The organism is uncultured Methylibium sp. (assembly GCF_902826655.1).
Taxonomy (GTDB): domain Bacteria; phylum Pseudomonadota; class Gammaproteobacteria; order Burkholderiales; family Burkholderiaceae_C; genus Methylibium.
This window is the reverse complement of the sequence record NZ_CADEFR010000012.1, coordinates 1-55,028: the sequence shown is the minus strand read 5'-3', so window position 1 is coordinate 55,028 and position 55,028 is coordinate 1. Positions and strand designations below refer to the sequence as shown.

56 protein-coding genes (1 of these 56 running past the window's edge) are annotated in these 55,028 nt (G+C 69.8%); 31 read left to right on the top strand and 25 right to left on the bottom strand.

Annotated features, from left to right (window positions below; all coding sequences use genetic code 11):
* Both QZV97_RS07660 and QZV97_RS07655 read left to right on the top strand, forming a co-directional pair.
* A protein-coding gene (locus tag QZV97_RS07660; RefSeq protein WP_295640805.1) for a PDZ domain-containing protein crosses the window boundary here: on the top strand, positions 1–106 show its 3' portion. 1,610 nt of this gene lie to the left of the window's left edge; the window shows 106 of its 1,716 coding nt (coding positions 1,611–1,716); its start codon lies off the left edge, out of view; the stop codon is at positions 104–106.
* A 6-nt stretch (positions 107–112) separates the two neighbouring features.
* Positions 113–1,237, top strand: a complete 1,125-nt coding sequence (locus tag QZV97_RS07655) for a DUF3108 domain-containing protein (RefSeq protein ID WP_295640803.1) — start codon at positions 113–115, stop codon at positions 1,235–1,237.
* 3 nt (positions 1,238–1,240) lie between these two features.
* Here the strand turns inward: QZV97_RS07655 and QZV97_RS07650 are convergent, their stop codons facing one another.
* Together QZV97_RS07650 and QZV97_RS07645 are read right to left on the bottom strand one after the other, a co-directional pair.
* Positions 1,241–1,732, bottom strand: coding sequence for a hypothetical protein (locus QZV97_RS07650; RefSeq protein WP_295640801.1), 492 nt, complete (start codon positions 1,730–1,732; stop codon positions 1,241–1,243).
* Between the two features lie 139 nt (positions 1,733–1,871).
* Complete coding sequence (locus QZV97_RS07645) at positions 1,872–2,378, bottom strand: hypothetical protein (protein WP_295640799.1); 507 nt, start codon at positions 2,376–2,378, stop codon at positions 1,872–1,874.
* Positions 2,379–2,503: 125 nt separating this feature from the next.
* On the opposite strand from QZV97_RS07645, the gene QZV97_RS07640 reads away from it, so the two are divergent.
* Positions 2,504–3,298 carry an enoyl-CoA hydratase gene (locus QZV97_RS07640; protein WP_295640797.1) on the top strand — a complete coding sequence of 265 codons (795 nt, stop codon included), beginning with the start codon at positions 2,504–2,506 and terminating at the stop codon, positions 3,296–3,298.
* A 483-nt stretch (positions 3,299–3,781) separates the two neighbouring features.
* On the opposite strand, the gene lysS is transcribed toward QZV97_RS07640, so the two are convergent.
* The gene (gene lysS, locus QZV97_RS07635; protein WP_295640795.1) at positions 3,782–5,287 is read right to left on the bottom strand and encodes a lysine--tRNA ligase; all 1,506 of its coding nucleotides are present in this window, start codon (positions 5,285–5,287) and stop codon (positions 3,782–3,784) included.
* 127 nt (positions 5,288–5,414) lie between these two features.
* On the opposite strand from lysS, the gene QZV97_RS07630 reads away from it, so the two are divergent.
* From QZV97_RS07630 to QZV97_RS07575, 12 genes are read left to right on the top strand one after another with little or no spacing between them, the layout of a single operon-like run.
* The gene (locus tag QZV97_RS07630) at positions 5,415–6,674 is read left to right on the top strand and encodes a teichoic acid transporter (protein ID WP_295640794.1); all 1,260 of its coding nucleotides are present in this window, start codon (positions 5,415–5,417) and stop codon (positions 6,672–6,674) included.
* Positions 6,671–7,261, top strand: coding sequence for an acyltransferase (locus QZV97_RS07625; RefSeq protein ID WP_295640792.1), 591 nt, complete (start codon positions 6,671–6,673; stop codon positions 7,259–7,261). The genes QZV97_RS07630 and QZV97_RS07625 overlap by 4 nt, the downstream gene beginning before the upstream one ends.
* Positions 7,258–8,352 (top strand): glycosyltransferase, encoded by a 1,095-nt coding sequence (locus QZV97_RS07620; RefSeq protein WP_295640790.1) that lies wholly within the window; start codon positions 7,258–7,260, stop codon positions 8,350–8,352. Before QZV97_RS07625 ends, QZV97_RS07620 begins: the two co-directional genes overlap by 4 nt.
* Entirely contained in the window at positions 8,352–9,368 is a 1,017-nt protein-coding gene (locus tag QZV97_RS07615) for a glycosyltransferase family 2 protein (RefSeq protein WP_295640863.1), read from the top strand. Before QZV97_RS07620 ends, QZV97_RS07615 begins: the two co-directional genes overlap by 1 nt.
* The gene (locus tag QZV97_RS07610; RefSeq protein ID WP_295640788.1) at positions 9,365–10,072 is read left to right on the top strand and encodes a class I SAM-dependent methyltransferase; all 708 of its coding nucleotides are present in this window, start codon (positions 9,365–9,367) and stop codon (positions 10,070–10,072) included. Before QZV97_RS07615 ends, QZV97_RS07610 begins: the two co-directional genes overlap by 4 nt.
* 22 nt (positions 10,073–10,094) lie before the next feature.
* Entirely contained in the window at positions 10,095–11,435 is a 1,341-nt protein-coding gene (locus tag QZV97_RS07605; RefSeq protein WP_295640786.1) for a UDP-glucose/GDP-mannose dehydrogenase family protein, read from the top strand.
* On the top strand, positions 11,432–12,601 hold the full coding sequence (locus QZV97_RS07600) for a DegT/DnrJ/EryC1/StrS family aminotransferase (protein ID WP_295640784.1): 1,170 nt from the start codon (positions 11,432–11,434) through the stop codon (positions 12,599–12,601). The genes QZV97_RS07605 and QZV97_RS07600 overlap by 4 nt, the downstream gene beginning before the upstream one ends.
* Positions 12,602–12,623: 22 nt before the next feature.
* Positions 12,624–13,259: a sugar transferase gene (locus tag QZV97_RS07595; protein ID WP_295640861.1), complete on the top strand. Its 636-nt coding sequence runs from the start codon at positions 12,624–12,626 to the stop codon at positions 13,257–13,259.
* A gap of 5 nt (positions 13,260–13,264) precedes the next feature.
* Positions 13,265–15,166: a nucleoside-diphosphate sugar epimerase/dehydratase gene (locus tag QZV97_RS07590; RefSeq protein WP_295640782.1), complete on the top strand. Its 1,902-nt coding sequence runs from the start codon at positions 13,265–13,267 to the stop codon at positions 15,164–15,166.
* Between the two features lie 52 nt (positions 15,167–15,218).
* Positions 15,219–15,410 (top strand): hypothetical protein, encoded by a 192-nt coding sequence (locus tag QZV97_RS07585; protein ID WP_295640780.1) that lies wholly within the window; start codon positions 15,219–15,221, stop codon positions 15,408–15,410.
* On the top strand, positions 15,407–16,732 hold the full coding sequence (locus tag QZV97_RS07580) for a class I SAM-dependent methyltransferase (protein ID WP_295640778.1): 1,326 nt from the start codon (positions 15,407–15,409) through the stop codon (positions 16,730–16,732). The genes QZV97_RS07585 and QZV97_RS07580 overlap by 4 nt, the downstream gene beginning before the upstream one ends.
* Positions 16,729–18,066 (top strand): hypothetical protein, encoded by a 1,338-nt coding sequence (locus QZV97_RS07575; RefSeq protein WP_295640776.1) that lies wholly within the window; start codon positions 16,729–16,731, stop codon positions 18,064–18,066. The genes QZV97_RS07580 and QZV97_RS07575 overlap by 4 nt, the downstream gene beginning before the upstream one ends.
* 6 nt (positions 18,067–18,072) lie before the next feature.
* On the opposite strand, the gene QZV97_RS07570 is transcribed toward QZV97_RS07575, so the two are convergent.
* The 16 genes from QZV97_RS07570 to QZV97_RS07495 are packed head-to-tail and all read right to left on the bottom strand — an operon-like array spanning position 18,073 to position 34,840.
* The gene (locus tag QZV97_RS07570) at positions 18,073–18,813 is read right to left on the bottom strand and encodes a glycosyltransferase family 2 protein (RefSeq protein ID WP_295640774.1); all 741 of its coding nucleotides are present in this window, start codon (positions 18,811–18,813) and stop codon (positions 18,073–18,075) included.
* Positions 18,810–19,988, bottom strand: coding sequence for a glycosyltransferase family 1 protein (locus QZV97_RS07565; protein ID WP_295640772.1), 1,179 nt, complete (start codon positions 19,986–19,988; stop codon positions 18,810–18,812). The genes QZV97_RS07570 and QZV97_RS07565 overlap by 4 nt, the downstream gene beginning before the upstream one ends.
* Positions 19,988–20,935 carry an NAD(P)-dependent oxidoreductase gene (locus tag QZV97_RS07560; protein WP_295640770.1) on the bottom strand — a complete coding sequence of 316 codons (948 nt, stop codon included), beginning with the start codon at positions 20,933–20,935 and terminating at the stop codon, positions 19,988–19,990. The genes QZV97_RS07565 and QZV97_RS07560 overlap by 1 nt, the downstream gene beginning before the upstream one ends.
* Positions 20,932–21,786, bottom strand: a complete 855-nt coding sequence (locus QZV97_RS07555) for a class I SAM-dependent methyltransferase (RefSeq protein ID WP_295640768.1) — start codon at positions 21,784–21,786, stop codon at positions 20,932–20,934. The genes QZV97_RS07560 and QZV97_RS07555 overlap by 4 nt, the downstream gene beginning before the upstream one ends.
* Positions 21,783–22,361, bottom strand: coding sequence for an acyltransferase (locus QZV97_RS07550; protein ID WP_295640766.1), 579 nt, complete (start codon positions 22,359–22,361; stop codon positions 21,783–21,785). The genes QZV97_RS07555 and QZV97_RS07550 overlap by 4 nt, the downstream gene beginning before the upstream one ends.
* Complete coding sequence (locus QZV97_RS07545) at positions 22,358–23,458, bottom strand: glycosyltransferase (RefSeq protein ID WP_295640763.1); 1,101 nt, start codon at positions 23,456–23,458, stop codon at positions 22,358–22,360. The genes QZV97_RS07550 and QZV97_RS07545 overlap by 4 nt, the downstream gene beginning before the upstream one ends.
* Positions 23,459–23,472: 14 nt before the next feature.
* Positions 23,473–24,813 carry a hypothetical protein gene (locus QZV97_RS07540; RefSeq protein WP_295640761.1) on the bottom strand — a complete coding sequence of 447 codons (1,341 nt, stop codon included), beginning with the start codon at positions 24,811–24,813 and terminating at the stop codon, positions 23,473–23,475.
* Positions 24,810–26,657, bottom strand: a complete 1,848-nt coding sequence (gene asnB, locus QZV97_RS07535) for an asparagine synthase (glutamine-hydrolyzing) (RefSeq protein ID WP_295640759.1) — start codon at positions 26,655–26,657, stop codon at positions 24,810–24,812. The genes QZV97_RS07540 and asnB overlap by 4 nt, the downstream gene beginning before the upstream one ends.
* 2 nt (positions 26,658–26,659) lie before the next feature.
* Complete coding sequence (locus QZV97_RS07530; protein WP_295640757.1) at positions 26,660–28,168, bottom strand: oligosaccharide flippase family protein; 1,509 nt, start codon at positions 28,166–28,168, stop codon at positions 26,660–26,662.
* Positions 28,165–29,286, bottom strand: coding sequence for a DegT/DnrJ/EryC1/StrS family aminotransferase (locus QZV97_RS07525; protein WP_295640755.1), 1,122 nt, complete (start codon positions 29,284–29,286; stop codon positions 28,165–28,167). The genes QZV97_RS07530 and QZV97_RS07525 overlap by 4 nt, the downstream gene beginning before the upstream one ends.
* A complete protein-coding gene (locus tag QZV97_RS07520; protein WP_295640752.1) occupies positions 29,283–29,783 on the bottom strand; it encodes an acyltransferase in 501 nt (166 codons plus the stop codon). Before QZV97_RS07520 ends, QZV97_RS07525 begins: the two co-directional genes overlap by 4 nt.
* A 3-nt stretch (positions 29,784–29,786) precedes the next feature.
* Positions 29,787–30,845, bottom strand: a complete 1,059-nt coding sequence (locus tag QZV97_RS07515; protein ID WP_295640750.1) for a Gfo/Idh/MocA family oxidoreductase — start codon at positions 30,843–30,845, stop codon at positions 29,787–29,789.
* A gap of 60 nt (positions 30,846–30,905) precedes the next feature.
* On the bottom strand, positions 30,906–32,027 hold the full coding sequence (gene gmd, locus QZV97_RS07510) for a GDP-mannose 4,6-dehydratase (RefSeq protein ID WP_295640748.1): 1,122 nt from the start codon (positions 32,025–32,027) through the stop codon (positions 30,906–30,908).
* Between the two features lie 32 nt (positions 32,028–32,059).
* Positions 32,060–32,998 carry a GDP-L-fucose synthase gene (locus QZV97_RS07505; protein ID WP_295640746.1) on the bottom strand — a complete coding sequence of 313 codons (939 nt, stop codon included), beginning with the start codon at positions 32,996–32,998 and terminating at the stop codon, positions 32,060–32,062.
* A 2-nt stretch (positions 32,999–33,000) separates the two neighbouring features.
* Complete coding sequence (locus QZV97_RS07500; protein ID WP_295640744.1) at positions 33,001–34,461, bottom strand: mannose-1-phosphate guanylyltransferase/mannose-6-phosphate isomerase; 1,461 nt, start codon at positions 34,459–34,461, stop codon at positions 33,001–33,003.
* A 13-nt stretch (positions 34,462–34,474) separates the two neighbouring features.
* Positions 34,475–34,840 (bottom strand): MarR family EPS-associated transcriptional regulator, encoded by a 366-nt coding sequence (locus QZV97_RS07495; RefSeq protein WP_295640742.1) that lies wholly within the window; start codon positions 34,838–34,840, stop codon positions 34,475–34,477.
* A 110-nt stretch (positions 34,841–34,950) separates the two neighbouring features.
* Between QZV97_RS07495 and QZV97_RS07490 the strand changes: the two genes are divergently transcribed.
* A complete protein-coding gene (locus QZV97_RS07490; protein ID WP_295640740.1) occupies positions 34,951–36,045 on the top strand; it encodes a glycosyltransferase in 1,095 nt (364 codons plus the stop codon).
* Here the strand turns inward: QZV97_RS07490 and rfbC are convergent.
* From rfbC to rfbB, 4 genes are read right to left on the bottom strand one after another with little or no spacing between them, the layout of a single operon-like run.
* A complete protein-coding gene (gene rfbC / locus QZV97_RS07485) occupies positions 36,042–36,611 on the bottom strand; it encodes a dTDP-4-dehydrorhamnose 3,5-epimerase (RefSeq protein ID WP_295640737.1) in 570 nt (189 codons plus the stop codon). The two genes, QZV97_RS07490 and rfbC, sit on opposite strands and share 4 nt — an antisense overlap.
* A gap of 5 nt (positions 36,612–36,616) precedes the next feature.
* Entirely contained in the window at positions 36,617–37,498 is an 882-nt protein-coding gene (gene rfbA, locus QZV97_RS07480; RefSeq protein WP_295640735.1) for a glucose-1-phosphate thymidylyltransferase RfbA, read from the bottom strand.
* Between the two features lie 25 nt (positions 37,499–37,523).
* The gene (gene rfbD, locus QZV97_RS07475) at positions 37,524–38,420 is read right to left on the bottom strand and encodes a dTDP-4-dehydrorhamnose reductase (protein ID WP_295640733.1); all 897 of its coding nucleotides are present in this window, start codon (positions 38,418–38,420) and stop codon (positions 37,524–37,526) included.
* The gene (rfbB, locus tag QZV97_RS07470; protein ID WP_295640731.1) at positions 38,420–39,484 is read right to left on the bottom strand and encodes a dTDP-glucose 4,6-dehydratase; all 1,065 of its coding nucleotides are present in this window, start codon (positions 39,482–39,484) and stop codon (positions 38,420–38,422) included. The genes rfbD and rfbB overlap by 1 nt, the downstream gene beginning before the upstream one ends.
* A 71-nt stretch (positions 39,485–39,555) precedes the next feature.
* Between rfbB and QZV97_RS07465 the strand changes: the two genes are divergently transcribed.
* Positions 39,556–40,998, top strand: a complete 1,443-nt coding sequence (locus tag QZV97_RS07465; RefSeq protein WP_295640729.1) for a DEAD/DEAH box helicase — start codon at positions 39,556–39,558, stop codon at positions 40,996–40,998.
* A 19-nt stretch (positions 40,999–41,017) separates the two neighbouring features.
* Here the strand turns inward: QZV97_RS07465 and QZV97_RS07460 are convergent, their stop codons facing one another.
* Positions 41,018–41,785, bottom strand: a complete 768-nt coding sequence (locus tag QZV97_RS07460; RefSeq protein WP_295640727.1) for an SAM-dependent methyltransferase — start codon at positions 41,783–41,785, stop codon at positions 41,018–41,020.
* Entirely contained in the window at positions 41,782–42,393 is a 612-nt protein-coding gene (locus QZV97_RS07455; RefSeq protein ID WP_295640725.1) for a Maf family nucleotide pyrophosphatase, read from the bottom strand. Before QZV97_RS07455 ends, QZV97_RS07460 begins: the two co-directional genes overlap by 4 nt.
* Before the next feature lie 46 nt (positions 42,394–42,439).
* Here QZV97_RS07455 and QZV97_RS07450 point away from each other — a divergent pair, with 46 nt between their 5' ends.
* The 14 genes from QZV97_RS07450 to QZV97_RS07385 all read left to right on the top strand — a co-directional run.
* Positions 42,440–42,997, top strand: a complete 558-nt coding sequence (locus QZV97_RS07450; RefSeq protein WP_295640722.1) for a DUF177 domain-containing protein — start codon at positions 42,440–42,442, stop codon at positions 42,995–42,997.
* 185 nt (positions 42,998–43,182) lie between these two features.
* Complete coding sequence (rpmF, locus tag QZV97_RS07445; RefSeq protein ID WP_295640720.1) at positions 43,183–43,365, top strand: 50S ribosomal protein L32; 183 nt, start codon at positions 43,183–43,185, stop codon at positions 43,363–43,365.
* 170 nt (positions 43,366–43,535) lie between these two features.
* Complete coding sequence (plsX, locus tag QZV97_RS07440) at positions 43,536–44,636, top strand: phosphate acyltransferase PlsX (RefSeq protein WP_295640718.1); 1,101 nt, start codon at positions 43,536–43,538, stop codon at positions 44,634–44,636.
* Positions 44,633–45,625, top strand: a complete 993-nt coding sequence (locus tag QZV97_RS07435) for a beta-ketoacyl-ACP synthase III (RefSeq protein ID WP_295640716.1) — start codon at positions 44,633–44,635, stop codon at positions 45,623–45,625. The genes plsX and QZV97_RS07435 overlap by 4 nt, the downstream gene beginning before the upstream one ends.
* 60 nt (positions 45,626–45,685) lie before the next feature.
* Positions 45,686–46,624 carry an ACP S-malonyltransferase gene (gene fabD / locus QZV97_RS07430; protein WP_295640714.1) on the top strand — a complete coding sequence of 313 codons (939 nt, stop codon included), beginning with the start codon at positions 45,686–45,688 and terminating at the stop codon, positions 46,622–46,624.
* Positions 46,621–47,367 (top strand): 3-oxoacyl-ACP reductase FabG, encoded by a 747-nt coding sequence (gene fabG / locus QZV97_RS07425; protein ID WP_295640712.1) that lies wholly within the window; start codon positions 46,621–46,623, stop codon positions 47,365–47,367. The genes fabD and fabG overlap by 4 nt, the downstream gene beginning before the upstream one ends.
* Positions 47,368–47,471: 104 nt before the next feature.
* Positions 47,472–47,711 (top strand): acyl carrier protein, encoded by a 240-nt coding sequence (acpP, locus tag QZV97_RS07420; protein ID WP_295640710.1) that lies wholly within the window; start codon positions 47,472–47,474, stop codon positions 47,709–47,711.
* 34 nt (positions 47,712–47,745) lie between these two features.
* Entirely contained in the window at positions 47,746–48,990 is a 1,245-nt protein-coding gene (fabF, locus tag QZV97_RS07415; RefSeq protein ID WP_295640708.1) for a beta-ketoacyl-ACP synthase II, read from the top strand.
* Between the two features lie 40 nt (positions 48,991–49,030).
* Positions 49,031–49,504, top strand: coding sequence for a hypothetical protein (locus QZV97_RS07410; protein ID WP_295640706.1), 474 nt, complete (start codon positions 49,031–49,033; stop codon positions 49,502–49,504).
* Between the two features lie 3 nt (positions 49,505–49,507).
* Complete coding sequence (gene rpoE / locus QZV97_RS07405) at positions 49,508–50,116, top strand: RNA polymerase sigma factor RpoE (protein WP_295640704.1); 609 nt, start codon at positions 49,508–49,510, stop codon at positions 50,114–50,116.
* A 31-nt stretch (positions 50,117–50,147) separates the two neighbouring features.
* Positions 50,148–50,807: an RseA family anti-sigma factor gene (locus QZV97_RS07400; protein ID WP_295640701.1), complete on the top strand. Its 660-nt coding sequence runs from the start codon at positions 50,148–50,150 to the stop codon at positions 50,805–50,807.
* 2 nt (positions 50,808–50,809) lie between these two features.
* Positions 50,810–51,865: a MucB/RseB C-terminal domain-containing protein gene (locus tag QZV97_RS07395; RefSeq protein ID WP_295640699.1), complete on the top strand. Its 1,056-nt coding sequence runs from the start codon at positions 50,810–50,812 to the stop codon at positions 51,863–51,865.
* 69 nt (positions 51,866–51,934) lie between these two features.
* On the top strand, positions 51,935–53,458 hold the full coding sequence (locus QZV97_RS07390) for a DegQ family serine endoprotease (protein WP_295640698.1): 1,524 nt from the start codon (positions 51,935–51,937) through the stop codon (positions 53,456–53,458).
* Positions 53,459–53,998: 540 nt separating this feature from the next.
* Positions 53,999–55,028 (top strand): GTP-binding protein (locus QZV97_RS07385; protein ID WP_295640696.1); only part of this gene is annotated, 1,030 nt, incomplete at its 3' end.

Sequence of the window (55,028 nt, the reverse complement as noted above, 5' to 3'; positions counted from 1 at the left end):
GACGCTGCCGGCGGCCAAGGCCCCTGGCGCGGTCGCGCTCGGCCTGGACGCCCGGGCCGACGACGCGAGCCGGGCACGGCGCCAGCGCTGGCTCGCCGACGACTGAGCCGTGATGAAGGGCGCGGGTCCCGCCAGCGCCCGGCGCCGCGGCGCCTTCGCGCTGCTCGTGCTGGCCTCGCTGCTGCTGCACGGACTGCTGGCCGAACGCTTCTCGGCCTGGCGCGAAGGCGCGGTCCAGGCGGCCACCGCACCGCCGCGGCTGCAGGCGGTGTTCGTGCGCGAGTTGCTGCCTGCCGCACCTCCCGACACGCCGGCGGCCCCGGCGCGGTCGCCGCGTCGTGCCGCGGCGCGCCCGCCGGCCGAGGCGGCCTCGGCGCCCGAGCTCCCGCCGCCGGTCGAGGCCGTGGCGAGCGACGCTCCGTCGCCGACACCCGTCGAGCCGGCGCTGCCGACGGTGGCCGAGCTGCCGCCGGCCGCCGCGGCGTCGTCCCCCGAACTCGCCGCCGCCAGTGCCGCCGACACGACGCCCGCCGCGACGGCGCCCGCGGCCAGTGCGCCGGCCTTCGAGTGGCCGGCCTCGACGCGCCTGAGCTACTCGCTCGGCGGCTACGTGCGCGGCGAAGTCCACGGCAGCGCCCGCGTCGAGTGGCTGCGCGAGGGGTCGCGCTACCAGGTGCACCTCGACGTGGTCGTCGGCCCCTCGGCGGCGCCGCTGATGCAGCGTCGCATGAGCAGCGACGGCGAGCTGACGCCGCAGGGCCTGGTGCCGCGCCGCTACGACGAGGAGACGCAGCTGGCTTTCGGTCGCCCGCGCCGCGTCACGCTGGGTTTCGATGACGACGGCGTGACGCTGGCCAGCGGCCAGCGCGTGCCGACGCTTCCAGCGGTGCAGGACACCGCCAGCCAGTTCGTGCAGCTGAGCTATCTGTTCGGCATCGGTGCGCACCAGCTGCAGCCCGGCGCGCGCATCGAGCTGCCGCTGGCGCTGGCGCGGCGCGTCGACGTCTGGGTCTACGACGTGGTCGGCGAGGAGGAGCTCGCGACGCCCTTCGGCGCCCTGCCGACCTGGCACCTGCGCCCGCAGCGCCTGGGCGACGCGAGCGCGCTCAGCATCGAGACCTGGTTCGCGCCCAGCCTGCAGTACCTGCCGGTGCGCATCGTGATCCGGCAGGGGCCGGAGCAGTACATCGACCTGATGATCGAGCGGCTGCCGCAGCAGGCCGGGCCGGCGCGCTGAGGCTCAGCCGCCCGAGGTGCTGCCCGGCGGCAGGCCGAGGTGCTGCTCGAACTCGGCGACCTTGCCCGAGCCCAGTTGCTGCGCGACGAAGTTCGCCGCCAGCGCCAGCGCCTTGCGCATGTCCTCGTCGGTCTTGACCTTCTCGATGCGGATGTTCAGCGGGTCGGCGTAGGGGCCGAGCGCGCCGCTCAGCCAGCGCACGGCGCGCCGGCGCATCTCGTCGAGCGTCAGTACCACGGCGGCGACCACCGGCGCGGCGGGCGTCTCCGGCAGCGGCACGTGAACGGCCGTGACGGCGCTCATCTCGATGAAGCCCTGCTCGAGCAGCGCCTGCAAGGCCTCGTCGGCCGGCGCAGGGATCAGCTTGCGCAGTTCGTCGTCGTTGCGCTTGCCGTCCACCAGGATCAGCGCCTGGCGAAGCCGCGGCACCAGCTTCATGGCGCGCGTGGCGATCTCGGCCTGGCCCAGTTCCGTCTTGCGGTAGGTCGTGCTCATGTCCCAACGTCTTCTTCTATGTCGTAAGACTAACGCAAGCTATGTGAGACGGCGTACATGGCGACGGCGCGAGGGCCGTCTCGAACGCAAAAAAGCACGCTTCGTCACGGACCGTTGTTGCTGCCGCGCACTCACGCACTCAGTGCATCGGCCGCAGGCCGACCTCGCGCTGGAACTGGTGGGCGCGTTGCGTGCCCTGGATGCGACGCAGGAAGCGCTCGGTCAGCGCCAGCGCGTGGTGCAGCTCGGCCAGCGTCTCGGCGCGCGTCAGGCGGCGCGTCAGCGGCGCGCCCTTGTGGCCGAACTCCTCGGCGATCCACACCAGCCCGCGCGCCCGGGCCAGCTCCAGCGGGACGAACAGCACCGGCTCGACGTCGCCCTGCACGGTGGTCGGCGAGTCGGTGGCCGGCACCGGCTCGATCAGGCCCAGCTCGACCAGCTCGCGCAGGGTGTCGGGTCCCGAGTGCCCGATCAGCGACGACAGCTCGGATTCGGTGCGCCGGCCATTGACCATGATCAGCGCGAAGCGCATCCAGTGACCGAGGCGGTGAGCGCGGCTGGCGATCTCTCGAAGACCGCTGTCGGTCTTGCGATAGGCGCGCGCGATCTGTTCGGCGCGGGAGTTGCGGGAGCCGGGCTTGCTCATCGACGTCCGGGGAAAGCCTCCAGGATTGCCGCGTCGAAATGTAACTGAATTCCTGCGACTTTTCGCACACGTCGAGGGGTCTGTATCGCGCCGGGTACAGTCTTTTGGAAGCCACGAGGACCGCGATGAACGCCACCTACGAGAACCTGCTGACCGAGCTGCGCGGCGACGCCCCGCTGAAGACCGCGTGGATCACGCTGAACCGCCCGAAGGCGCTGAACGCGCTGAACGATCACCTGATGGACGAGCTGGGCCATGCGCTGAAGGCCTTCGACGCCGACGAGAGCGTCGGCTGCATGGTCATCACCGGCAACGAGAAGGCCTTCGCGGCCGGCGCCGACATCGGCGCGATGGCCGGCTACAGCTACATGGACGTCTACAAGAGCGACTACATCACCCGCAACTGGCAGCAGATCCGTATGGTGCGCAAGCCGGTCATCGCCGCGGTGGCCGGCTTCGCGCTGGGCGGCGGTTGCGAGCTGGTGATGATGTGCGACCTGGTCATCGCCGCCGAGACCGCCAAGTTCGGACAGCCCGAGATCAAGCTCGGCGTGATCCCCGGCGCCGGCGGCACGCAACGCCTGCCGCGTGCCGTGGGCAAGGCCAAGGCGATGGACCTGGTGCTGACGGCCCGCATGATGGACGCCGCCGAGGCCGAGCGCAGCGGCCTGGTGTCGCGCGTCGTGCCGGCCGAGCGACTGCTGGCCGAGGCGCAGGCCGCAGCCGACGCCATCTGCAGCCTGTCGCTGCCCAGCCTGCTGGCGGCCAAGGAGTGCGTCAACCGCGCCTACGAGTCACCGCTCGCCGAGGGCGTGTGGTTCGAGCGGCGGCTCTTCCACTCCCTGTTCGCGACCGAGGATCAGAAGGAAGGCATGGATGCCTTCGTGAACAAGCGCAAGCCGCAGTTCAAGCATCGCTGAGCGCGACAGCTGATGTCCGCTGGCCGCGGGAGGGCGCGCCGGTCTCGCCCGGCGGGCGACCTACTTTCTTTGCTGGCTCAAAGAAAGTAGGCAAAGAAAGAGCCTCGAACGCCAGACATCTGGACTGAGGTCTCGATCGCTGCGCTCCGTTCGGTGGCACGCCACGGCTCGCCCGCGAGGGGCTCGAACACCGCGGCCTTGCACAGACGGCGCTGGTCCGAAGCACCGATCGTCCAACCAGGCAGCGGCCTTGGACGAGTGAGCGCCGAGAGTGCCCTCGTCCTTCAACAACAGAAATGTTCGAGCCCCTCGCGGGCGAGCCGCGGTGCGCAGAAGTCCGGAGCGCAGCGATCGATCCGCTCAACCCAAATGGCTGGCGTTCAGGCCCTTTGCTTTGGTTACTTTCATTTGGGCCAGCAAATGAAAGTGACTCGCCCGCGGGGCGAGACCCGCGCGTCGCAGCCCGGGCAGCAGGCCCTAGCGTCAGCCTTCCCGCCGCAAGGCCGGAAACAGGATCACATCCCGGATGTTGGGCGCATCCGTCAACAGCATGATCAACCGATCGATCCCGATCCCGCAGCCGCCGGTCGGCGGCAGCCCGTGCTCCAGGGCCCGGATGTAGGGAGCGTCGTAGTGCATCGCTTCCTCGTCGCCCGCGTCCTTGTTGTCGGCCTGGGCCTTGAAGCGCGCGGCCTGGTCCTCGGGGTCGTTCAACTCGGAGAAGCCGTTGCCGAACTCGCGGCCGGTGATGAAGAGCTCGAAGCGCTCGGTGATCGCCGGATTGGCGTCGGACGCGCGGGCCAGCGGCGAGACCTCGACGGGGTAGTCGATGATGAAGGTCGGCTGCCAGAGCTTCTCCTCGACCTCGGCCTCGAACAGCGCGAACTGCAGCTCGGCCAGGCCGAAGCGTGCGGGCGGCTCCTCGCCGTGGCTCCTGAGCCTGGCGCGCAGCACCGCCGCGTCGCCGGCCTCGGCCTCGCTCAGGCCGGCGTGCCGGACCAATGAGTCGCGCACCGACAGCCGCGCGAACGGCGCCTCCAGGTCGACCGGCTGGCCGCCGTAGCTGAGCTGTGCCGTGCCGACGGCCTTGCGCGCGGCGTGGCGCAGGATGGCTTCGGTGTAGTCCATCAGGTCGTGGTAGTTCCACCAGGCGGCGTAGAACTCCATCATCGTGAACTCGGGGTTGTGCCGGACCGACACGCCCTCGTTGCGGAAGTTGCGGTTGATCTCGAACACCCGCTCGAAGCCGCCGACCACCAGGCGCTTGAGGTAGAGCTCCGGCGCGATGCGCAGGAACATCTGCTGGTCCAGCGCGTTGTGGTGGGTCGTGAAGGGTCGCGCGTTCGCACCGCCGGGAATGGGATGGAGCATCGGCGTCTCGACTTCCAGGAAGCCGTGCTCGACCATGAACTGGCGGATCGAGCTGACGGCCTTGCTGCGCGCGCGGAAGCGCTCGCGCGAGGCCTCGTCCATGATCAGGTCGACCTCGCGCTGGCGGTACTTCAGCTCCTGGTCGGCCATGCCGTGGAACTTGTCCGGCAGCGGCCGCAGGCTCTTGGTCAGCAGGCGCACCGACGAGACCTTGATCGACAGCTCGCCGGTGCGCGTCTTGAAGAGCGTGCCCTCGGCACCGAGGATGTCGCCCAGGTCCCAGTGCTTGAACTCGGCCAGTTGCTCGGGCCCGACAGCGTCCGATGTGATGTAGAGCTGAATGCGGCCCGAGCCGTCCTGCAGCGTCGCGAAGCAGGCCTTGCCCATCACGCGCTTCAACATCATGCGGCCGCCGACGCTGGCAGGCAGCGGATGCGCCTCCAGTTCCTCGGGCGTCTTGCCCTCGTGCAGGCGGTGCAGGTCGGCGGCGTGGTCGCGCGGCTTGAAGTCGTTGGGGAAGGCCACGCCCTGGGCACGGAGCGCGGCCAGCTTCTCGCGGCGCTCGGCGATCAGCTGGTTGTCGTCGGCGGGCGGCGGCGGAGGGGGCGTGGGGCTCATCGGGTTTCCTGCGGGGCCGGGCACGTGCTGCCGCGGCGGACCCGCGATTCTAGGGACCGGGCTCGCGCGGGCCGCCACCGGCGCCGGCTCGCCGACAATCGACGACCCGCTTCCCGCCGCCGACCGCATGCTGCCCCAGCCCCTCGCCCGTGGTGCCGCCCTCAACCTGGCGGCACGCGTGGCCACGGTGCTGCTGGGCCTGGCGATCCTGGTCACGGTGGCGCGCTTCGGGCCCGAGGTGCAGGGGGCCTTCGCGCTGTTCGTCGCCTTCGAGTCGCTGCTGCTGACGCTGTTCTCGGGCCTGGGCCTGCTGCTGGCCCGCGAGATCTCGCACCGCCAGGCCGAGCCGGCGCCGCTGCTGGGCGCGCTGCTGCGCGCGGCCTTCGTGCTGGGGCTGGCGGCAGGTGCAGTGCTGCTGGCGGTGTCGACGGTGGCCGAGACCGAGCCCTACCGCCACCTCTGGCTGCTGGCGCTCGCCGCGCCGCTGCTCTTGTGGGTGCCCACCGCCAGCGGCCTGTGGCTGGGGCAGGGCCGCATGGGCCCGCTCAACCTCCCGCAGGTGGCGGCGCCGCTGCTGGTGCTGGCGGCGCTGACGGTGCTGCAGCAGTTCGGGCCGGCGCCGGTGCTGGCCGTGCTGGCGGCCTGGGTGGTCGGCAAGACCCTGGTCGGCCTGGGCACCGGGGCCGCGGCGTCGCGCGAGGCCGGCTGGGCGCCCGCCGACGGCAGCGCCCTGAGGAAGCAGTGGCGCTTCGTCGTCGTGATCGGCGCGACCAACGTCGTCAGCCTGCTGAACTACCGCGCCACGCTGTTCATGCTGGAGCGCCACAGCGGGCTGGCCGAAGCCGGCGTCTACTCGGTGGCGGTGCAGGTGGCCGAGCTGCTGTGGCTGCTGTCCTCGTCGGTCACGATCTCGGCCTACCACCGCATCGGCGCACCCGACGCCGACCAGGCCGCGCTGACCACGCTGCGCGCGGTGCGCGTCAACCTGCTGGCCACGCTGGTGGCGGCGCCGCTGCTCTACGCCGGCGCGCACGCCGCCCTGCCCGCGGTGCTGGGGCCGGCCTACCAGGGCGCCCTGCTGCCGCTCGCGCTGCTGCTGCCGGGCGTGGCGGGCTACGCGGCGGCGTCCAGCCTGTCGGCCTACTACACCAACCACCGCGGGCTGCCGCAGTGGTCGGCCGCGGTGGCCGGCCTGTCGCTGGGCCTGACGATCGCGATCGCCGCCTGGGGCATCCCGCGCTATGGCGCCGCCGGCGCGGCGCTGGCCACCTCGGTCGCGTACACGCTGGCCATCGCGCTGGCGCTCGCGCTGTTCCTGCGTGACGCCGGCCTGGGCTGGCGCGGGCTGCTGTGGCCGGGCGCCACGCGACAATCGCGGCCGGCATGAAGGGCTTGAAGCGACTCCTCGCGGACGGGTGGCAGCGCCTCGTGGCGCCGCGCATGGTCTATGGCCAGCGCAGCGCCGACGGCAGCCTGCGCGTGCACAGCCGCATCGGCACGCACACGCACGTCGAGGCGCGCGGCGCGCTCGAGCTGGGCGACCACGTCTTCATCGGCCAGTTCAACTTCATCGACGCCTCCGGCGGCCTGCGCATCGACGAGGGCTGCCAAGTCACCAACCACGTGTCGGTGCTGACCCACTCCAGCCACCGCGCGCTGCGCCTCGAGCGCGAACGCTACTGGGGCCACGACGCACCGGCCGGCCTGCAGCGCGAGCCGGTGGTGCTGGGGGCCTGGAGCTTCATCGGCCCGCACAGCACGATCGCGCCCGGCACGCGGCTGGGCCGCGGCGTGCTGGTCAAGGCCTACAGCTACGTCGCGGGCGAGGTGCCGGACTTCGCCGTGGTCGAGGGCCAGCCGGCCCGCGTGGTCGGCGACACCCGCGAGCTCGACCGCGCCTGGATCGAGCGCCACGCCGGCGACTACGACCCCGAGGCGCGAGCCGCCTACGAGGCCTGGGTGCGCGGGGCGTGAACAAGCTCATCCTGTTCTTCGCCGACGCGAGCAGCGTCCACACCCAGCGCTGGGTGCGCGAGATCGCCGGCCGCGGCTACGACTGCGTCGTGGCGACACGCCGGCCGGCCCCGGTGCCCGGCGCGCGCGAGGTGATCGCCGTGCGGCCCGGCGCCGACGCCGCCGGCTGGCTGCTGGCCTTGCCCGAGGTGCACCGCCTCACCCGGCGCCTCGCGCCCCAGTGGGTGCACGGCCACTACGTCACCTCCTACGGACTGTGGGCGGCCAGCTGTTCGCCGGGACCCGAGACGCCGGTGGTGCTGACGGCCTGGGGCTCGGACATCCTGGTCACGCCGCGCGAGCCCGGCCTGCGCGGCGGCGCGATGGCGGCGCTGGTCGGCTGGTCGCTCAAGCGCGCCCGCCTGGTCACCGCCGACTCGCAGGACGTCATCGCGGCGATCCGCGCCTACGGCACGACGGCGCGCTGCGAGGAGATCCTGTGGGGCGCCGACACCGAGCGCTTCCGTCCCGCGAAGCCGGCGCCCGGCTTCGAGATCGCCAGCCTGCGCGCCTGGGAGCCCAACTACAACATCGCGACCGTGCTGCGCGCCTTCGCGCGCCTGCGCGCCGAGCGTCCGCAGGCGAACGCCGTGCTGCACCTGATGGGCGGCGGGCCCGACGAGGCCGCGCTGAAGGCCCTGGCGGCCGAGCTGCAGCTCGGCGACAGCGTGCGCTTCCTCGGCCGCGTCGGCGATGCATCGATGATCGCCATGCTGCAGCGCTCGCGCGTGTCGGTCAGCGTGCCCAGCAGCGACGCGACCTCGGTGTCGCTGCTGGAGTCGATGGCCTGCGGCCTGCCCGTCATCGCCAGCGAGCTGCCGGCCAACCGCCAGTGGCTGGACGCCGACGCCGGCCTGCTGGTGCCGCCGCGCGACGTCGACGCGCTGGCCGCCGCGCTGCTGCGCCTGCACGACGACCCGGCCCTGGCCAAGTCCCAGGGCGAGCGCAACCGCCGCTGGGCCGAGCACCGCGCGTCGCGGCGCGTGCAGATGGACCGCATGGCGGTGCTGTACGACTCGCTCAGGCTCAAGGCACCGGCGCCCGTCGCATGATGACGATCGTCAGCGTCATCGCCCCCTGCCGCAACGAGCGCGGCCACGTGCTGGCCTTCTGCGACGCCGTCGCCGCGCAGCGCCTGCCGCCCGGCGTGCAGATGGAGGTGCTGGTCGCCGACGGCCAGAGCGACGACGGCACGCGCGAGGCCCTGGCCCAGCGCTGCCGCGCCGATGCGCGCTTCCGGCTGGTCGACAACCCCGGGCGCATCGTCTCCAGCGGGCTCAACCGCTGCCTCGAACAGTCGCGCGGCGCGGTCATCGTGCGCATGGACCTGCACACGACCTACGCCGACGACTACATCGCCGAATGCCTGGCGGCGCTCGCGCGCAGCGGCGCCGCCAACGTCGGCGGCCCGTGGCGGGCCGCAGGCGAGGGCGGCATGCAGCGGGCCATCGCCGCGGCCTTCCAGAGTCGCTGGATCGCCGGCGGTGCGCGCTCGCGCGACCTGGCCTACGAAGGGCCGGTCGACACGGTCTACCTCGGCTGCTGGCCGCGCGCCAGCTTCGACCGCCACGGCCCCTTCGACGAGAGCCTGGTCCGCAACCAGGACGACGAGCACAACCTGCGCCTGGCCCGTGCCGGTGCGCTGGTGTGGCAGAGCGCGCGCATCCGCTCGAGCTACCGCCCGCGCGACAGCCTCGCGGCGCTGTTCCGCCAGCAGCTGCAGTACGGCTACTGGAAGCCCTTCGTGATGCGCAAGCATGGCCGCGCGGCGTCGCTGCGGCAGCTGGTGCCGGGGCTGCTGGTCGGGGCCTGCGGCCTGCTGGCGCTGCTGGGCCTGGCCTGGCCGCTGGCCTGGCTGGCGCTGGCCGAGCTGCTGGCGCTCTATGCGCTGTTCGTCGCGGCCTGCTCGTGGGCCGTCGCGCGCGAGGCCGGCATGGACCTGCTGCCGCGCCTGCCGGCGGTGATCGCGGCCTACCACGGCGGCTACGGCCTGGGCACGCTGCGCGGCTGGTTCGACGTGCTGGTGCGCGCGCGCCCGTCACCGGCCTTCGGAGCGCTGACGCGATGAGCGACCCGGCCGAGCGCGAGGCCCAGGCGGTCGCGGAGCGCTACGCGCGTCGCGACGCCGACGCGGATGCGCGTCGCTACAGCCTCTTCGATGCCGCCGCGCTGCAGGCCCACCAGGAGCGCCAGCGCGCGATGCTGGCGCTGTGGCGCGCCCACGGCTGGGCCGGCCTCGCCGGGCGCGACCTGCTCGAGGTCGGCTGCGGCGGCGGCGGCAACCTGCTCGACCTGCTGCGGCTGGGCGCCGAGCCGGGCCGCGTGACCGGCCTGGAGCTGCTGCCCGAGCGCGTGATCGCGGCGCGCGCCGTGCTGCCGCCGGCCGCCCGCCTGATCGAGGGCGACGCGATCGCGGCGCCGCTGCCTGACGCCAGCCAGGACGCCGTGCTGGCCTTCACGGTCTTCTCGTCCCTGCTGGACGATGCGGTCCAGCACCAGCTCGCGACAGCGATGTGGCGCTGGGTGCGCCCAGGCGGGGGGGTGCTGGCCTACGACTTCGCGGTGGACAATCCGGGCAATGCCGATGTCCGCGCCGTGAGCGCGTCGCGCTGGCGAGCGCTGTTTCCGCAGGCGCGCTGCACCGTGCGGCGCCTCACCCTGGCGCCGCCGCTGGCGCGGGCCGCCGGCCGGCTCCACCCCGGCCTGCCGGGACTGCTGAACCTGCTGCCGCTGCTGCGCACCCACCGGCTGTGCTGGCTCCAGAAAACCTAACCGTCATCGAGGGATCCCCGTCATGAAGATCACCGTCATCGGCACCGGCTACGTCGGCCTGGTCACCGGCGCCTGCCTGGCCGAGATGGGCAACCACGTGGTCTGCCTCGACGTCGACGCGCGCAAGATCGCGCTGCTGAACGGCGGCGGCATCCCCATCCACGAGCCCGGCCTCGAGGAAGTGGTGCGCCGCAACGCGGGCGCCAAGCGCCTGGAGTTCACCACCGACGTCGATCGCGCCGTGGCGCACGGCACGCTGCAGTTCATCGCGGTCGGCACGCCGCCCGGCGAGGATGGATCGGCCGACCTGCAGTACGTGCTGGCCGCGGCGCGGACGATCGGCGAGCGCATGACCGACTACAAGGTCGTGATCGACAAGAGCACCGTGCCGGTCGGCACCGGCGAGAAGGTGCGCGCGACCATCGCCGCGGCGCTGGCGGCCCGCGGGCTCGAGCTCGACTTCGCGATCGTCAGCAACCCCGAGTTCCTGAAGGAGGGCGCCGCCGTGCCCGACTTCATGCGCCCGGACCGCGTGGTGATCGGCGCCGACGACGAGCGCGCCATCCTGCTGATGCGTGCGCTCTACGCACCCTACGTGCGCAACCGCGACCGCGTGATGGTGATGGACATCAAGAGCGCCGAGTTCACCAAGTACGCCGCCAACGCCATGCTGGCCACGCGCATCAGCTTCATGAACGACCTGTCGCGCGTCGCCGAGGCGGTGGGCGCCGACATCGAGCTGGTGCGCCAGGGCATCGGCAGCGACCCGCGCATCGGCACGCACTTCCTCTACGCCGGGGCCGGCTACGGCGGCTCCTGCTTCCCCAAGGACGTCAAGGCGCTGATCCGGTCGGCCGGCGAGGCCGGCCACGAGCTGCAACTGCTGGGTGCGGTCGAGGCCGTCAACGAGCGCCAGAAGCAGGTGCTGGCCGACAAGGTGATCGCGCGCCTCGGCAGCCAGCTGGCCGGCAAGCGCCTGGCCCTGTGGGGCCTGGCCTTCAAGCCCGGCACCGACGACATGCGCGAGGCGCCCAGCCGCGTGCTGATCGACCGCCTGACCGCGCTGGGCGCCGAGATCGTCGCCTACGACCCGGTGGCGATGGACGAGGCGCGCAAGGCGATGCCGGGCCAGGCCGGCCTGCGCTATGCCGACTCGGCCGTCGCGGCGATGGAGGGCGCCGACGCGCTGGTCATCGTCACCGAGTGGAAGGAATTCCGCACGCCGGACTTCGAGACCATCCGCGGCACGCTGCGCCAGCCGCTGGTGTTCGACGGGCGCAACCTGTTCGAGCCGGCGCTGATGGCGCAGTTCGGCATCGAGTACCACTGCATCGGCCGCCCGTCCGTGCCGAGCCCGGCGTGAGCGATCGTCCCTTCCTGCCCTTCGCCCTGCCCGAGATCGGCGAAGCCGAGATCGCCGAGGTCGTCGACACGCTGCGCTCCGGCTGGGTCACGACCGGGCCCAAGGCGCGGCGCTTCGAGCAGGACTTCGCGGCCTTCCTCGGCGATGCCTCGCTCGAGGCGGTGGCCGTCAACTCGGCGACCGCCGGCCTGCACCTGGCGCTGGAAGGCCTGGGCATCGGCCCCGGCGACGAGGTCATCACCACCACGCACACCTTCACCGCCACCGCCGAGGTGGTGCGCTACCTCGGCGCCGACGTGGTGCTGGTCGACATCGACCCGGCGACGCTCAACATCGACCCGGCGCGGGTCGAGGCGGCCATCACGCCCGCTACCCGCGCCATCGTGCCGGTCCACTACGCCGGCCTGGCCGCGCCGATGGACGAGATCCTCGCCATCGCGCGGCGCCACGGCCTCAAGGTCGTCGAGGACGCGGCCCACGCGCTGCCCGCCACGCACGGCGGCGCGCTGGTCGGCACCCTGGGCAGCGACGCGACGGTCTTCAGCTTCTACGCCAACAAGACCATCACCACCGGCGAGGGCGGCATGGTGGTGTCGCGCAATGCCGACCTGGTGAAGCGCATGAAGGTCATGCGCCTGCACGGCATCAGCCGCGACGCCTTCGATCGCTTCACGTCCACCGCGCCGGCCTGGGCCTACGAGATCGTCGCGCCGGGCTTCAAGTACAACCTGACCGACATCGCCGCGGCGCTGGGCATCCACCAGCTGAAGCGGGCGCGCGAGTTCCGCGAGACCCGCGAGGCCGTCGCCCGGCGCTACCGCGAGGCGATGGCGGGCCTGCCCGTGCTGGCCCCGCCCGACGCGCCCGACGGCGAGACCCACGCCTGGCACCTCTACGTGCTGCGCCTGGCCGACGACGCCGGCGTGGCGCGCGACCGCTACATCGAGCGCCTGTTCGCGCTGGGCATCGGCGTCAGCGTGCACTACATCCCGCTGCACCTGCATCCCTACTGGCGCGAGCGCTACGGCCTGCGTGCCGAGCAGTTCCCGCACAGCCAGCACGCCTACGAGCGCATGCTGAGCCTGCCGATCTATCCGAAGATGGGCGAGGCCGACGTCGACCGCGTGGTGCATGCCGTGCGCCACGCGCTCGTCGCTCGCGACTGAGCGCGCGATGGCCCGAAGCGCGATGGCCAAGCGAGCCTTCGACCTGCTGGGTGCCGCGCTCGGCCTCTTGCTGCTGGCGCCCTGGCTCGCCGTACTGGCACTGCTGATCAAGCGCGACTCGCCGGGGCCGGTGTTCTTTCGCCAGCGGCGCGTGGGGCGCGGCGGGCAGGCGTTTCGCATCCACAAGCTGCGCACCATGGTGGCCGATGCTGGCGGCCCGCCGCTGACCGTCGGTGCCGACCCGCGCATCACGCGCAGCGGCGTCTGGCTGCGCCGCACGCGGCTGGACGAGCTGCCGCAGCTGATCGACGTGCTGCGCGGCGACATGAGCCTGGTCGGACCGAGGCCCGAAGTGCCGGAGTTCGTGGCGCTGTATCCGGCGGCCCTGCGCGAGCGCGTGCTGTCGGTGCGGCCGGGCATCGTCGACCCGGCCTCGCTGGCGTTTCGCGACGAGGCCGCGCTGCTGGCGGCCGCGCCCGACCCGCAGCGCGCCTACGCCGAGCAGGTGCTGCCCGAGAAGCTGCGCCTGTCGGCCGACTACATCGACCGCGCGACGCTGTGGAGCGACCTGCGGCTGATCGTGCGCACCATCGCCATGCTGATGGCCGCGCAGCCCGCCGGCACGCCGCCGTCCAAGGCGCCGCAGGCCCGTCGATGAACGGCATGCAGTCCTGGCAGCGGCTCGACGCCTTCCTGACGCGGCTGCGTCCGCAGCGCCAGCCGCTGTCGCTGGCCATCGACGCGCTCGTCGTCGCGGCCTGCTGGCAGTTCACCTACCTGTTCCGCCTGGGCTTCGAGCGCTGGATCAGCGCGCGGCCGGCCTACGACGGCTGGGTGCTGCTGGGCATCGTCGCGCTCTACCTGGCGGTGTTCGCGCTGCTCGGCGTGCCGCGCGGCATGTGGCGCTTCTCGGGGTTCGGCGAGGTCAAGCGGCTGACGATCGCCTGCACGCTGGCCGGCGCGCTGGCCGCGGCGGTGGTGATGCTGGCCGGCCTGCGCGAGGTGCCGCGCGCGGTGCTGGCGCTGCACCCGGTGATCACGCTGATGGGCCTGGCCAGCGTGCGCATCGGCTACCGCATGCTCTACGAGCACATGCGCGCGCAGATCTCCGGCAGCGCCAGCGAGACGCGCCGCGCGATCGTGCTGGGCGCCGGCGACGCCGCGCGGCTGCTGCTGGCCGGCATCCAGCACCAGGGCTGGGTCGTGGCGGGTCTGCTCGACGACGACCCGGCCAAGCAGCGCGGCCGCATCGGCGGCGTGCCGGTGCTGGGCACCCTGGACCGGCTGGCCGAGCTGGCACTGCTGCAGGGCATCACGCACGTGATCGTCGCGATGCCCTCGGTGCGCGGCGCGGCGCGGCGTCGCGTCTTCGATCTGGCGGCCAGCGTCGGGCGGCCGGTGCTCACGGTGCCGTCGGCGCAGGAGCTGCTGGACGGCGCCACGGTGAGCCGCGTGCGCGACATCGAGCCCGACGACCTGCTGGGCCGCGAGCCGGTGCTGCTGGACGAGGCGGGCATCGCCGACTGCCTGCGCGGCCGCACGGTGCTGATCACCGGCGCCGGCGGCAGCATCGGCAGCGAGCTGTGCCGCCAGGTCGCGCGCTACCGGCCCGAGCGGCTGGTGCTGCTGGAACAGAGCGAGTTCAACCTCTACACCGTCGAGCAGGAGCTCGGCGAACGCTTCCCGGGGCTGGAGCTCGTGCGCCTGATCGGCGACGTGAAGAACCTCGAGCACCTGCGCCAGGTGATGCAGCGCTGGCGGCCGCAGGTCGTCTTCCACGCTGCGGCCTACAAGCACGTGCCGCTGATGGAGGAGCACAACGCCTGGGCCGCGCTGCAGAACAACACGCTGGGGACCTGGCACGCCGCGCTGGCCAGCGCCGAGGCGGGCGTCGGGCGCTTCGTGCTGATCAGCACCGACAAGGCCGTGAACCCGACCAACGTGATGGGCGCCACCAAGCGCGCCGCCGAGATGGTGATCAGCCAGCTGGCGAAGGAACACACGGGCACGCGCTTCATGGCCGTGCGCTTCGGCAACGTGCTGGGCTCCAGCGGCAGCGTGATCCCCAAGTTCAAGGAGCAGATCGCCAGGGGCGGACCGGTCACCGTGACCCACCCCGAGATCACCCGCTACTTCATGACCATCCCCGAGGCCGCGCGCCTGGTGGTGCAGGCCGCCGCGATCGGCGAGACCGGTCAGGTGCTCGTGCTGGACATGGGCGAGCCGGTGAAGATCGTCGACCTGGCGCGCGACCTGATCCGGATGGCGGGGCACGGCCCGCAGGACATCGAGATCGTGTTCAGCGGCCTGCGGCCCGGCGAGAAGCTCTACGAGGAGCTGCTCGCGGACGCCGACACGACCTTGCCCACGGCGTTTGCGCAGCTGCGGATTGCGCGCCTCGATGTACCGTCCGGCAGCCCGGCCGATCTGGTGGACTGGCTGCATGCGACCCCGGTCCCCGACGACGCGGGCGTGCGGGCGCACCTGATGGCTGTGGTCGGCGAGTACCGCGAGACGTCGGTCGAAGGGACGATCGCAATGCGAGAATCCGTGACGCCACGATGACGGGAACACGACCGCCCCGCTCCTGGCAAACGCGCCTGCTTCGATGCCCACCGTGAACCTTCGTCTCTGCCTGCTGCTTCTGGCCGTGCTCTGCCAGCCCGCGACGGCCCACGCCTACGTCGACCCCGGCACGGGCATGCTGCTGTGGCAGGGCCTCATCGCCGCCGTCGGCGCGGTGCTGGTCTTCATGCGCAACCCCTGGCAGGCCATCAAGCGCCTGTTCGAGCGCCTCTTCCGGCGATGAGGGATCCGGACGCGGCGATCGAGTTCGCGCCCGCCCATGTCCTGAGGCACACGCGCGAGCCGCTGCCGGCAGACCACTTCCTGCGCTCCGCGCTGGCGGCGCGCTGGGTCGGCGACGGTCGGCTGGTTCCCTTCGAGCTGCGCGACGACCGGACGGTGGTGGCCGAGCGCCTGCCCTTCGTCACCCATCCCTACGAGTGGAGCGATGCGCAGCTCTTCGAGGCCGCGCGCCTGACCCTGCAGCTGCAGCAGGAGGCGGTGGCCGGCGGCTACGACCTGAAGGACGCGTCGGCGTGGAACATCGTCTTCGCCGGCACGCGCCCGGTGTTCTGCGACCTGATGTCCTTCGAGCCGCTGGCCGACCGCCGCTGGTGGGCCGCCGGCCAGTTCGCGCGGCACTTCCTGTTGCCGCTGGTGCTGGCGCATCGCCGCGGCCTGCCGTCGGGGGCCACGTTCAAGGCCTGGCGCGACGGCGTGCCGCCCGAGGTCGCCCGCGACCTGCTAGGACCGACGCGCTTCCTGACCCGCTACTGGCCGCTGATGGCCGAGGGCCGCTCCGAGCCCGCGGTCGCGCTCGATGCGGTGGCCCGCGATGGCCAGCGCCCGGCCGAGCGCATCGCGGCGTTCCGCAACCGACTGCACGCCACGCTCGAGTGGATGCTGCAGGGCGCGCGCCCGCGGCCCCCGGCGGGCGCAGGCTGGCAGAACTACGAGGCCGACCGCACGCACTACGGCGACGCGAGCCTGGACGCCAAGCGGCAACTCGTGGCGCAGTGGCTGCGGCAGACCGCGCCGTCCTGGGTCGCCGACCTGGGTTGCAACACCGGCGAGTTCTCGCGCCTGGCGCTGGCGGCGGGCGCGCAGGTCGTGGCCATCGACGCCGACCACGACAGCATCCAGCGACTGTTCCTGGCGACGCCGGACGATGCGCGCCTGCACCCGCTGGTGGCGCCGCTCGACGACCTGACCGGCGGGCGCGGCTGGGCGGGCGAGGAGCATCCGGGCCTGGCCCAGCGTGCCGAAGGCCGCTTCGACGTGGTGCTGATGCTGGCCCTGATCCACCACCTGGCGATCGCCGCCGCCGTGCCGCTGCCGCAGGTCGCCGCGCTGGCCGCACGCTGGTCGCGGCGCTGGCTGATCGTCGAGTTCATCGGTGAGGAGGATCCGCAGTTGCGGCTGCTGTGCGGGCAGCGGCGGCGGGAGCCGGCGGACTTCGGCATCGAAGCGCAGCGCCAGGCGTTCGTGCAAGCGGGCTTTGTGGTCGAGCATGAGCAAGCCCTGCCGGCCTGCGAGCGGACGCTGGTCCTGTTGAGCTTGGCATGAGCATGGCTCGCTTGCATCGGCTCGCAGACTTGCCGCCGGTGTTCGCGCTGCTGCTGGCGACGCTGTCCTCGTCGATCTGGGCGCGGCTGTACTACCAGAACAACTCCGCCGGCTTTCTTGCCATCGTCCTGTCGGCCTCGATGCTGCTACCTGCGGTGCTGCTGTTGTCCGTGAGCGATCGCTCTGCGAGCCGCTGCGGACGAGGACTGGTTGTCGCGGCCGTTACATTCTTCACCGGTGTCGTCGCAACTGGCGGGACGCTCGCGCGCAGCCCTATTGCAGGACTGCTGATCGCCGCTATGGTTACCGGCGCTCTGGCAGCCGGTCTCTCTGCAGCGTGGATCCAGCGCGCCTGGCCGAGGCTCCGGATCGCGCTGACGGCTGGCGGCCTGCTGTTCTTTCTGGCGGCGCCAGCCGGTGGATGGCTGGGCGCCGAGAAGCGCGCTTTCCTGCCGCCGGTCGCCGCGGACGCTCGCGTGCCCACCGTGTGGTTGCTGCTCGACGAAACGTCGTTCGGGGCAGCCGAGGGCCTGGTGCAACCGCTGCGGGAAGCCGGCTTGTGGACAGCAGTCCATGCGCTCGAGCCAGCGGGCGACAACACGCTCGACGTGCTGCCGAGCATCATCGTTCGAGCTCGCATGGGGCCCGCGACCGCGCCATGCAGTCTGACTGCCGTGTGCGCTCGCTCGCGCAGCGTCGACTTCGCACGGGTCGGCGTCGGTCGCCCGGATGTCGACCTGATCGGCATCCATCATCCCTACTGCGCGATGCAAGGATGGCGGACCTGTCTCGACACGCGCGCCGCGCCCACTTGGAGCGACCAGTTCGAAGCTCTTCGATGCGCAGCTCGGCGTCGCTTGCCGGGACGCGCCGACTGCGTCATCGATGACCGTGCGCGAGAGCTTGCCCTGCGTGCTCGATTGATCTCCGCGTTCGACCAGGCCCCTTTCTGGTCGGAAGGCGGCGATCTCTACGCGCATCTCCCGCTGCCTCATCTGCCGGCCAGCGAGCAGGCACTGCCTTCGCTGGCCGAGGCCTACGAACTCAACCTCGCGCTCGCAGCGAAGCTTGTCGAGAGCGCGGCGCGCCGACTGCAGGAGCGCTTTCCGGGGCGTTTCCGGCTCGTTATCTTCGCCGACCATCCTTTGCGGGCGATGCCGAACTGCGGGGAGGGGTATGGTCATCGATGCGAGCGCCCGGCCCGCTACGCCCAGCCATACCGAGTGCCGCTGATCGTGGCGGCACCTGCGGAGTTGCCGCTCGTGCTGCCGACATCGAATGCTGGCGTGCTGGATGTCCTCGGCATCGACGCGGACTCTGCGGGCCGTCGCTGAGCGATCTCAGCTCCGCTGCACGAACTGCGGCAGCTTGCGCAGGTTCTTGCTGGCCAGCGTGAACCAGCCGCCGAGGCCGTGACGACGCATCACCAGCAAGTCCTCACGGCTCTTGCGCAGCATGCCGCGCGCGCTTGCATTGCTGGCGCCGCCCAGTCGCATGCGCACCAGCACCTCGGGTACGTAGGAGATCGCGATGCCGGGCTGCAGCAGGCAGCGCGTCATGAAGTCGTAGTCCGCGGCGATGCTCAGCGTTGTGTCGAAACCCTGGGCGACCGCTGGCAGGTCGCGCTTGACGTAAAAGGTGGGGTGAGGCGGCATCCAACCGTAGCGCAGGCGGTCGCGGCGATAGTGACCGGAGCGCCAGTGCCGTACCACGCGGCCGGTCGTCACCCCCAGGTACTCGAGGTCGCCGTAGACGATGTGCGAGCCGGCTGCGGCTTGCGCGATCCGTGCGAGCGCCTCGGGCGAGGCCAGCATGTCGTCGGCGTTGAGGAAGCCCACACAGTCGCCGGTGGCCAGGCGCAGCCCCTTGTTCATCGCATCGTAGATGCCGCGGTCTGGCTCTGACACCAGCACGGTGTAGCGCGTGCCGAGCGACCTCACCAGATCCTGCGTGCCGTCGGTTGAGGCCCCATCGATCACAAGATGTTCGAGCTCCGCGTGGGTCTGGGCGGCCAGTGAGCGCAGCGTGTCGCCGATGGTGGCGGCGCTGTTGCGGCAGACAGTGATGACGCTGACCTTCATGCGGCAAGGCGGCGACGAGCGGTGGCTTCGACCAGTTCGGCGAACGCTGCTGCGAAGTCGCGCACACGAGCCGTCGCCGCATCCCGCGCTCCAGCGGCTGCCCGCTCCGCCGCCCGTGCATCGAGCACGGGAAAGCCGACCAGCGCATCGGCCAGCGATGCCGCTGAGTGACGGTCAAAGTAGTGCGCCGCCGAGCCGGCTTGCTCGCGGTGGACCGCCAGGTCGGACAGCAGCATTGGCACGCCCAGCGCGCGCGCCTCTTCGACCGTTGTGCTCCATCCCTCGAAGAGCGAGGGATTGAGTAGCGCCGCTGCGCCTTGCATCAACGCCGGCACCTGATCGTGCGGCAGTAGCCCCAGCAGGCGGAACTGGTCACGGACGCCGAGCGCCGCGATGCGCGCCTGCAGCGCAGGCACATGCGAGGGTCTGCGCGGGTCGGCCTGGCGGCCCGACGCCGCCACGACGATGTCGCTGCGTCCGCGCTCGCGCAGCAGGGCCAGCGCCTCGACGACCAGGGCATGGTTCTTGTGCTGCCAGAACTGGTTGGGCATGAAGAAGTAGTGCGCCGGCAGGCCGTGCCGGTGCGCCACGTCGAGCACGACCTGGCGGGCCATCGGCGCCGGCGGCGGCACGGCGAACCGCACGACGCAAGTGCGCCCGCGGGTGCGCGGGTAGAAGCGCTCGCAGTCGGCGCGGGCATCTTCGCTGCTCAACATGATCGTCCGACCGGCGGCGACCTGGGCCCGGAAGCCCAGCTCGCGTTTCCACAGGCCGCTGCGGCTGAAGAGCTGCGGCAGGTGGTGGTGCTGGAAGTCGGGGATCCAGGCGATCGCCGGCTGGTGTGTGCGCCGGCCGAAGAACTGCGCGGCCTCGAACAGGACGTCGATGCTCTGGGCATCGAACAGGCGTTGCTGCTCCGCATCACCGCCCAGGCTCAGCGCGCGAAGCAGGGCGAGCTGGCGACGACGCCCATCAAAGAGCGGCGAGCGGACGAACTCGACGCCCGGGATGGTCGCGAACGGCGCGAGGTCGTCGGCAGGCACGCTGTCGCCGGCCATCAGGACAGGCGTCAGGCGCCCCGGCTCGTGCTCCGCGAGGGCACGCAGCAGGTTCATCAGATAGTTGTAGCCTCCGGTCCAGTTCTTGCCGCCGATCAGCGTGAAGGCGACTCGCATCAGTCCGCCGCCGCGTTGCGGAACCAGGCCACGTACTCGGCCACGCCGTCGGCGACGGGCGATGAGCATGCGAGACCGGCGCGCTGCAGGCGGCCGACATCGGCCACCAGATGACGAGGATCGCCCGGCCTTCCCTGGCCGCTGAACTGCAGCGCCGCAGGTGCCGTCCCGCCCCCCCAGCAGGCGAGCACGAGTTCGGCAATGCGCCGCACCGACGTTCCGCTGCCGCTACCGACATTCAGCGTCGGTACCTCGCGGTCGGCCAACGCGGCGAGCCGCGGCAGGACCGCCACGACGTCACGCACGTGGGTCCAGTCGCGCTGCTCGTCGCCGTGCCCGCCCAGGACAATCGTCGCTGGCCCGCTGCGCAGCTTGCTGCACAGATCCCACAGCAGCTGCTTGCTGAGGCCTGGCCCATAGACCGAGAACAGCCGCGCCACCACGCTGCGCAAGCCGTAGGCCGCGCCGTAGGAGCGACACAACTGCTCCATCATCAGCTTGTGGTGGCCGTAGGGCGAGTAGGGCCGCAGCACGGCCGACTCGGTGATGCAGTCGTCATGACCGGCGCCGTAGACGGCCGCACTCGACACGACGACCAGCGCCGAGGCCGGCGACTCGAGCCGCATCCACTCCAGTAACTCCACGGTCCCGGCGACGGTGCGGACGAAGTCCTCGCGCGGATGAGCCACAGCAGCGCCGACCGACGAGCCACCGGCCAAGTGCACGATGCAATCCGGCAGGCCGGCGATCGCCTGCAGCGCATGGAGATTGCTGGAGGACACGTCGCCGTTGATCCAGTGCGACAGTCCCCACGCCGCCGCCTGGTCCGCCGGCCAGCCGCCATGGCCGAGGCCCAGCACGCGGTAGCCGAGCGCCTGCAACTGGCGCGCCGCGTGGCGGCCGATGAAGCCGTGGGCGCCCGTGACCCATGCGATCGGACTGCTCATGGGCGCTCCGCGACAAAGGAGTACAGCCGCCCGGGCCGATGGTCGAAGCGCCGCAACATGCGCCGCAGCAGCGCCCAGCTGCCCGGCAGGTCGAGGGCCAGACACAGCGGACCGCGCAGACCGGGGACACGCCGAGTTGCGCGCGCGGCCAGCTCGGCCTTGAACGTCTCCGCCGTGTGCGGGGCGAGGTTGACGGCGCTATCGAGCGGCGCGACCACCCGCCGCAGCGAGAAGCCGGCGCTCGCGATGGCCTGGGTGTAGCGCTCCAGGCGGAAGGCGTTCTCGCCGCCGTACAGGTGGTGCAGCGGGTGCACATCGAAGAACGCCGGCAAGTCGGTGTCGTGCGAGATCACGTGCTCGCGCACCGCGACCAGCCGGCCGCCGGGCCGCAGCACGCGCAGGAACTCGCGGCAAGCGGCATCGAGGTCGCGGGTGTGGTGCAGCACGGCGCGCGCAAACACCAGGTCGAAGCTCGCGTCGTCGAAGGGCAGGCGTTCGGAGGCTTCCTGCACAACCGTGATTGGCAGGCCGGCTTCGGCGGCTAGCGCGCTGATGGCGCCTGCCCCGACGACATCGCTGGCGTTGGGCTCCAGCGCCGTGACCTGAAAGCCGTCGCGCGCGAGCGCGAAGCTCGCGATGCCACGGCCTGCTCCCACGTCCAGCGCGCGTGCGCCGACTGCAGCCGGCAGCCAGGCGCGCAGGGCCTGCCACTCGCTGCTGCGCCAGTAGCGGGTGGCCGCGTCGATTAGCGGATCATCGTAGTAGGCGTCGCGGACCAGACTTTGCCGATCGGATTGCGCGCGCAGCCAAAGAACGGCGCGCTCCCACGCATCGGGTGAGTGAACCGTCACGGCAGGCCTCCGCCGTGGTTCTCAAGATGACGGATCGGTCGCGCAGGATTTCCGGCGACGACGGTATATGGCTGGACATCGCGTGTCACAACAGCGTGAGCACCGACCACAGCGCCTTCACCAATGCAAACGCCCTTGAGAACTACCGCACCAAAGCCAATCCATACCTTGTCTTGGATGCTTACGGGTGCGACGGCGACGTCTGTCCAGTTCTTGCGTCCTTGCATCCAATCAGTCACGTCGTACCGTCGCTTCTGCCAGTTCAACGAGTGCGAATTGTGATCGACGACAGTGACACCCCACGAGATGATCACGTCGTTACCAATCTCCACCCGTGAATGACACACGATGTGGCTGGCACCGATGTAGCTCCGGTCGCCGACGACCACCTCGCCGTCAGGGCTGTCGAAGTCGATGCGGCACTGGACGATCGCTTGCTCACCGATCGTCAGTCGGCCTCGTACTTTGCCCAGCCGCCACCAGTTGATGCGACTAGTCGAACCCACCGTAACGCGGGAATCTCGGTTGCGTAGCAACGACAGTAGCGAGTTCGCAGTACGGGCTAGGGTCTTCATGAGATCGAGCCCACGATCGATACGAACGCCATCCACTGCGAAGACTTGCTGTAAACATCGCGCACTAGCACGGAACCGCGCCGCGAGATCGAGCTGCGTCGTGGCATGTCGTCTAGCAAGGACCGGACCGACGCCACAACCTCGTCGGCAGACTCGTAGCAGAGCATCGTCTCGCCGTCGACCATGCCTGGCGGGTAGTTGCCGGTGTCGGACACCATGGCAGCACCGCAGCCCATCGCCTCGAAGCAACGCATGTTGCCTCGGTCGGCCCCGGCCATGTCGACGGCGCCGTTGAGCACGATCTTGGCCTGTCCCAGTGCGGCATACAGGTCCCGGCCGAACACCGGTTCGGCTGTGACTTCCTGGATCTCGCGCGGCCGCCGGTGACGGGCCAGCGGCAAGCAGCGGCCGGGCAGCGACTCGGCCCAGCGCGTCATGCGCGAGCGATCCAGGTGGAACACGACGCGATGCGTCGAAGCGAGGCGACTCACGGCCTCCAGCACTTCGGCACGCCGGCGGTGGTGGCGCGTGTAGCCTCCGACGAAGAGCACATCGACCGGTCGATCCGCATTCGCGGCGTAGAGATCCATCTCGGGGTCGTGCGCGGGTGCGAAGTAGCTGGCGCGCCAGCCGCGATCCTCGTAGCTGCGCAGGATGCTCGGGAAGTTGCAGATGACGCGGTGGTAGGCGCCGAAGTCCGCGCCGGGTGACGGCGCGGCACGCCAGGCAATCGCGCAGCGGACCGAGGCGGGCAGGCGGCGCACGAAGCTGCTGCCAAATCGCATCGGGTCGAGGTTGTAGAAAACCTCGGTCCGATGATGCTCGATCTGCGCCAGCAGAATGTCTTCGGTCGATGTGTCGGCCGGAAGGCCGTGCTCGCGGGCCCAGGTCTGCTGCAGGACATCGTCGTCGGCATTGGTGAAGAAGGCCGAAGACTCCTCTGCCAGTACCGGTTGCAGGAAGTGTGCGGCACCGAAACGGTCGGACAGGAAGACGCGACGTTGGTCGGCGAAGCTGCGTGCGCCGCCTGAGGCGACCAAGGCCCGTAGGCGCGGAACGTAGCTGGGGTAGAGCCCGGAGTTCTGAAACAGTCTCATGGTCGTGATGTCATTCAGCGCCCTGGGACCAACGCGCTGGGCGCGTCGAGGCTGGTGCGAGCGCTGATCCGAGGGCGTCGAGTGGTTGCCATCATCAGTAGCGGCAGTATCGCCAGCCCCCCCGTCAGGAAGGCGGTCGGAAGGGCTGTAGAGAGCGCCGTGAACACGCCGAAGGAACATCCCGCAATCAGGCAGGCCGAGGCATCGGTGTCGCCATCTCGAAAGGCGAGCACGTCGATGGCGCGGACGGTCGCACCAGCCACGAAAGCGAAGCTCAGCAGCCCCAACCAACCGAACTCCGCCCATGCGTCGGCGATGAACACGGCGTTCGACGTCGAAGCCAGGCTGCCGCGGTGCAGCTCGGCGACGCGCGAGTACATTGGCAGGAACTCGCCGTCGGGGCGCAGGAACGAAAAGATGCCGGCCCCGCCGCCGTGCGGTATGGACGCCGGAATCGCGGCAAAGTACTCCAGCAAGCTCTCGTTCGGTATGTCGAAGACGCGGTAGTACAAGAATGCTGCGAGTCCGCGAAGATCGAGGTCCGGGATAGTGAGGCTCACGATCACCGCGAACAGACCTGTGCTCGCGATCAGCAGCAGCATCGCGGACCGCAGCTGCAGCGGCGTCCGCCGGAGCATGACGCGCAGCAGCACCAGCTGCAGCAGAAAGATGACCGGCGGCGCTTTGCTCAGGGTGCCGAACTTGCCGAGCATCACTGCAACGAACAGCGCCCCGGCCAGGACGGGCAGGCGTTGACGGTCGTGGTCAGCGCACCAAGCGAGCATGACGAGGTAGGGCGCCACGGAGTAGAGGATCAGGTTGTACGCGTAGTAGGGCGTGCCGCCGCCCTCGGTTCGAAGCAGGATGCGGGCGAGTTCGGATTCGCTGAACGCAAAGTACTCCACGACCTTGCCGAGCTGCCCTTCGGCGAGCGAGACGACCAGCATCCCTGCGGCGAGCATCCACAAGATCGCTCGCGCGCCGACCCCGAGTCGCACGCGATGCGCGACGATGTCGCTGCCTTGCCGAAGCAGGGCACGCTTACCCCGAACTGCCATCTTGCTCAGGGCAAGGCGTGCGACTTCACTGCCTGCCATCATCAAGGTCAAGGCCGCCGCGACCGCGTACAGGATCAAGGACCGCAGTTCATCGCGGGGAAGGCCGCCGATGGCTTCTTCGAAGATCAAAGTGTCCGGGCCGGTTCGGTGCAGGTATACCTGCAGCGGCAGGCCGTGGATCAACCACATCGCACCGAAGAGCAAGAGCGATGTACTGATGCGGCCGCCCAGCCGCGCGGCGATCCACCAGGCCACGACGACCAGCACAGCTGCGTGCACGACCGAGGCGACGATCATGCGGAGAGCCGCGACGAGCGCGAGTACCACGCCAGATTGATGTACGGCCAAAGCCGGCCGGCCGACTCCCATGTCCACGACCGGCTGCTGCTCAATTCGTGGACCTTCGCGATCAATCGCTTGGTGTCGATCAGTGCTTCGACCTGAGATGGGCACTGCCGCAGCTGCTGCTCGGCCCAGGGGCCCAGCTCGCCGTTCAACCAGTCCGGCATCGGCGAGTTGAAGCCGACCTTGCGCGTGTTGGAGCGGATGGACTCGGGCATGCGGTCGCTCATGGCCCGGCGAGCGACGAGCTTCGAGACACCGTCGCCGAACTTCGCTTCGTCTGGCAAGGACATCACGTAGGTCACCAGGCGCCAGTCCATGAACGGCATGCGCACCTCGACACCATGGGCCATCGAGAGCCGATCGAAGTTGCGCAGGATGGTCGGCAGCACCGTCGCATGGAACATCCTGTAGAGGCGCCGATTCAGCGGCCCCCAGTGCGACGGAAGGTCGTCGGCGTCGGCCGGCAGTTCGAGGCTGGCCGGCGCGCGGAGCCTGTGACGGCGCAGATGCGCGAGGCCCCGCAGGGACAGCCATGCCATCTTGGCGTTGTCGAGTGCTGCGCGTGTCGCCCGAGATGCGTGCGTGGCCTTGGCCAAGGCGTTGCGAAGGACGAAGCCAGCCGACTGCCCCTGCTGCAGGTAGCCGCCCATCAGTTCATCGGCACCGTGCCCGTCGAGCGAGACCAGCGTGCCATGCTTGCGCAGCGCTCTGTAGATCTTCCACGGCGCTTCAGGGGCGCCGATGTAGACGTCATCGAGGTCGGCAAGGACATGCTCCAGCGCATCGTGATCAACGCGCTGGAGGTCGAGCAAGTGAGCTTCGACATGGGCCCAGCGGGCCGCTTCCAGTGCCAGCGGCGTTTCGTCGTTCGACCGACCCGGAAACGACGCCACGAAGGCGTGGCGCCAGTCTTGGGCCTCACGCAGGCGTGGCTGCGACGCGCGCGCAATGTCCGACATCGTGCAGACGATGGCCGTCGAGTCGAAGCCTCCGCTCAGGCAGGTCCCGATGGTCACGTCGCTGCGCATGCGAAGCTGCACGGCATCGGTGAGCAGGGCCCGGAAACGGTCGGCTTGTTCGGCCGGACTGGCCGGCACGTCGACCAGATGATCGACGGTGCGCCACCATCGGCGAACCGACAGCCGACCGTTACGCCAGCGGGCGCAGTGGCCCGCCGGCAATCGAGCTACATCGCGAAAAAGCGTGCGCGATCCGCCCTCGACGCTGAAAGGGTCAAACAGCAGGCGCTCGGCCACGTCGTTGTCCATCTCGCTCGACAACGCGTGCAGGCTTCGCAGCGCTCGCATCTCGGAGGCGAACGCCAGCCGCCCGGCATGAGCGGCATACAAGAAGGGCTTGATGCCGAACCGATCACGCGCCAGGAAGGCCTCGCCGCTTCGGTTGTCGCGCAGGACCAGTGCCCACATGCCGTTGAACCGATCGAGCATCCCCTCGCCCCACTGGCGCCACGCGGCCAGGATGACTTCGGTGTCGCTCTCGCTCGTGAATCGATGGCCCAGCGAGGCGAGTTCGCCTCTCAGTTCGAGAAAGTTGTAGATCTCGCCGTTGAAGACGATGGATTCTCGGCCGTCCGCGCTGTGCATCGGCTGGTGGCCGGCGTCGCTGGTGTCGAGGATCGCCAAGCGACGATGAACCAGGCCGGCCCGTCCGTCAGGGCTGATCCACAGCCCCTCGCCGTCGGGGCCGCGGTGCGCCAACGCATCGGCGAGCCGGCGCAGGTCGTCCGGGCTCACCGGGCCACTGTGATCGTCCAGGATCCCTGCTATGCCGCACATGGTCAGTTGCGCACGTAGTGAGTGATGAACTTGCGACCGTCGGTGAAGAGCGCGCTGACCAGCACGGCGCAAGACATGCTCGCGATGGCCGATCCGACGTAGGCCAGCATCAGCGTCGGCCAGCTGGAGATGCTCCAGTCGAACTGACCGAGCGCCCAGGCGCCGAGCAACCCGCCCAACAGTGGCGGCCAGGTCGAGCACATCAGCGCGCGAGCTTGCAAGGCGTCGGCGAAGTGCTGGAGCGTGATCCAGCCGGCTCCGACCAGGCGCATCAGATTGCCGACGATATACGCGACGCCCGCCGCGATCGGCCCGAAGGCGAAGATCAGCGGGACCGTCAAGGCGATGAGGACGAGCGAGTGCGCCAGGTTGAGGTAGGCCAGACGCTGAGCCTGATCGGTCGCGATCGCAAAGTAGGTGAACACGTTGACCCCGCTACCGATGACGCCGGCTGTCGCTAGCGTCTGCAGCATCGTCGCGCCCAGTTCCGCTGCGGTCTGGTCGACCCACAACGTGATCAGCGGTGCGGAAATCGGAATCAGCGGAGCCAGTGCAGCGACGCTGATGACATTGACGAGCCAGCACGTTCGCACGTAGAAATCAGCACGTTGCTGGGGCTGCTCGGCGGCCGTGATGCTGAAGTGCGGGAGCAGCACCTCTACCAGCTTCAGCAAGCCCATGTGAACCACTTCCTGCAGCCGCATCGCGACGTTGTACTGACCAACCACCGACAGCGGAGCGACCATGCCCAGCACGTAACGGTCCGCCTGGTTGGCTGCGGCGCCGGTGAAGTGTGCGGCGCCTTGCCATCGGGCGAACTTCAGCATCGAAGCCGCCTCCGTCCGCTGCCAGCGCGAAGGGCGGAGCAACCAGGGCGCATCGATCAGCACGGCGACCAGCAGACACATGAAGAGCAGCACGAAGCCGATTGCAGTCCCGACCAGGAAGCCGATGTCACTAGCCTCAAGACGGGATGCGGTGACCAGGCCGACGGCGGTCAGCACGGCGCCCACGGCGTTAGCCAGGGCCAGTCGGGCATAAGACTGCAGTGCCGCGAGCGCGCTTTGCAGCAGGAGACAGCTCTGCTGCATGAACCACCCGACGAAGCCGACCCAAAGCGCCAGGCTCCAGTCGCCGGCGCCGCTGGGATCGCCTGACGACAGCTGCGTCAGGAGGGTCTTGCCTGCCGTAGCGGCCAGTGCCGCCACTGCTAGGCTTCCTGCAAAGGCCCAGAACGCCGCCGACCAGAGAACACGGCGAGCGATCGCCCGGTCTCCTCGCACAGCGGCTCCAGCCATGTCGCGGACCACCGCCTGACCCAAGACTGTGCCGATCAAGGAGAAGGGCGCATACATCGCCAGGACCAGGCCGGCAGAGCCAAAGGCCGGGAGGCCGATGGCTGCGATCACCAGGGGAACGGTCAGGAAGTTGACCAGCAGCGCCACCGCAAAGGCCGAGGCGTTCCAACGCGAGTTGGAGAGCAGGCGCTTGCCGGCACTGCGGTCGGTCATTGCCCGCTGACGTCGTCGCAGAACTTGCGGATGGCACCCTCGACCGCCCGCAGCTGCGCCGGAGAGATCTCCGGATAGAGCGGCAGCGACAGGATGCGCGACTGGTGGGCGTGCGAGTTCGGAAAGTCGGCAGGCTGGTGGCCCAGACGCGCGTAGGCCGGCAGGAAGGGCAGCGCGACCGGGTAGTTGACAACGGTCTGGATGCCGCGCTCGGCGAGGTGGCGCGCCAGCGCGTCGCGCCGCTCGTGCCGCACCACGTAGAGGTGATAGACGTGCTCTCGGCCCTCGGCCACCTGCGGCAGTGCCAGCCCGGGAATGCCGGCGAGCAGGCGGCCGTACTCGGCGGCGACCTCCTGGCGTCGCGCGGTCCACGACGACAGATGGGGCAGCTTGACCGATAGCACAGCGGCCTGCATGCCATCGAGACGGCTGTTCACGCCTTCGATCTGGTGATCTCCCTTGGTCAGGCCGCCGTGGCGGGCCAGCATGGCCATGCGCTCGGCGAGCGCGGCGTCATCGGTCGTCAGCGCGCCGGCGTCGCCCATTGCACCCAGGTTCTTGCCGGGATAGAACGAGTAGGAGGCCACGGTGCCGAAGCGACCGACCTGGCGCCCCTTGTAGCGCGCGAGGTGGGCTTGAGCGCAGTCCTCGATCACCCACAAGCCATGCTTGCGTGCGATCGCCATGATCGAGTCCATGTCGGCAGGCTGGCCGTACAGGTGCACGGGAACGATGCCGACAGTGCGCGGAGTGATCAGGGCCTCGATGCGCGCGGGATCGATCGTGTAGTGCTCCGCCTCGGTGTCGCAGAAGACCACGGTACCGCCCGCCTGGGTGATGGTCTCGGTCGTGGAAATCCACGAATGCGCGGGTGCGATCACCTCATCGCCCGGCTGCACACCCAGCGCTCGCATCGCGATGTACAGCGAGTCCGTGCCGTTGGCGCACGAAACGCAATGGGCCGCGCCGGTCGCGGCTGCGAACTCCTGCTCGAAGCGCTGCACGTGAGGTCCGCGGATGAAGGCCGAAGTGCGGATCACCTCCGCGATCGCGGCGTCGATGCCGTCCTTGATGCTGAGGTACTGCGCGTGCAGGTCGACGAAGGGGATGGCGCTCATTCGGATTCGGGGGCAGACGACGGAAGGGGATCGAGGGCACGCAGCAGCCGCGCAGGATTGCCGGCGTAGATGCCGGGTCGCGTGATATCGCGCGCGACGACGGCGCCCGCACCGATCACCACGTCGCTGCAGACGGTGACCGGCAGCAGCGTTGCGTTCGAGCCGATCGAGACGCGATCGCCGATGTGCGTACGGCGCCACAGAGCTCTGCGGCCGCGGGCCGGTCCACCGACGGAGAACGGGTCGTTGGTGAACATGACGCCGTGACCGACAAAGCAGTCCTCGCCGATCTCGACCAACTCGCAGATGAATGCATGCGACTGCACTTTCGTGCGGGCACCGATGAGGACGCCTTTCTGGATCTCGACGAAGGGGCCCACGAAGCAGTCGTCGCCGAGCGTGCACCCATAGACGTTGGCTGGCTCGACGATGCGCACGCGCGCGCCGCATTGCACGTCGCGGATCGAGACCGACAGCTGGGTCGGGCCGGTGCTCATGCGTCAGCCGCGGCCCAGGCGCGAATGCTCGACGCGCAGTGGAAGCTTCACCTCGCGCCCGCTGGCCATCGATTCATACAGTGCCGCCACCAGCTCGAGGCTGCGGCGCCCCTCGTGCCCGTCCACCAGCGCCTGGCGGCCGCTGCGCAGGCAATCGACCACATGCTCGTAGTAGGCCTGGTGACCGAAGCCATAGACGTTCGGGGGGTTGACCGAATAGCGCTCAACGACGGCCTGGTCGTGCTCCTGCGCTTCGGTGAACTGCCAGGTGCGGATCTTGTTGACCGCGAAACCCGCAATCTCCACCGTGCCACCGGCACCCAGCACCGACAGCGAGCCTTCCAGATCTTTCGGACGCGTCGCGGCCGTGGCCTCGACCACACCGAGTGCGCCGTTGCGGAACTTGAGCGTCGCGACGCAGGTGTCTTCGGTCTCGATGTCGACCAGCGCCGTGCTGCCGCGCGCGTGCACGCTCTCGACCTCTCCCATGAACCACGTCAACATGTCCACGTGATGGCTGGCCTGGTTGGCGATGACGCCGCCATCCTGCGCCCAGGTACCGCGCCAATCGTCCTGGGCATAGTAGGCTTGGTCGCGGCACCAACGCACGCGCACCGTGCCCAGCACCAGCTGCCCGAAGCGGCCTGTGTCCAGCGCTTCGCGCGCCTTGACGACCGGCACATTGAAGCGGTTCTGCTTGACGACGAAGAGGCGCACGTCTGCAGCGTCGGCAGCCTCGATCATCGCGTCGCCATCGGCCAGCGTCAGAGCCATCGGCTTCTCGACGACGATGTGGCGCCTGGAGCGCGCGACCGCGATCACATGGGCAGCGTGCATGCCGCTCGGAGTCAGCACCGACACGACGTCGATGCCCGGACGCGCCAGTAATTCGTCGAGGGACGTGGTCCATGGGACGTCGTAGCGCTGGCCGAACGCTTCGGCCCTCTCGGGACGCACGTCGCAGACAGCTGACAGGCGAGCTCCGGCGATCTGTCCGGTGCCCAGCAACTCGGCGTGGCGCTTGGCAATGCGGCCGCAGCCGACAATGGCGAATTCAATCATGCGTCATGCGGGCCGGTGGCCCAGGCAGGGTCGTGGAAAGCGCCGTCGCTCGGCGAGAAATCACTCGTGATAGTCATACGCCTGGAACCCCGCCAGCTTCACCAGGCTGTCCCGCTTGGCCGACGCGTAGTCCGCCTCGACCATCTCCTTCACCAGCTCCGGCAGCGTGATCTTCGGCGTCCAGCCCAGCTTGGCCTTGGCCTTGCTGGGGTCGCCGAGCAGCGTTTCCACTTCGGTCGGGCGGTAGTAGCGGGGGTCGACCCGCACGATCACGTCGCCGACCTTGCAGCGCGCCTTGCTGCCGTTCACCGCCGCCACGATGCCGATCTCCGCGTCGCCCTGGCCCTCGAAGCGCAGCTCCACGCCCAGCTCCCTGGCCGAGAACTCCACGAACTGCCGCACGCTGTACTGCACGCCGGTGGCGATGACGAAGTCCTCGGCCTGCTGCTGCTGGAGCATCAGCCACTGCATCTCGACGTAGTCCTTGGCGTGGCCCCAGTCGCGCAGCGCCGACAGGTTGCCGAGGTACAGGCAGTCCTGCAGGCCCAGCGCGATGCGCGCCATCGCGCGGGTGATCTTGCGCGTGACGAAGGTCTCGCCGCGCAGCGGGCTCTCGTGGTTGAAGAGGATGCCGTTGCAGGCGTACAGGCCGTAGGCCTCGCGGTAGTTGACGGTGATCCAGTAGCCGTAGAGCTTGGCCACCGCATAGGGGCTGCGGGGGTAGAAGGGCGTGGTCTCCTTCTGCGGGATCTCCTGCACCAGGCCGTAGAGCTCGCTGGTGCTGGCCTGGTAGAAGCGGGTCTTCTTCTCCAGGCCCAGGATGCGGATGGCCTCCAGGATGCGCAGCGTGCCGATGCCGTCGGCGTTGGCGGTGTACTCCGGCGTCTCGAAACTCACCGCCACGTGGCTCATGGCCGCCAGGTTGTAGATCTCGTCCGGCTGCACCTGCTGGATGATGCGGATCAGGTTGGTGCTGTCGGTCAGGTCGCCGTAGTGCAGCGTGAAGCGCTGGTGGTCGACGTGCGGGTCCTGGTACAGGTGGTCGATGCGGTCGGTGTTGAAGAGGCTGGCGCGGCGCTTGATGCCATGCACCTGGTAGCCCTTGTTCAACAGCAGCTCGGAGAGGTAGGCGCCGTCCTGGCCGGTCACGCCGGTGATGAGGGCAACTTTCGGTGTCGTCATGGTCGGAAGGGGCGAAGGGTGGGGTGGCCGGCTCAGCCGTGGAAGGGGGCGTGGTCGTACGCGAGGCGGATGCCGTCGCGCAGGCCGGTGCGCGCGCGCCAGCCCAGGCCCGCGAGGCGCGACACGTCCAGCAGCTTGCGCGGCGTGCCGTCGGGCTTGCCGCTGTCGAAGCTGATGCGGCCCTTGAAGCCGACGACGTCCATCACGGTCTGGGCCAGCTCGCGGATGGTCACGTCCTCGCCGGTGCCGATGTTGACCAGCGGACCGTCGTAGCCCTGCTCGGCCAGGTGCACGCAGGCATCGGCCAGGTCGTCCACGTACAGGAACTCGCGCCGCGGCGTGCCGCTGCCCCAGACCACGTACTCGGCGTCGCCGCGCAGCCTGGCCTCGTGGGCCTTGCGGATCAGCGCCGGCAGCACGTGGCTGCTGGCGAGGTCGTAGTTGTCGTTGGGGCCGTACAGGTTGGTCGGCATCACGCTCACGTACTGGCGGCCGTGCTGGCGGTTGTAGCTCTCGCACAGCTTGATGCCGGCGATCTTGGCGATCGCATAGGGCTCGTTGGTGGGTTCGAGCGGGCCGGTGAGCAGGTAGTCCTCGCGGATCGGCTGCGGGCAGTCGCGCGGGTAGATGCAGCTGGAGCCCAGGAACATCAGCCGCTGCACGCCGGCCAGGTGGGCGCCGTGGATCAGGTTGGCCTCGATGAGCAGGTTCTGGTGCAGGAAGTCGGCGCGGAACTGGTCGTTGGCCTGGATGCCGCCGACCTTGGCGGCCGCGATGAAGATGTAGTCGGGCCGCTCGGCGTCCAGGAAGGCCTGCACCGCGCGCGGGTCCAGCAGGTCCAGCTGGTCGCGGCCGCGGCACAGCACCTGGCGGTAGCCGCCGGCCTGGAGCCGCCGCACCAGCGCGCTGCCGACCATGCCGCGATGGCCGGCGACGTAGACCTTGGCGTCCGGGGTGATGCCTGCACTCATCGTCAGCTGCGTCCGTAGGTGTCTTCGTAGCGCACGATGTCGTCCTCGCCCAGGTAGCTGCCGGACTGGACCTCGATGATCTCGAGCGCGGTCTTGCCGGGGTTGGCGAGGCGGTGCACTTCGCCGAGCGGGATGTAGGTGCTCTGGTTCTCGGTCAGCAGCAGCTTCTTCTCGCCGCAGGTCACCTCGGCGGTGCCGGTGACGACGATCCAGTGCTCGGCGCGGTGGTGGTGCTTCTGCAAACTGAGCGACGCGCCGGGCTTGACCATGATGCGCTTGACCTGGAAGCGCGGGCCGTGGTCGATGCTGTCGTACCAGCCCCAGGGCCGGTAGACCTTGCGGTGCAGGGCGAGCTCGCCGCGCTGCTCGCGCCCGAGGCGGCCGACCACCTGCTTCACGTCCTGGCTGTGCGCCCGGTCGGTGACCAGCACGGCGTCGGGCGTCTCGACGATGACGATGTTGTCGACACCGACGGCGCTGACGAGCCGGCTGGTCGCATGGACCAGCGTGTTGCGGCTGTCGTGCAGCAGCGCGTCGCCGACCACTGCGTTGCCGTGCGCGTCCTTGTCGGTCACTTGCCAGACGGCATCCCAGGCGCCCAGGTCGCTCCAGCCGGCATCGAGCGGCAGCATGCGGATGTCGTAGGCGCTGCCGGGGCAGCGCTCCATCACCGCGTAGTCCACCGACTCGGACGGGATGGCCGCGAACTCGGCCTTGCCCGGCCGCACGAAGCTGCCGTCGGTGCCGCGGGCCTGCCAGGCGGCGCGCGACGCGGCCAGGATGTCGGGGCGGAAGCTCTCCAGCGCCTTCAGCCACGCCGAGGCGCGCAGCACGAACAGGCCGCTGTTCCAGAAATAGCAGCCCTCGGCCAGGTAGCGCACCGCGGTGTCGGCGTCCGGCTTCTCGACGAACTGCGCGACGCAGGCGGCCTGGCCATCGGCGGCGTCGGCGCTGCGGATGTAGCCGAAGCCGGTCTCGGGGTGGTCCGGCACGACGCCGAGGATCACGATGGCGCCGCCGGCCGCCGCGCGCGCGGCCTGGCGCAGCGATTCGCAGAAGGTGCCCGGGTCGGTCACCGTCTGGTCGGCCGGCGACACCACCAGCACCGGGTCCTGGCCGCCTTCCAGGGCCTGCAGCGCGGCGAGCGTCAGCGCCGGAGCGGTGTTGCGCCCGACCGGCTCGAGCAGCAGGCGCGCCGCGCCGTCGAGCTTGAGCTCGCGCAGCTGGTCCAGCACCATGAAGCGATGTTCCTCGTTGCCCACGATGAGCGGCGCCGCGACCGTGATGCCGTCGTCGACGAGGTCCACCGTGCGCTGCACGGCCTGCTGGAACAGCGTGCGTTCTCCGTTCAGCACGAGGAACTGCTTCGGGTAGCCGGCGCGCGACAGCGGCCACAGGCGCGTACCGCTGCCGCCGGCCATGACGACCGGCTGGATCTGCAGGGAGGAGGGCTGAGTCGTCATGTCGTCGTGACCTTCATCGTCCGGCACGGGTTTCGCGCTCGACTTCAGCGCGCAGGGTCGCCAGCGTAGCCTGCAGTCGCTCGAACTCGGCCTCCTTGCGTAACAGGAAGCTGCGGGTGAGGCGCAGTTTTTCTCGCACGCCGGCCGGCGTCAGCAGGTAGGCATAGGCCAGCTTGCGGTCGCTGCGGCGGAAGTTGCTCATCTTGAGCTGGCCGCGCTCGAGCAGCGCGCGCAGCACGTAGTTGGTCTTGCCCAGGCTCAAGCCCAGCGCGCGGGACAGTTCGCGTTGCGACAACTCGGGCTGCTCGGCCAGCAGCCGCAGGACCTCGAGGCGCGTGGCCTCGGGGTCGGCAGTGGCATGCAGGGTGAGCGGCGACACGGTGGGCGGAGTGCGTTCAGCGGGTGAACAGTAGTGTAGCCACGATGCCGCGAGCCGGAACCCCGGGCCACTCGAACGCGGGTCCGCCGGGGCGCTGGCTACACTGCCGCATGCTGTTGTTTCTTCTTGCGCTCGCGGTGTCGGCCGCGGCCACGCTGCTGCTCGTTCGCTCGGCCCGATCGCACGGCCACCTCTCCGCCGATGCCGACATGTCGGGCCCCCAGAAGTTCCACGTTCGGGCCGTTCCGCGGGTCGGCGGCATCGGCATCGCCTGCGGCCTGGCGGCAGCGATCTTCGTCTACGCCTCGCGCGTCGGCGATGCCGGGTCGGCGCTGGCGATCGGTCTGCTGGCCTGCGGCCTGCCGGCCTTCGCCGCCGGTCTGACCGAGGACCTGACGAAGCGCGTGGCGCCACGCTACCGCCTGGCCGCCACCGCGCTGTCGGCGCTGCTGGCGGTGCACGTGCTCGGCGCGACGATCGCGCGCACCGACCTGTGGGGCCTGGACTGGGTGGCGTCCTATCCGGCCGGCGCCGCCTTCCTGGCCGTCTTCGTCGTCGCCGGCATCGCCAACGCGGTGAACATCATCGACGGCTTCAACGGCCTGGCGTCGATGTGCGTGGTGATGATGCTGCTGGCCATCACCTACGTGGCCTACCAGGTCGGCGACTCGACGATCGCGAGCCTGGCCCTCATCGGCGCCGGCGCGGTGCTCGGTTTCTTCGTGTGGAACTACCCGGCCGGGCTGATCTTCCTGGGCGACGGCGGGGCCTACTTCCTGGGCTTCTACGTGGCCGAGCTCAGCATCCTGCTGCTGCATCGCAACCCCGATGTCTCGCCGCTGTTCCCGCTGCTGATGGCGATCTACCCGGTGTTCGAGACGCTGTTCTCGATGTACCGCCGCAAGTTCGTGCGCGGCCAGGCGATGGGCATGCCCGACGGCGTGCACCTGCACAGCCTGATCTACCGCCGCGTGCTGCGCTGGGCCATCGGCAGCCGCGACGCCAAGCAGCTGACCCGGCGCAACTCGATGACGGCGCCCTACCTGTGGCTGCTGTGCCTGCTGGCGATCGTGCCCAGCCTGCTGTGGTGGGACGACTCCCGCGTGCTGGGCGGCTTCATCGTGCTGTTCGGCGTCGGCTACGTGCTGCTGTACGCCTCCATCGTGCGCTTCCGGGCGCCGCGCTGGATGGTGCTGAGACGCTAGCCGCCGAACAGGTCGGCGGCGGCGAAGGCCGGCGCGGCGGCGTCCTTCGGTGCCAGCAGCGGCGAGCTTCCAAGCGAGGGCCAGGCGATGCCGAGTTCGGTGTCGTCCCAGCGGATGCTGCGCTCGCAGTCGCGCGCGTACACATCGGTCGTCTTGTAGAGGAAGTGGGTGTCGTCCTCGAGCGCGACGAAGCCGTGCGCGAAGCCCTCGGGGATCCACAACATGCGCTTGTTGGCCTCGGTGAGCTCGGCACCGACCCAGCGCCCGAAGGTCGGCGAGCCGCGGCGGATGTCGACCGCCACGTCCCACGCCGATCCCCGCACCACGCGCACCAGCTTGCCTTGCGCATGCGGCGGCAGCTGGTAGTGCAGGCCGCGCAGCACGCCGCGCTTCGAGCACGAGTGGTTGTCCTGCACGAAGGCCCGCGGGGCAGGCAGCCCCAGCGTCGCCAGCTCGGCGTGGAAGCGCGCCTCGTTGAAGCTCTCGTAGAACCAGCCGCGGTCGTCGCCGAAGACGGCGGGCTCGACGAGGACGACGTCGCGGATTTCGGTGGGCAGCAGCTTCATGGGGCTCAGAACACGCGGTCGCTCAGCAGCTTGATCAGGTACTGGCCGTAGCCGTTCTTCAGCATCGGCTGCGCCAGGCGCTGCAGCTGCTCGGCGTCGATCCAGCCGGCCCGGTAGGCGATCTCCTCGGGGCAGGCGACCTTGAGGCCCTGGCGCTTCTCGAGCGTGGCGATGAACTGGCCGGCCTCGAGCAGGCTGTCGTGCGTGCCGGTGTCGAGCCAGGCGTAGCCGCGGCCCATGATCTCGACGCCCAGCTGGCCGCGAGCCAGGTAGCGGGCATTGACCTCGGTGATCTCCAGCTCGCCGCGCGCCGAGGGCTTGATGTCGGCGGCGATGTCGCAGACCTGGGCGTCGTAGAAGTACAGGCCTGTCACCGCGTAGCTGCTCTTGGGCCGGACCGGCTTTTCTTCGATGCTGACGGCGGCCTGGTTCGCGTCGAACTCGACGACGCCGTAGCGCTCGGGGTCCTGCACGTGATAGGCGAACACCGTGGCACCGTCGGTGCGCGTCGCGGCGCGGCCCAGCAGCGTGTGGAAGTCGTGGCCGTAGAAGATGTTGTCGCCGAGCACCAGCGCACTGGGTCGACCATCGACGAAGCGGCGGCCCAGGATGAAGGCCTGCGCCAGGCCGTCGGGCGAGGGCTGGACGCAATAGCTCAGGTTGAGGCCCCACTGGTGGCCGTCGCCCAGCAGTGCCTCGAAGCGCGGCGTGTCTTGCGGCGTGCTGATGACAAGGATGTCGCGGATGCCCGCCAGCATCAGCGCCGCCAGCGGGTAATAGACCATCGGCTTGTCGTAGACCGGCAGGAGCTGCTTGCTCACGGCCAGGGTCGCCGGGTGCAGCCGGGTGCCGGAACCGCCGGCGAGGATGATGCCTTTGCGTTGCATGCCTGGGTCTCGCGTGAAGGAAGGGTCAGCCCAGCACTTCGCTGAGCATGCGCTCGACCCCGACCTGCCAGTGCGGCAGGTGCAGGCCGAAGGCGGCGCGCAACTTGCCGGTGTCGAGCCGCGAATTGAGCGGGCGCTTCGCGGGCGTGGGGAAGGCCGTGGTCGGCACGGCCGCGATCGCGTCGGCCGGTACCTTGATGGCGTGGCCGCGTTGGCGTGCCCACTCGATGACGAAGCGCGCGTAGCCGTGCCAGCTGGTCTCGCCGGCCGCGACCGCGTGGTAGGTGCCCGCCAGCTCGGGACGCTGCATCGCCGAGCGCAGCATCAGCGACGTCAGGTCGGCCAGCAGGTCGGCACCGGTCGGCGCGCCGATCTGGTCGTCGATGACGGTGAGCTTGTCGCGCTCGGCGGCCAGCCGCAGCATCGTGCGAGCGAAGTTGCCGCCGCGTGCCGCGTAGACCCAGCTGGTGCGCAGGATCAGGTGGCGGCAGCCGCTGGCGCGGATCGCGTCTTCGCCGGCCAGCTTGCTGCGGCCGTAGACGCTGAGCGGGCCGGTCGGCGCGTCTTCGGTGCGCGCGGCGTCACCGCTGCCGTCGAAGACGTAGTCGGTCGAGTAGTGGGCCAGCCAGGCACCCAGCTCCGCGGCTTCCTGCGCCAGCACCGCCGGAGCCTCGGCGTTCAGGGCCAGCGCCAGGGCGGGCTCGTTCTCGGCCTTGTCGACGGCGGTGTGCGCGGCGGCATTGACGATCACGTCGGGCCGCACCGTGCGCACCGTCGCGGCCAGCGACAGGGGCTTGGCGAAGTTGCCGCTCAAGGGGCCGGGGCTGTCGAAGTCGAGCGCGACGACCTCGCCCAGCGGCGCCAGCGCCCGCTGCAGCTCCCAGCCGACCTGGCCGTTCTTGCCGAACAGCAGGATCTTCATCAGGCGCGCGCCGCGTAGTTGGTGGCGATCCAGTCGCGGTAGGCCCCGCTGCGGACGGCGGTGGTCCAGGCGCCGTTGTCGAGGTACCAGCGCACGGTCTTGGCGACGCCGGTCTCGAAGCTCTCTGCGGGCCTCCAGCCGATCTCGCGCTCGATCTTGCGCGGGTCGATGGCGTAGCGCCGGTCGTGGCCGGGGCGGTCCTTGACGAAGGTGATCAGGTCCTCGTAGCGGCCGGACGCACGCGGGCGCAAGGCGTCGAGCTCGCGGCAGATCGTCGTCACGACGTCGAGGTTGCGAACCTCGTTCTTGCCGCCGACGTTGTAGGTCTCGCCGACGCGGCCCTTGACGAGCACCTGGCAGATCGCCTCGCAATGGTCGCGCACGTAGAGCCAGTCGCGGATGTTCTGACCGTCGCCGTAGATCGGCAGCGGCTTGCCGTCGAGCGCGTTCAGGATCACCAGCGGGATCAGCTTCTCGGGGAAGTGGTAGGGGCCGTAGTTGTTGCTGCAGTTGGTGGTCAGCGTCGGCAGGCCGTAGGTGTGGTGGTAGGCGCGCACCAGGTGGTCGCTGCCCGCCTTGCTGGCCGAGTACGGGCTGTTCGGGGCGTAGGACGTGGTCTCGTTGAAGGCCGGGTCGGTGTCGGACAGCGAGCCGTAGACCTCGTCGGTCGAAACGTGCAGGAAGCGAAACGCATCCTTCTCCGACGCCGGCAACGTCTGCCAGTGGGCCCGGGCCTCCTCGAGCAGGGAGAAGGTGCCCACCATGTTGGTCTGGATGAACTCGCCGGGCCCGTGGATGGACCGGTCGACGTGGCTCTCGGCCGCGAAGTGCAGCACGGCGCGCGGCCGGTGCTCGGCGAGCAGCCGGCGCACGGTGTCGCGGTCGCAGATGTCGGCCTGAACCAGACTGGCCCGCCCGGCGGCCAGGTGCTCGGCGATGGTCTGCGGGTTGCCGGCGTAGGTGAGCTTGTCCAGCACCAGGATGGGCTCGGTCTCGCCGCGCCCGAACCAGTGATGCACGAAGTTGCCACCGATGAAGCCGGCACCACCTGTCAGAAGGATCATGGCGCCGGATTCTAGGTGTCGGAAACCTTGCGCCGGCCCACCGAGACGGGGTGGCCGATAATCCTGCCCAGATGGAATTCACACCCGAATCGGCGCCCGAGTCCGCGCCCCCCGCCCGTTTCGACACCCTCGCACTCGATCCCAAGCTGTTGCGAGCGGTGGCCGAGTCCGGTTACCTGACGATGACCCCGATCCAGGCCAAGGCGATTCCCTTGGTGCTGCAGGGGCGCGACGTGATGGGCGCGGCGCAGACCGGCACGGGCAAGACCGCCGCCTTCTCGCTGCCGCTGTTGCAGAAGATGCTGCGGCACGAGAGCAGCAGCACGTCGCCGGCGCGCCATCCGGTGCGGGCGCTGGTGCTGGCGCCGACGCGCGAGCTGGCCGACCAGGTGGCCAACAACGTCAAGACCTACTCCAAGCACACGGCGCTGCGTGCCACCGTGGTGTTCGGCGGCATCGACATGAAGCCCCAGACCGCCGAGCTCAAGCGCGGCGTCGAGGTGCTGATCGCGACGCCGGGTCGCCTGCTCGACCACATCGAGGCGAAGAACTGCTCGCTGTCGCAGGTCGAGTACGTGGTGCTCGACGAGGCCGATCGCATGCTGGACATCGGCTTCCTGCCGGACCTGCAGCGCATCCTGAGCTACCTGCCGAAGCAGCGCCAGACGCTGCTGTTCTCGGCCACGTTCTCGCCCGAGATCAAGAAGCTGGCGCAGAGCTACCTGCAGGACCCGATCCTGGTCGAGACGGCCCGGCCCAATGCCACGGCCTCGACGGTGGAGCAGCGCTTCTACCGCGTCGAGGAAGACGACAAGCGCCGCGCGGTGCGCCAGCTGCTGAAGGATCGCGAGATCTCGCAGAGCATCGTCTTCGTCAACTCCAAGCTCGGCGCCGCGCGGCTGGCGCGAGCCTTCGAACGCGACGGTCTCAACACCCAGGCCCTGCATGGCGACAAGTCGCAGGACGAGCGTCTGAAGGCGCTGGCCGCCTTCAAGGCCGGCACGGTGGATCTGCTGGTGGCGACCGACGTGGCGGCGCGCGGACTCGACATCGCCGACCTGCCGGCGGTCTTCAACTTCGACGTGCCCTTCAATGCCGAGGACTACGTGCACCGCATCGGCCGCACCGGCCGCGCCGGTCAGTCGGGCCTGGCGATCACGCTGGTCGACCGCGACGACAGCCGCCTGGTGTCCGACATCGAGAAGCTGATCAAGAAGAAGCTCGACATCGAGCCGCTCGAGCTGGACGACGACCGGCCGCGTCGCCCGCCGCGGCGCGACGAGGGGCCGCGCGAGGACGTGCGGGCCGAGACGCGCCCCGAGCGGGCCTTCGCGCCGGCCCCGCGGCGCCCCGGGCCGCCCCCGTCCGATCCGTTCTTCAACCAGCCCTACGAAGCCCAGGCCGATGCCGAACCGGCCTGGGAGAAGCCGGCGCAGGCTCCCGCGCCGGCGACCGGGCTGTCGAAGTACATCAAGTCCAGGAAGAAGGTCGCTTCGCTGCTGGGCGGCAAGTAGCCGCTCGCCGCGGACCGTCTCACGCGGCCTGCAGCGCGAACACGGCCGGCACGTCGGCCGGCAGTTCCACAGCCTGCTGGCGCCACTGCGCGACGTTCGCGGTGCGGCTCCAGCCGCCGGCGAGCGTCAGGCCGCAGCTGATCGACAGCCGGGTCGTCGGCGCCAGGACGTCGAGCAAGGCCCGCAGCAGCGCTGTGTTGCGGTACGGTGTCTCGATCATCAGCTGCGTCTGCGCGAGCTGCCTCGACAGCGTCTCCAGCTCCCTCAGACGGCGCGCCTGCGCGGTGGCTTCCTGCGGTACGTAGCCGACGAACGCGAAGCTCTGGCCGTTGAGCCCGCTCGCGGCCAGCGCCAGCAGCAGCGAACTCGGGCCGGCGAGCGGCAGCACCGTCAGCCCCAGCGCGTGCGCGGCGGCGACCAGCTGTGCGCCGGGGTCCGCCACGCCCGGCAGTCCGGCGTCGCTGATCAGCCCGATGTCGGCGCCGGCCGTGGCCGGCGCCAGCAGCGGGCGCAGGTCGGGCGCCGGGTCGGTCGCTCGACCCTTGGGCGGACGCGGCAGCTCGCGGATGTCGAGCGCCTGCAGCGGCGCCAACAGCGGCACGAGCGCGTCGACGCGCTTGAGGAAGGCGCGGGTGACCTTGGCGTCCTCGCACACCCAGTGGCGCAGCCGGGCGGCTGTCTCGATCACGCCCTGCGGCAGCACTCCGCGCAAGTCCGGCAGCGCCGAACCCGCCCGCAGCGTGCCCAGGTCGAGCGTGTTGGGTACGAGGATGAGTCGACCGCTCATCGATCGGCGGCGCCCAGGGGGTCGAGGCCGGCCTCACGCAGCAGCCGGGCGGTAGCGATCAGCGGCAAGCCGATCAGCGCCGTGGGATCGCCGGACTCGATGGCGTCGAGCAGCACGATGCCCAGCCCCTCGGACCTGGCGCTGCCGGCGCAGTCATAGGGCTGCTCGGCGCGCAGGTAGGTCTCGATCTCGGCATTGTCGAGCGGACGGAAGCGAACGGTGACCGGCACCCGCAGCACGCGCTCGAAGCCGGCTTCGGGGCGCAACACGGCCAGCGCGGTGTGGAAGATGACCGTGCGGCCGCTCATCTGGCCCAGCTGCGCGACGGCCGCCGCATGGCCGCCCGGCTTGCCGATCGGCTGGCCGTCGAGGTCGGCAACCTGGTCGGACCCCAGCGTGATCGCTTGCGGGTGTCGCGCCGCCACGGCGCGTGCCTTGGCCAGCGCCAGGCGCTCGGCCAGCGCGGCCGGCAGCTCGCCGGCCAGCGGCGTCTCGTCGACGTCCGGGGCGTGGACATCGAACGGCAGCCTCAGCCGCTCCAGCAGCTCGCGGCGGTAGCGGGAGGTCGAGGCCAGGATCAGCCGGGGGCGGGGCGGGGTGGGACTCATGCACCGATTGTCGACGCGCCTAAACTCGCGGCCCGACCCCCGATCGATGATGTCCAAGGAGTACGACCCGCTGCGACTCGACGTGGCGGCCTTCGCGGCCGCCGGCGCGAGCCTGTCCGGCCACTGGCCGGTGACCAGCCTGCCGCGGATCGCCGGCAGCGCGAGCACCGAAGCGGCGCCGGCGGCCGGGGACCAGGTCGAGTGGTCGGCCGAAGGCGAGCAGCGCCGACGCGAGGGGAGCCCGGCGGAGGTCTGGCTTCGGTTGCGGGCCAGGGTGCGACTTGGCCTTCAGTGCCAGCGTTGCCTGTCGCCCGTCGTGGAGACCATCGAGTGCGATCGCCGGCTCCGCTTCGTCGCCGGTGCGCGGCAAGCCGAGTCGCTGGACGCCGAGAGCGAAGACGATGTGCTCGAACTGACGCGCCAGCTCGACCTGCGGGAGCTTGTCGAGGACGAGTTGCTGCTGTCCATGCCCATCGTGCCGAGGCACGCCGTCTGCCCCGAGCCGCTCGAGCTGCCGGCCGAGTCGCCGCAGCCCGCAGACCCGGCGGCGCCGCACCCCTTCGCCGCGCTGCAGGCCCTGAAAGGGCCGGGTCGCAAGCACTGAGAGTGCCCGCTACCGGTGCTACAATCTGCGGCTTTTCTGGGCTCAGGGCCGCCTTTCGGGCACCTGTGGGGCCTGGAGCAGCCGGTAGCGTCGCTGCCGGATTCGAAGCTTCGCCGCAGGGCCCCAGGGCACTCGGCAGTCTCGCCGGCCCCGTCCGGGCGAGCGCAAGACCCCAGGAGCCCATCATGGCCGTTCAGCAGAACAAGAAGTCCCCGTCGAAGCGCGGCATGCACCGCTCGCACAACGCCCTGACCACGCCGGGCACCGCCGTCGAGCCCACCACCGGAGAGACGCACCTGCGTCATCACATCAGCGCGACCGGCTTCTACCGGGGCCGCAAGGTCCTCAAGACCAAGGCGGATGCCTGAATCCTGCCGGCCCGCGCCCTGGGGCGCAGGCCGTTGCCGACGAGAGGCCCGACGCCCGACCGCCCCGCAGGCCGTCGGGCGTTGTCATTGCAGCGCCGCTTGCCAGCGCGCGTTGCAGCGCTTAGCGTCGCGACCGTGACAGGACTCCTCGCCGGACCCCGTCCGAACCGATGAACGAATCTTCTGCCGTGTCGCCCGTTGCCGGGGTGCGTCTCGCCGTCGACTGCATGGGCGGCGACCACGGGCCGTCCGTCACCCTGCCGGCCTGTCGCGCATTCCTGGCGGCGCACCCTGGGGCCGAACTGTTGCTCGTCGGCCGGCCGGAGGCCTTGGCCGAGGCGGCGTCCTGGCCGCGTTGCACCATCGTGCCGGCGAGCGAGGTGGTGACGATGGACGATCCCGTCGAGGTGGCGCTGCGCCGCAAGCGCGACTCCTCGCTGCGCGTGGCGATCAACCAGGTCAAGCCGATCGACGGCGCCCTCGCGGCGGCCCAGGCCTGCGTGTCCGCAGGCAACACCGGCGCGCTGATGGCCGTCGCGCGCTACGTGCTCAAGACGCTGGACGGCATCGACCGTCCGGCGATCGCGACCGTGATGCCGAACCAGAACGACGGCCACACCACGGTGCTGGACCTCGGCGCCAATGTCGACTGCACGGCCGAGCACCTGCTGCAGTTCGCGGTGATGGGCAGTGCCCTGGTGGCAGCGGTCGAAGGCAAGGACGATCCCAGCGTCGGCCTGCTCAACATCGGCGAGGAAGCCATCAAGGGCAGCGACACGATCAAGCGCGCCGGGGAGCTGCTGCGCGCCGCCGCTGCCGGTGGGCACCTCAACTTCGTCGGCAATGTCGAGGGCAACGACATCTTCACCGGCCGCACCGACATCGTCGTGTGCGACGGCTTCGTCGGCAATGTCGCGCTCAAGACGGCGGAAGGCCTGGCTTCGATGCTCTCGAGCTTCATCCGTCAGGAGTTCACGCGAACCTGGTACGCCAAGCTGGCGGCCGTCGTGGCGCTGCCGGTGCTGAAGCACTTCAAGAATCGCGTCGACCACCGTCGCTACAACGGCGCGGCCCTGCTCGGGCTGCGCGGACTGGTCTTCAAGAGCCACGGCTCGGCCGACGCCTTCGCCTTCGAGCAGGCGCTGAACCGCGCTTATGATGCGGCGCGAAATCGACTGCTCGACCGGGTCCACGACCGCATCCTCGAGACGCTGCAGGCCCTGCCGGCCGAAGCGGGCTCTTCCGGCGGGCCGGTCCCTCAAGCCGCATGACCCAGACCGCCTTCCCGCGCTTCACGCGCATCGCCGGCACCGGCAGCTACCTGCCCCCGCGGCGGCTGACCAACGCGCAGCTCGCTGCCCAGTTGGCCGAGCAGGGGGTCGAGACCTCGGACCAGTGGATCGTCGAGCGCACGGGCATCCGGGCGCGGCACTTCGCCGACGACGGCGTCGTGTGCAGCGATCTGGCCCTGCACGCCGCGCGCCATGCACTCGAGGCCGCTGGCCGGCAGGCCGGCGAGATCGACCTGATCATCGTGGCGACCTCGACGCCGGACATGGTGTTCCCGTCGACGGCCTGCCTGCTGCAACAGAAGCTCGGCATCGCCGGCTGCCCGGCCTTCGACGTGCAGGCCGTGTGCTCGGGTTTCGTCTATGCGCTGACGGTCGCCGACTCGATGATCCGCACCGGGGCGGCGAGCCGGGCGCTGGTGATCGGTTCGGAAGTGTTCTCGCGCATCCTCGACTTCACGGACCGCACGACCTGCGTCCTGTTCGGCGACGGCGCGGGCGCCGTCGTGCTGGAGGCGAGCGACGCGCCCGGCATCCTGGCCACCGACCTGCATGCCGATGGTCGCCACGTCGGCATCCTGTGCACGCCCGGTACCGTGGCGGGTGGCAAGGTGCTGGGCGATCCGCTGCTCAAGATGGACGGCCAGGCCGTGTTCAAGCTGGCGGTCCGGGTGCTGGAGGAGTCGGCGCGTGCCGTGCTCGACAAGGCGGGGCGCCAGGACAGCGACATCGACTGGCTGATCCCTCATCAGGCCAACATCCGCATCATGCAAGGCACGGCCAAGAAGCTGAAGCTCCCGCTCGAGAAACTCGTCGTCACCGTCGACGAGCACGGCAACACTTCGGCCGCCTCCATCCCGCTGGCGCTCGACCATGCGGTGCGCAGCGGCCAGGTCAAGCGTGGCGACACCGTCATGCTCGAAGGCGTCGGCGGTGGATTCACCTGGGGCGCGGTGCTGCTCGACCTCTGAGCGCGCCGCGCGGCTCGCCACCCATCCGGGAACCACAGGAACATCAGGAGACTCGCCGGAATGTCCGCCTTCGCATTCGTCTTTCCTGGCCAGGGCTCGCAGAGCGTCGGCATGCTCGACGCCTGGGGCGATCATGCGGTCGTGCGCGACACGCTGGCCGAGGCGTCCGCCGCGCTGGGCGAGGACCTCGCAGCGCTGATCCGCATCGGGCCGAAGGAGGCCCTGGACCTGACCGCCAATACGCAACCCGTGATGCTGGCAGCCAGCATCGCCTGCTACCGCGCATGGCTGGCGGAGACCGGCCGCCGGCCGGCCATCGTCGCCGGCCACTCGCTCGGCGAGTACAGCGCCCTGGTCGCGTCCGGGGTGCTGACCCTGGCCGAGGCGGTGCCGCTGGTGCGGCTGCGTGCCCAGGCAATGCAGGACGCGGTGCCCGTCGGCACCGGGGCGATGGCCGCGATCCTGGGCCTCGAGGCCGATGCCGTCCGCGCTGGCTGTGCCGACGCTGCCGCGGCCACTGGCGAGGCGGTCGAGGCGGCGAACTACAACGATCCCAGGCAGACGGTCATCTCCGGCAGCAAGGCGGCGGTCGACAAGGCCTGCGAGCTCCTGAAGGCGGCCGGCGCGAAGCGCGCCCTGCCTCTGGCCGTGTCCGCGCCTTTTCACTCCAGCCTGATGAAGCCGGCCGCCGAGCGGCTGCGCGAGCGCCTCGTCGACGTGCCCCTGGCGGCGCCGCAGATCCCGGTGCTGAACAACGTCGACGTCGCGGTCGAGACCGAGCCGGCGCGGATCCGCGACGCGCTCTACCGCCAGGCCTTTGGCGCCGTGCGCTGGGTCGAGACGGTGCAGGCGCTCAAGGCCCGAGGCATCAGCCAGGTGGCCGAGTGCGGTCCGGGCAAGGTGCTGGCCGGCCTGGTGAAGCGGATCGATGCCGACCTGGTGGCGGTCAACATCTTCGACGCGGCCAGCCTGGCCGATGCCAAGGGGGTGTTGGCATGAGTACGGCCGACATGACGGGGCAGGTGGCACTGGTCACCGGCGCGAGCCGCGGCATCGGGCAGGCCATCGCCGCCACGTTGGCAGTGCGAGGCTTCAAGGTCGTCGGCACGGCGACCACCGAGGCCGGGGCCTCGGCGATCGGTGAGGCGCTGGCGCCCCACGGCGGGCGCGGCATGGCGCTGAACGTGACCGACGCGGCGGCCCTCGACGCCGCCTTCGACGCGATCGTCAAGCAGGATGGCGGCTTGCACGTGCTGGTCAACAACGCCGGCATCACGCGCGACCAGCTGTCGATGCGCATGAAGGACGAGGACTGGGACGCCGTGCTCGACACCAATCTGAAGGCGGTTTTCCGCGCCTGCCGTGCGGCGATCCGCCCGATGATGAAGCAGCGCTATGGGCGCATCGTCAACATCACCTCGGTGGTCGGAGCCAGCGGCAATCCAGGCCAGTCCAATTACGCGGCGGCCAAGGCGGGGGTGGCCGGCATGACGCGCTCGCTGGCCCGCGAACTGGGCAGCCGCGCCATCACGGTCAACTGCGTGGCGCCGGGCTTCATCCAGACCGACATGACCGACGGGCTGCCCGAGGCCCAGAAGGCCGCGCTGCTGGCTCAGATCCCGCTGGGCCGCCTGGGCTCGCCGCAGGAGATCGCCGATGCGGTGGCCTTCCTGGCGTCGCCCCGGGCCGGCTACATCACCGGGACCGAGCTGCACGTCAACGGCGGGATGTTCATGGACTGAGGCCGCTGCGGCGGTGCGGATCGCGGCCCCCGGGCGTCCCGGGGCTGTCACCCCGGTGCCATTAGAATCACCGGCTGTTTTTGCTAACTCTCCTTGGAGGAGTCATGAGCGACATCGAAGCACGCGTCAAGAAGATCATCGCCGAGCAACTCGGCGTGGCCGAAGGCGAAGTGAGCAACGAGAAGGCCTTCGTCGCGGATCTGGGCGCGGACTCGCTGGACACGGTCGAACTGGTGATGGCCCTCGAAGACGAGTTCGGCATCGAGATCCCGGACGAAGAGGCCGAGAAGATCACGACCGTCCAGCTCGCGATCGACTACGCCAAGTCCCACGCCAAGGCCTGAGGCCGAGGCGTCAACCTCCTCGTTTTTCCCGCGCATGAGCCGCCGTCGCGTCGTCGTGACCGGGCTCGGGCTCGTGACCCCCGTGGGCAACACGGTGGCGGAGTCCTGGGCCAACCTGGTGGCCGGCAAGTCCGGCATCGCCACCGTCAGCAAGTTCGATGCGTCGAACCTGGCGTGCCGCATCGCCGGCGAGGTCAAGGGCTTCCGGATCGAGGATTACCTCCCGGCCAAGGAAGCGCGTCACATGGACACCTTCATCCACTACGGCCTGGCAGCGTCGCTGCAGGCGGTGAAGGATGCGGGGCTGCCCACCGGCGTGGCGTTGAACGAAGAGCAGGCCGAGCGCATCGGCTGCATGGTCGGGTCGGGCATCGGCGGGCTGCCGATGATCGAGGAGACGCACTCCGAGTACGTCGCGCGCGGCGCGCGACGCATCTCGCCGTTCTTCGTGCCGGCGTCGATCATCAACATGATCTCCGGGCACCTGTCGATCCTGTGCGGCTACACCGGCCCCAACCTGGCGATCGTCACGGCCTGCACCACCGGCCTGCATTGCATCGGCCAGTCGGCCCGCATGATCGAGGCGGGCGACGCCGACGTGATGATCGCAGGCGGTGCCGAGAGTACCGTTTCGCCGCTGGGCATCGGGGGCTTCGCGGCGGCACGGGCGCTGTCCACGCGCAACGACGATCCGACCACGGCGTCGCGTCCCTGGGACAAGGACCGCGATGGTTTCGTGCTCGGCGAAGGCGCCGGCGTGATGGTGCTCGAGTCCTACGACCACGCCAAGGCGCGTGGAGCGCGGATCTACGCCGAGCTCGCCGGCTTCGGCATGGGGGCCGACGCCTTCCACATGACAGCGCCCAACGTCGATGGCCCGAAGCGCAGCATGCGCGCTGCGCTGCGCAATGCCGGCATCGATGCGGACCAGGTGCAGTACCTCAATGCGCACGGCACCTCGACGCCGCTCGGCGACGTCAACGAGACCAACGCCATCAAGCTGGCCTTCGGCGACCACGCCAGGAAGCTGGTCGTGAACTCGACCAAGTCGATGACCGGTCACCTGCTGGGTGGTGCCGGCGGGATCGAGTCGGTGTTCAGCGTGCTGGCCTTGCACCACCAGGTGTCTCCGCCCACGATCAACATCTTCAACCAGGATCCCGAGTGCGACCTGGATTACTGCGCCAACACGGCGCGCGAGATGAAGATCGAGCACGCGGTGAAAAACAACTTCGGCTTCGGCGGGACCAACGGCACGCTCGTGTTCCGGCGCGCCTGAGACCTGCCGAGCCGCCCCTGCCTCGATCCCCGACCGAGCAATGCAAGCGGCGCCCGCCGTGGCGGTGGAAGTGAAGCCCGACAGGGTGAGTCATCTCGCACTGTGCGGGCTGGCCGGCGTGAGCCTGACAGTGGCCGTGGTCTGGGCGATGCAGCGGGGCGACAAGCTTGGCTGGGGAGTTCTGGTGCTGGTCGTGATCGGCCTGCTGGTGGCGCTGCCGGGTCTCCTGCGAATGGCGATCCGGCGACTGCGTTGGGATGGGCAGGTCTGGCATCTGAGCACACAGGACCGCCTGGCGGAGCCTGCGGCGGTCGGGCAGGTCGCGGTGGCGCTCGATCTCGGTGACTGGATGCTCCTGCGCTTCGAGCCGGCCTCACGGTCGACGGCGGCGGCGCAGCGCTGGCTGCCGGTGTCGCGCGAGACGATCGGACCGTCGTGGCATGCGTTGCGTTGTGCCGTCCACGCCCGTCGATCCGCGGCGGTGCCCGCTGCGCCCGCCGGACCCGCCTTCTGACGCATGAGCACCGAAGTCGATGCCCTGCTGGTGGACCGCGTCAAGCAGGGCGATGTCCGTGCCTTCGAGATGCTGGTCGTCAAGTACCAGCGTCGCATCGAGCGGCTGATCGGCCGCATGGTGCGCGATGTCGACCTGGTGCCGGACATCGCCCAGGAGACCTTCATCCGCGCCTACCGGGCGCTGCCGCAGTTCCGTGGCGAGAGCGCCTTCTACACCTGGCTGTACCGGATCGCCGTCAACACAGCCAAGAAGACCCTGGGCGACCTGAAGCGCGACCCGCTCGTGACCGAATCCGCACGCATGGGCCGCGACGAGGACGGGGAGGAAACTTCCCGGGTGGAGAACGAACTAACCGATGGCGAGACGCCGGAAGCCCTTCTGGCCTCGAAGCAGATTGCCGCCGCGGTGAACTCCGCGATCGAGGATCTGTCCGAGGATCTGCGGCAGGCGATCACGCTGCGCGAGATCGAGGGCCTGAGCTACGAAGAGATCGCGGAAGTGATGAACTGTCCCATCGGCACGGTGCGCTCGCGGATCTTCCGGGCGCGCGAGGCGATCGCCGAGCGTCTGCGTCCGATGCTGGAGCAGCGCTCCGGCGAGCGCTGGTAAGCGGGCGACCGCAGTTTTTTGGAGTGAAGCGATGAGCGTTTCAGATCCTCTGACGCCGGAGGCCCTGTCGGCCCTGGTGGATGGCGAAGCCGATGCCGGCATGGCGGCGGCAGCCAGCGCGCTCTGGCGCGACGACGCGGCGACGCGGGCACGCTGGCACAGCTACCAGCTGATCGGCGACGTCCTGCGCTCCGACGAGCTGGGCGGGTGCGGTCGCGATGCCGAGTTCCTGCGGACGCTGCGCAAGCGGCTGGAGCAGGAACCGACCGTCATCGCGCCGGCCGCCAGCTTGCGACCGATCCGCAGCCGTCGTGCCGTTGCGCTGCGTCGCTGGGCGCCGCCGGCAGCCATTGCCGCGGGTTTCCTGGCGGTCGCGGGGGCCTTGACCGTGACGCGTGTGTCGTCTCCGCCGCCGGCGTCGCCGCAACTCGTGCAGGCGCCTCCGGTGGTCGTGGCTCAGCCCGTGCCCGTCGTGGCTGCGGCTTCGGCGATGGCCCCGGAGACGCTGACCAGCGCGGTGCCCGAACGGGCCGAGCCGGCCACCGGCGTGCTGATCCGCGACGCTCGCATCGACCAGTACCTCGCGGCGCACAAGCAGTTCGGGGGCAGTTCGGCGCTGGGCGTGCCGTCCGGCTTCCTGCGCAGCGCCACCTACGAAGTGCCAGGCGCCGTGGCGGCGGGTTCGCGCTGAGCATGCTGCCGACCCTCGCGGCCAGCGGCCGGCGATCGCTACTGCCCGCCCTGCTGGCGGTGGCGCTGTGGCCGTCGGTCGGCCGAGCCCAGGGCGGCGATCCGCTGGTCGAGGCGCGCGAGGCGCGCCATTGGCTCGCGCGCATCCATGCGGCCGCCGAGCAATACAACTTCCAGGGCATCTTCGTCGTGTCGGCGGGAGGGACCGTCGCGAGCTCCCGCATCGCCCACTACTGCGAGGGTCGTAACCAGTTCGAGCGCATCGAGTCGCTCGATGGCCTGAAGCGTCAGGTCTATCGCCACAACGAGGTGGTGCACAGCTTCTGGCCGCACCGCCGGCTCGCCGTGATCGAGACGCGGCAAGCCATGAGCCAGTTTCCGGCGCTGCTGCCCGATGGGGCCGAACGCATCGTCCAGCACTACGACGTGAAGTCGCTCGGTGCCGGTCGCGTCGCCGGGCACGATGCCAACGTACTGCTGCTGCAGCCGAAGGACGGGTACCGTTTCGGCTATCGGCTTTGGGCCGAGAAGGCCAGCGGGCTGCTGTTGCGTGCCGAAGTCTTCGACGAGCGGGAAGTCGTGCTCGAGGCGTCGGCCTTCTCGGAGCTGATGCTCAACGTCAAGCCGCGGGCCGATCTCGTGCTCCAGGCGATGAAGCGGCTCGATGGCTACCGCGTTCAGCGCCTCGCTTTGCAAGAGACCGAACTGGCGCGCGAGGGCTGGGTGCTGAAGCAGCCGCCGCCGGGCTTCCGGCCGGTCAGCAGTGTCCGCCGGCTGATGGCGGCTTTCGATGCCGACCCGCCGCCGACAACGGGTCCTGCGTCGGGCGCCGATGCCGCTGGCGCGGCAGTGCAGGCGATCTTCTCCGACGGCCTGACGCATGTCTCCATCTTCATCGAGCCCTTCGACGCCGCCGTTCACCGGCGAGAGGTGCTGATGGCGGTGGGCGCCACGCAGACGCTGGTCAAGCGCAAGGGCGACTGGTGGGTCACCGTGATCGGCGACGTGCCGGTCATCACGCTGCGGGCTTTCGCGGCGTCGCTGGAACCCCGCCGCTGATTCCGTGATCTATCGCGTGCCGGGTGGTCCGGCGCGACCTTGATCGTCGATCGTATGCATGAGGTGATGATGAGAACCGGAACCGATGTCGTGCAGGCGTCCTGGAGCCTGCGTTCGTGGATGGCAGTCATGGCGGCCGTCGCGGCGGCGCTCGTCGTCCTCGGCGGGCTTGCATTGCCGCGCCCGGGGCATGCGCAGGGCAACCCGGCCACGGTGCGGGGCCTGCCCGACTTCACCGACCTCGTCGAGCAGGTCGGGCCCGCGGTCGTGAACATCCGCACCACCGAGCGCGTGCGGGGCGGGCAGCGCGGCAGCGCTCCCGAGATGGACGAGGAGATGCAGGAGTTCTTCCGCCGCTTCTTCGGCACGCCGCCCGGCCAGCTGCCAGGTCGACCCGATCCGCGGCGCGGCGACCCGCGCCAGCAGGCGCCCGAGCAGGAGCAGCAGCGTGGTGTCGGCTCCGGCTTCATCTTCACGCCCGACGGCTACGTGATGACCAATGCGCACGTCGTCGATGGCGCCGACGAGGTCTACGTCACGCTGACCGACAAGCGCGAGTTCAAGGCCAAGATCATCGGCGCGGACCGGCGCACCGATGTGGCAGTCGTGAAGATCGAGGCGAGCGGCCTGCCGTCGGTGAAGATCGGTGACGTCGGCAAGCTCAAGGTCGGCGAGTGGGTGATGGCGATCGGCTCGCCCTTCGGTCTGGACAACACCGTCACGGCCGGCATCGTCAGCGCCAAGGCTCGCGAGACCGGCGAGTTCGTCGCCTTCATTCAGACCGACGTGGCGATCAACCCCGGCAACTCCGGCGGGCCGCTGATCAACATGCGCGGCGAGGTGGTCGGCATCAACTCGCAGATCCTCAGCCGCTCCGGCGGCTTCATGGGCGTGTCCTTCGCCATCCCGGTCGACGAGGCGACGCGTGTCGCCGACCAGCTGCGCGCCACGGGGCGCGTCGTGCGGGGGCGGATCGGCGTGCAGATCGGCGAAGTGACCAAGGATGTGGCCGAGTCGCTGGGGCTCGGCAAGGCGGCTGGTGCGCTGGTGCGCTCGGTGGAATCCGGCGGGCCGGCCGACAAGGCCGGCGTCGAACCGGGCGACATCATCACGCGCTTCGAAGGCAAGCCGGTCGAGCGCTCGTCCGACCTGCCGCGCCTGGTCGGTGGCACGAAGCCCGGCAGCAAGTCGTCGCTGCAGGTGTTCCGCCGCGGCAGTGCCAAGGACCTGAGCGTGACCGTCGCGGAACTGGAGCCGGAACGCGCCCGCCGCGCGGCCGCGCCGGAAGGCAAGCCAGCGCCCGCGCCAAGCGTGGCGGTCGGCGCGCTGGGGCTGACGCTGGCCAATCTGAGCGACGATCAGAAGCGCGAGCTCAAGCTGAAGGGCGGCGTGCGCATCGAGGCCGTCGAGGCGGCGGCGGCGCGCGCGGGGCTGCGTGAAGGCGATGTCATCCTGTCGGTGGCGAACGTCGAGATCACCGACGTGAAGCAGTTCGAGTCGGTGCTGGCGAAGCTCGACAAGAGCAAGCCTGTGAACGTGTTGTTCCGCCGTGGCGAGTGGGCCCAGTACGCGCTGATCCGACCTGTCAAGTGAGCCCGGCCCTGCAGCGGCAGGGCGACAACACCCGGCAACCCTAGCTCGTTGCCGGGTTTTTCATCTTCTGGAAGCCGCGCGACGATCGCCGGAAAAAGTCGAGAAAGGCACTATGTGTGCTTGTGCACACATTCAAGCTGGATAGTCTATTGATGACTATTTGATACTTAATGATTGATTTATATAAAAAAATTAGATCATTGATGGAGCCAATAAAGGCGCCAAAAATCATCCACAGGAGGCCCACAAGGCTTTGTTTATAAGTTGTGTATAATTTTCCATGTTGGTGCACTGCAACGTCGCGAAAGCCAGTGCTGGCGCGGCTTTCCGCGGGGTCGATCTGGCTACAATGAAAGTCCAACGAAGCAGTTGCCATACGTTTTTTGTTGGAAGGCGCGTCACCGGTTTGACGTGCCTTTTTTTTATGTCCGGCACGGCCCTCCGGGCCTTCACATCGCTTCGCGATATGAGCCTTCCGTGCAACGGCTACGCCGTTGTAGCTCTCGCGTCGGCGTAGTCAGCAGGTAGCACGAAGGTCAGATGGACCACATCCGCAATTTCTCGATCATTGCCCACATCGACCACGGCAAGAGCACGCTGGCCGATCGGCTCATCCAGCGTTGCGGCGGCCTGAGCGATCGGGAAATGGAGGCGCAGGTGCTCGACTCGATGGACATCGAGCGCGAGCGCGGCATCACGATCAAGGCGCAGACCGCGGCGCTGACCTACCGGGCCCGCGACGGGCAGGACTATCAGCTCAACCTGATCGACACCCCCGGCCACGTCGACTTCAGTTACGAGGTCAGCCGCTCGTTGTCGGCCTGCGAGGGCGCGCTGCTGGTGGTCGACGCGAGCCAGGGCGTCGAAGCCCAGACCGTGGCCAATTGCTACACGGCGCTGGATCTCGGCGTCGAGGTCGTGCCGGTCCTGAACAAGATGGACCTGCCGCAGGCCGATCCGGACAACGCCAAGGCCGAGATCGAGGACGTGATCGGCATCGACGCCGAGCATGCGATTCCCTGTTCGGCCAAGACCGGCGAAGGCATCGACGAGATCCTGGAAGCCGTGATCGCCCGCATGCCGCCGCCCCGCGGCCGGCCCGACGGCCCGCCGCGCGCGATGATCATCGACTCCTGGTTCGACAACTACGTCGGCGTCGTGATGCTGGTGCGCGTGGTCGATGGCGTCCTGAAGAAGGGCGACCGGATCCGCATGATGGCGACGAACACCGTCTACGGACTGGAGCAGCTGGGTGTGTTCACGCCCAAGTCGGTGCAGCGGGACGAGTTGCGTGCCGGCGAGGTCGGCTTCCTGATCGCCGGCATCAAGGAGCTGCAGGCCGCCAAGGTCGGCGACACCATCACGCTCGAGAAGAAGCTGCCCAACAACGCCGGCCCGGCGTCCGAGGCGCTGTCTGGCTTCAAGGAGATCCAGCCGCAGGTCTTCGCCGGGCTCTACCCGACCGAGGCCAGCGAGTACGACTCGCTGCGCGACGCGCTCGAGAAGCTCAAGCTCAACGACAGCAGCCTGCGCTACGAGCCGGAAGTCAGCCAGGCGCTGGGCTTCGGCT

Excerpts from the sequence above, each read along its gene's own strand:
- QZV97_RS07655 (WP_295640803.1), top strand. The coding sequence starts at position 113 with ATGAAGGGCGCGGGTCCCGCCAGCGCCCGGCGCCGCGGCGCCTTCGCG.
- QZV97_RS07650 (WP_295640801.1), bottom strand. The coding sequence starts at position 1,732 with ATGAGCACGACCTACCGCAAGACGGAACTGGGCCAGGCCGAGATCGCC.
- QZV97_RS07645 (WP_295640799.1), bottom strand. The coding sequence starts at position 2,378 with ATGAGCAAGCCCGGCTCCCGCAACTCCCGCGCCGAACAGATCGCGCGC.
- QZV97_RS07640 (WP_295640797.1), top strand. The coding sequence starts at position 2,504 with ATGAACGCCACCTACGAGAACCTGCTGACCGAGCTGCGCGGCGACGCC.
- lysS (WP_295640795.1), bottom strand. The coding sequence starts at position 5,287 with ATGAGCCCCACGCCCCCTCCGCCGCCGCCCGCCGACGACAACCAGCTG.
- QZV97_RS07630 (WP_295640794.1), top strand. The coding sequence starts at position 5,415 with ATGCTGCCCCAGCCCCTCGCCCGTGGTGCCGCCCTCAACCTGGCGGCA.
- QZV97_RS07625 (WP_295640792.1), top strand. The coding sequence starts at position 6,671 with ATGAAGGGCTTGAAGCGACTCCTCGCGGACGGGTGGCAGCGCCTCGTG.
- QZV97_RS07615 (WP_295640863.1), top strand. The coding sequence starts at position 8,352 with ATGACGATCGTCAGCGTCATCGCCCCCTGCCGCAACGAGCGCGGCCAC.
- QZV97_RS07610 (WP_295640788.1), top strand. The coding sequence starts at position 9,365 with ATGAGCGACCCGGCCGAGCGCGAGGCCCAGGCGGTCGCGGAGCGCTAC.
- QZV97_RS07605 (WP_295640786.1), top strand. The coding sequence starts at position 10,095 with ATGAAGATCACCGTCATCGGCACCGGCTACGTCGGCCTGGTCACCGGC.
- QZV97_RS07595 (WP_295640861.1), top strand. The coding sequence starts at position 12,624 with ATGGCCAAGCGAGCCTTCGACCTGCTGGGTGCCGCGCTCGGCCTCTTG.
- QZV97_RS07590 (WP_295640782.1), top strand. The coding sequence starts at position 13,265 with ATGCAGTCCTGGCAGCGGCTCGACGCCTTCCTGACGCGGCTGCGTCCG.
- QZV97_RS07580 (WP_295640778.1), top strand. The coding sequence starts at position 15,407 with ATGAGGGATCCGGACGCGGCGATCGAGTTCGCGCCCGCCCATGTCCTG.
- QZV97_RS07575 (WP_295640776.1), top strand. The coding sequence starts at position 16,729 with ATGAGCATGGCTCGCTTGCATCGGCTCGCAGACTTGCCGCCGGTGTTC.
- QZV97_RS07570 (WP_295640774.1), bottom strand. The coding sequence starts at position 18,813 with ATGAAGGTCAGCGTCATCACTGTCTGCCGCAACAGCGCCGCCACCATC.
- QZV97_RS07565 (WP_295640772.1), bottom strand. The coding sequence starts at position 19,988 with ATGCGAGTCGCCTTCACGCTGATCGGCGGCAAGAACTGGACCGGAGGC.
- QZV97_RS07560 (WP_295640770.1), bottom strand. The coding sequence starts at position 20,935 with ATGAGCAGTCCGATCGCATGGGTCACGGGCGCCCACGGCTTCATCGGC.
- QZV97_RS07550 (WP_295640766.1), bottom strand. The coding sequence starts at position 22,361 with ATGAAGACCCTAGCCCGTACTGCGAACTCGCTACTGTCGTTGCTACGC.
- QZV97_RS07545 (WP_295640763.1), bottom strand. The coding sequence starts at position 23,458 with ATGAGACTGTTTCAGAACTCCGGGCTCTACCCCAGCTACGTTCCGCGC.
- QZV97_RS07540 (WP_295640761.1), bottom strand. The coding sequence starts at position 24,813 with ATGATCGTCGCCTCGGTCGTGCACGCAGCTGTGCTGGTCGTCGTGGCC.
- asnB (WP_295640759.1), bottom strand. The coding sequence starts at position 26,657 with ATGTGCGGCATAGCAGGGATCCTGGACGATCACAGTGGCCCGGTGAGC.
- QZV97_RS07530 (WP_295640757.1), bottom strand. The coding sequence starts at position 28,168 with ATGACCGACCGCAGTGCCGGCAAGCGCCTGCTCTCCAACTCGCGTTGG.
- QZV97_RS07525 (WP_295640755.1), bottom strand. The coding sequence starts at position 29,286 with ATGAGCGCCATCCCCTTCGTCGACCTGCACGCGCAGTACCTCAGCATC.
- QZV97_RS07520 (WP_295640752.1), bottom strand. The coding sequence starts at position 29,783 with ATGAGCACCGGCCCGACCCAGCTGTCGGTCTCGATCCGCGACGTGCAA.
- QZV97_RS07515 (WP_295640750.1), bottom strand. The coding sequence starts at position 30,845 with ATGATTGAATTCGCCATTGTCGGCTGCGGCCGCATTGCCAAGCGCCAC.
- gmd (WP_295640748.1), bottom strand. The coding sequence starts at position 32,027 with ATGACGACACCGAAAGTTGCCCTCATCACCGGCGTGACCGGCCAGGAC.
- QZV97_RS07505 (WP_295640746.1), bottom strand. The coding sequence starts at position 32,998 with ATGAGTGCAGGCATCACCCCGGACGCCAAGGTCTACGTCGCCGGCCAT.
- QZV97_RS07500 (WP_295640744.1), bottom strand. The coding sequence starts at position 34,461 with ATGACGACTCAGCCCTCCTCCCTGCAGATCCAGCCGGTCGTCATGGCC.
- QZV97_RS07490 (WP_295640740.1), top strand. The coding sequence starts at position 34,951 with ATGCTGTTGTTTCTTCTTGCGCTCGCGGTGTCGGCCGCGGCCACGCTG.
- rfbC (WP_295640737.1), bottom strand. The coding sequence starts at position 36,611 with ATGAAGCTGCTGCCCACCGAAATCCGCGACGTCGTCCTCGTCGAGCCC.
- rfbA (WP_295640735.1), bottom strand. The coding sequence starts at position 37,498 with ATGCAACGCAAAGGCATCATCCTCGCCGGCGGTTCCGGCACCCGGCTG.
- rfbD (WP_295640733.1), bottom strand. The coding sequence starts at position 38,420 with ATGAAGATCCTGCTGTTCGGCAAGAACGGCCAGGTCGGCTGGGAGCTG.
- rfbB (WP_295640731.1), bottom strand. The coding sequence starts at position 39,484 with ATGATCCTTCTGACAGGTGGTGCCGGCTTCATCGGTGGCAACTTCGTG.
- QZV97_RS07465 (WP_295640729.1), top strand. The coding sequence starts at position 39,556 with ATGGAATTCACACCCGAATCGGCGCCCGAGTCCGCGCCCCCCGCCCGT.
- QZV97_RS07460 (WP_295640727.1), bottom strand. The coding sequence starts at position 41,785 with ATGAGCGGTCGACTCATCCTCGTACCCAACACGCTCGACCTGGGCACG.
- QZV97_RS07455 (WP_295640725.1), bottom strand. The coding sequence starts at position 42,393 with ATGAGTCCCACCCCGCCCCGCCCCCGGCTGATCCTGGCCTCGACCTCC.
- QZV97_RS07450 (WP_295640722.1), top strand. The coding sequence starts at position 42,440 with ATGATGTCCAAGGAGTACGACCCGCTGCGACTCGACGTGGCGGCCTTC.
- rpmF (WP_295640720.1), top strand. The coding sequence starts at position 43,183 with ATGGCCGTTCAGCAGAACAAGAAGTCCCCGTCGAAGCGCGGCATGCAC.
- plsX (WP_295640718.1), top strand. The coding sequence starts at position 43,536 with ATGAACGAATCTTCTGCCGTGTCGCCCGTTGCCGGGGTGCGTCTCGCC.
- QZV97_RS07435 (WP_295640716.1), top strand. The coding sequence starts at position 44,633 with ATGACCCAGACCGCCTTCCCGCGCTTCACGCGCATCGCCGGCACCGGC.
- fabD (WP_295640714.1), top strand. The coding sequence starts at position 45,686 with ATGTCCGCCTTCGCATTCGTCTTTCCTGGCCAGGGCTCGCAGAGCGTC.
- fabG (WP_295640712.1), top strand. The coding sequence starts at position 46,621 with ATGAGTACGGCCGACATGACGGGGCAGGTGGCACTGGTCACCGGCGCG.
- acpP (WP_295640710.1), top strand. The coding sequence starts at position 47,472 with ATGAGCGACATCGAAGCACGCGTCAAGAAGATCATCGCCGAGCAACTC.
- fabF (WP_295640708.1), top strand. The coding sequence starts at position 47,746 with ATGAGCCGCCGTCGCGTCGTCGTGACCGGGCTCGGGCTCGTGACCCCC.
- QZV97_RS07410 (WP_295640706.1), top strand. The coding sequence starts at position 49,031 with ATGCAAGCGGCGCCCGCCGTGGCGGTGGAAGTGAAGCCCGACAGGGTG.
- rpoE (WP_295640704.1), top strand. The coding sequence starts at position 49,508 with ATGAGCACCGAAGTCGATGCCCTGCTGGTGGACCGCGTCAAGCAGGGC.
- QZV97_RS07400 (WP_295640701.1), top strand. The coding sequence starts at position 50,148 with ATGAGCGTTTCAGATCCTCTGACGCCGGAGGCCCTGTCGGCCCTGGTG.
- QZV97_RS07395 (WP_295640699.1), top strand. The coding sequence starts at position 50,810 with ATGCTGCCGACCCTCGCGGCCAGCGGCCGGCGATCGCTACTGCCCGCC.
- QZV97_RS07390 (WP_295640698.1), top strand. The coding sequence starts at position 51,935 with ATGAGAACCGGAACCGATGTCGTGCAGGCGTCCTGGAGCCTGCGTTCG.